The organism is Scytonema sp. UIC 10036, assembly GCF_009725235.1.
Window position 1 is genome coordinate 1 of record NZ_WJFC01000069.1, and the last position, 57671, is coordinate 57671.

Below are 57671 nucleotides of genomic sequence, written 5' to 3' on the forward strand. Positions count from 1 at the left end.
ACACCATAGTTAGAGGATGTTTGAAAAGTCATGATTGATGTATTAAATATTTTTTACCCCACCCTAACCCTCCCCTTGTAAAGGGGAGGGAACCGAATTTTTCTTGTTTCCCCCCAATACATCGGGGGGATTAAGGGGGGTAATAATGTGATTAAAAGCACAACAAACAACTTTTCAAACATCCTCTTAAACAGACGTACTAATGACGGAGTATTTAGTGCCGACATGAGGGCGTTTAAGCCCCGTAACATTATTTTTTGTTAGGGATGCTTCAGCATATTCCTATTGCAGCTAAGTTTGCCCTTAAGTTATCATTCTTAAAAAGAATACGGTTGGTGTTAAGGATTTTTGGTGAGTTTTGGTAGTGTGTAGAGACACTGTTATTTAGCCTATAACTTAGATTTCCCCAGCAGTACTAAGTTTAGCTTTAATATGTGTATCTTAACTGGTGAAAACAGGTTTGAAGATGAACAATATTCATTAGACTTCTCTCTTCTTTAATGCCACTATCAGAATCAAGAGCAAAGGTGAAAATTTATATTTTTTTCTCTTTTTACCTTTCACCTTTCTCTTATTCCTTAATTCCCTCTCCTCTCTTCTTTGCTCTTTTAGGAGCATATTTCTGCTGAAAAAATGCTGTTTATTATATACTATACGTTTGGCGGATACGCTGAGCAACACAGACTGGGGATGAGATTGGTAAATATACAATCCTTGTCCCTTGGCTACTAAACACTGTCGATTCAATACTTTTCAAGTTTTTTGTATCACAAGGTAATGATATGGAAAAATATATATGTATTGGCATTTTTTCCACTCAAACTGAGGCAGAAAATGCTGTACTGGAATTACATGAAGTAGGTTTAGATGTAAACAACTTATCGATTTTTAGTAAGGTTTTCCAAACACGTGATTTTTTTAACTGGAAAAATATTGCCAAGAAAGGAGCAACAGAAATTGGGTGCTGGGGAACCGTTTTAGGTACAGTGTTAGGTACGATCGCCGGGGCTGAATTCCTATTAATTCCTGCAATTGCTCCGATTATTGTTGCCGGACCAATTTTTGGTTTGCTTTTGGGAGCTGTAGAAGGTTTGGCTTTGGGAGTGGCTGTTGGTGCATCAGTAGGATGTTTAACAGGCGCACTGTTTGGGGAACTGGAAATTCCCATGTACGAAAACGAAATCATAGCAGGAAAATTTGCTTTGATGACGAAAGGAACGTTAAAAGAGCGAGAAAAGGCGTTACAAGTCCTTAAGGACGCTGGGCATAACATTTATGAAGTAGTGACTGTTTAAGGCTACTTATAATTTATGGAATAGGAAGGGATTGCCAATGCATTGGGTAGCAACCACTTGGAGCGAGTCGTCGATTAAAGCTCGGAGCAGTCAGCCGTCAGAGGTTAGCTTTAAACTAGCTGTTCAGGTGAAAAATTGTCCCTGCTGTTCCCATCGACTGTTGCAGCATATTCGTAATAACCGTGTGTACTGGTTCTGCCGAAGTTGCTGGCAAGAAATGCCCTTGCCTTATCATCGCTCATATAATGAGGGGGCAGAAGATCGACAAACCTTTCCTTCGGGACACTCTGTGAACCCGTAGCGTCTCCCGCCTTGATTGTTCAAGCTACCAAATATCGCACGACTCGACTTTGAGCTAAACTCGAGGGTGCTAACTGACACAAGATTAAGCCGGATAGTACTCTTATTGTTACTGCCAAACACTCTGTTGTGCAACTAGATGCCAAGGACAAGAAGGTGGGAGTATGTCAATGCAGTTAAGTTTGTCCTTAAGTTATCCATCTTCAATAGACATAACTTTACATAAATGACAAACTTAGTAATAACAAACTTCAGTTCGTTAGGACAATTATGAAGACTATCACCTATAGTACACCTAAGTTTTACTTTTCAAAAAGACTACCGGATTGTTGTATTGACTTTATATAATACGAACTCTTCGAGTATGGTTTTAGATTCTTATACCTCTATGTGAAAACTGCTATAACTAAGTAAGTGGAATTACCTACAGTGTCTTCCGTGTTAGCCACCTCCCTGTAACCATTACTCCGCTCCAACTAAATTAAAAAATAAAAATCATTTTTAATTCATGATTTTTATTTTGCTTGAAGGGAGCGATGTTGGTTTGGCAAGATCAATAAGGGGTTGAACAAACCTGTAATAAAGTTGTAGATTATAGCTGAGAATATTTGCCACAGCCAAAGGTCGTTTAGAGAAAAAATTTTCACTATGTGCTATAGACTTGTTTTGCTTTAGATATGGAAAAAAATGTGAATATATGTATAGTTGAGAGTAAAAAGTTGTAAAGTTATAGTAGTATTAATTTCAGGCAGAAGAATAGATATACAATACTTAACCTAAAGGATTTATTGATGTTTCAAAAGCTACATTATTCTGCTTAATTTCTAAAATGTCTTTTGTAGTTACATTAAATTAGTTGTAGACCAAGATATTCTGGAAAACAGTTTAACGAATCATAGAACAGGAAGTTATCCAAGTCCCTCTCATTTAGGCAGATTCATTAAATCATCTCTCAAAGGCTTGAAAACCGTGATAGAGCGAGCTATTAATTGACTACCCGCTGTAATACTGTATTACACTCTTAGGACTACTTTAATAGAAAGGACATATGAAGGTAGGGTGCATTATGTCTAGTTCTTCTACTTTGCCTGTCTATTCTCTCTTGCCATTGCAGATTGAGTCCGTTGTCCGACAGTTACTTCAAGAGAGTATGGCCGATCCCTGGGGGCATATCTCATTCGGTATTTACGACACAACCTGTGCCTTGCTTCTGCCGCCTGCCTTGCAACCAAAGGGTAATCTGGAATTTGTATTACACAATCAGAATGGTGATGGTAGTTGCGGCGATCCCAGTGTATATTGTATTGGAGAGCATTCCATTTTTGCAAAAATACTCTACGGGCTAGAAGCCTGGGGCTACGCAAGCAAAGCCTACCTCTGTAGGCTTTTAGCTTATGTAGGTAGGCTAAGTTCGTGTAACCGCACCCTTCCAAGGTGTGAGTTGCGAAATTAGAATACTTCATTGTATTGTGCCGAATCTAGCTGCAACAGCAAGTCTCCTTTAGAAGACCAATTTTGTTCTCGCGCCAAGGATTTAACGCAACGTCTAACTTTTAGGATATTGGTTGAACTTTAAAGATTTGTTGGAGAATACCTATGGGTTAACACTCCTGAGTAGTAATAAACGATCCGTATTAAGTACTTTCATGCTCTAGGACTAATGTCCCTTAAAAAAGTACTTTTGTGCTTTAGGACTAATGTCCCTTAAAAAAGTACTTTTGTGCTTTAGGACTTTAGAAATTATTTACCAAGAGTGCTTCTCTTGCGAGTTAAGTGCCTACTACAGATAAGTTTCACATTGCCTTTCAACGCAAAACATCATCCAGAGTAGTTTTACTTTGCATCTTGCTATGAACACATACCATACAGTTAACAAAACACGTTTCTTTTGGCTTAGCATACAGAAATCTTTGAGAATAACGCAGCCGCCTCCAGATATAAGGCGTTTGACGCGATTCAGCACAGCAGCTCATCTGCATATGCCATCAGTAGTGACATCTATATATAATGCGTGTGATGTCAAGGGGGTTGATGGTAGGTTTCCTACTGCGATCGCTGCTATGTTGAACCACTCGCGAACGCCACTACAGTGTTCAATTGCCTTTCTAGCTGATACCCCATAACTAACACACAAGTAGGGCTGATTGTCAATCTACGTGCATTTACCTTTACCAATTATGAGTTCTACAGATTATCCTATCAAGACGAGTGCGACTAAAAAATTGGAACAAGACACCGTTGTTTCATTCGCACCAGATCGTGCTAAGCACCGAAAGTATTCATCTCACTCTTCCATTCCTCGTGCGGATGTCCATTTAAATCCCTCGTTGGATATCTTGCCTTCCCCTAGCAGCCAGCAATCTACCGCTATCTCGGTAGCTTCTGTAGTAGTCAAGATGCTGGAAGAGATGGGAGTGCAATACGCGTTTGGTGTTTCGGGAGGTGCGATCGCACCCCTCTGGCACGCACTACAACACAGTTCCATACGCGTACTGCACTTTCGTCATGAAGCGGGTGCAGCTTTTGCAGCTACCGAGGCTTATTTTGCGAGCGATCGTCCAGTCGTCGTATTCACCACAGCAGGTCCGGGGATCACGAACGCGTTAACCGGTTTATTTGCTGCACGCTGGGAGGGCGCTAAGGTGATTTTTCTGTCGCCTTCCACCTCAGCACCGCAACGCGGACGGTGGGCTTTCCAAGAAACCAGCGCTTACACTATGCCCAGTGCCGGAATTTTTACCTCGGGAGATCTGTTTCATTACGCAACTACTCTTGAATGTAGTGATGAACTCCCAGAGGTCAAAAGACGGCTGGCGAAAGGCTTAGCCCAACTGGGTGGCTTTGTCGCATACTTGAATATCCCTACCAACATCCAAACAAGTTCAGTCGCGAAATCGTTGCCACGAGTGACTCTCTCTGTTGCTCCCCCAGCCGCCAGTGAAGAAACTATTTCAGAATGTGCGCGGTTGTTATCGGAAGGATCATTTGCTATTTGGGTTGGCTTTGGTGCGCGGAATGCAGCGGTGGAGATTCGCCAGCTTGCAGAGAAGACGGGGGCAGCAGTGATGTGTTCGCCGCGCGGCAAGGGCATTTTTCCCGAAGACCATCCTCAATTTGTGGGGATCACAGGCTTTGCCGGACATAAGTCGGTTCTAAAGTATATGCAGGAACACCGTCCTTTACGCGTGCTGGTGTTGGGAACGCGCCTTGGTGAGTGGACTTCTTTCTGGAGTCCTACGATGGTTCCCTCACGAGGGTTCGTGCATATCGATATAGATCCAGAAGTTCCAGGAACTGCGTATCCATCTACCAAGACGTTTGCTATTCAGTCCGACGCAGGAATGTTTGTGAAAGAGTTACTGAAGTATTTCCCGAAGCGTCAAAGACGGTCAAAAATCCAGTTTTTGCCGAGACCCTACCGTGTAGCAATCAATCCACGTGCGGATGGTTTGGTACGACCCGAGGTACTGATGAATGTAATGCAACGGCTAATAGTCGAGGGGAGTGATGCGGTAGTGATGGCTGAGGGGGGGAACTCGATGGCTTGGGGAATTCACCTATTGCGATTTGCTAAACCAAGCCGTTTTCGAGTCACAACCAGGTTCGCGTCTATGGGTCATTTCGTCACGGGTGTTGTAGGTGCCGCACTGGCACACAATGGTAAGGTAGTTGCTATCGTCGGAGATGGTGCCATGCTTATGAACAATGAGGTAAGCACGGCTGTGAAATACCAGATTCCTGCCGTTTGGATTGTGCTCAATGACGGGCGCTATAATATGTGCGACCAGGGAACAAAGATGCAGGGGTTCAAGGACATGGATGTAGAGATTCCGCAGGCGGATTTCGTCAAGATTGCTTGTGGTATGGGAGCCGAAGGCATCCGTGTTGAAAGGGAGTCTGACATTCTAGCAGCGCTGGAGAAAGCAATGACCGCGACTGGTCCGTTCGTTGTTGACGTGGTCATTGACCCGACACGACCTGCACTGATTGGAGGTCGTATTGAAAGTCTGATTTCGCAAGGCGCTACAAATTCCTGAGAGGAGGTTTTTTATGGTGCATGACCCAGTCGGTATTCGCTCGCTCGCCGTGAGTTTTCCAAGCATCAAACGTACAAACGACTACTACAGAGAAAAATACCCGGAACTAGTTGCTCAAGCGGAGCAAAAAAGTTTGGCAAGGCTGTTTTCGCTCGCTGGCTCCGCCCCCATCAACGAGTTTGACCAAGAGATGGTACCCTATCTATCAGACCCATTTCGCGGCACCGTTGAACGATGTGTGCTCAGTCCGGACGAGTCATCGCTGATGCTGGAAGAGCGTGCGGCTCGTGATGCCCTCGACGCGGCAAAGCTTACTCCCGAAGAACTCGATCTCTTGCTCGTCGCCTCGATCTGGCCTGAACAAATTGGATTTGGCGATGCTGCCTTCCTGGCTCGTCAATTGGGTTTGCAGGGTGCTGCCTGGAATCTCGATGCAGCATGCGGGGTTACTCCGGTTGCGCTTCAAACTGCTTGTGCCCTAGTACGCACGGGAGAGTACCGCAATGTGCTGGTGGTTATTTCGTGTAGTTACTCTCGCTTTTTCGATGAAGACGATACCCTCTCATGGTTTATGAGTGACGGTGCCGGAGCTTTTGTGGTCGGTTCACTCAAACCGAACCAGGGCATCCTCGGTACAAAGACCATTCATACTGCTACTCTATGTGACATTTTTTTTGCTAAACTCACTCCAGATAAGCACGGCAATCCGCGAGTGCATATGCAGATGGGCAAAGGCGCAAACAAGGCGATTCGCGAAACGGCCGTGGAGCAACTGCGTACGTGCTGTGAGGGCGCTGTTGCCGCGGCCAATATAACTATTGAGCAAATCGACTTTTTTATTTTCAATACATCCACTGCTTGGGGGGCAAGCTTCTGCACGCACGTACTAGGCATTAACCAAGAACGTACAATCAACCTCTACCCTCAGTTTGCAAACATTGGACCAGTAATCACGGTAGGCAATCTATACTTTGCTGCTCAGTTAGGCAAAATTCACGAAAATGACCTGGTTCTCGTCTATGGCTTAGGTGCAGCTGGTGCTTCCTCTGCAAGTGTGATGCGTTGGGGTGATGTGGCGCTAGGTCCTGTTTTACATCTCAACGAACCTGAGGAGGCAGTGAAAAGTTCCTTAGACATCAGTTTCGCTCTTTGTTAAGTAGATTTACCAAGATTTAAAACATATCTAGAGCGCCGGTCCAGTAGAAGTGCTTGACGTAAAACGCAAAATATGGGGGTTATTAAAATCGGCGATTTTGGCGTTATGTTTTAATGTGATCGCTAAAAACCGAACCCAAATACTTAGTCCAAAATCAGCGTTTTTACACAATACACATAATACCGTTTTTGTCAATATATATTAGTGGACCGGCGCTCTAGTAGTTGACTAAGACATTCCTACACACTCAGTTGTATGTACCCCAGACAAGTTTTTGTTCTAAGACGAAGTCCATTCGACAACTGCTACTCATAAGCTAATCAGAGAATTAGCATTTTCAGTGCTCTTGCCAGTGCCTGTCCCCGAATCTTCCATTGTTTTAGGAGTGTTGGCGTTTGGTGCTTTAGGTGCAGTATCGCGAAGGAAACGCAAATAGCTATCAGTTAGTGCAAAACAGAGAAATCAAAAGGAGCACACGCATGATAAGTCAATTGTATGGGAAAGTCGCGCTGGTCACTGGGGCTTCATCAGGCATTGGTCGGGCGACAGCACTGGCGTTTGCACGCGCTGGAGCGAAGGTTGTGGCTGCTAGCCGTCGAAGCATCGAGGGGGAGGAAACTGTACGCCGCATACTAGAGGTAGGAGGTGAGGCTATTTTCGTCAAGACCGATATATCAAATACTGCTGAAGTCGAGACGCTGGTCAACAAAACCGTAGATATTTATGGTCGTCTGGACTGCGCTTGTAACAACGCCGGGATCGGGGGGGTGTCTAGCTTAATCATCGATATGTCGGAAGAGGACTGGGACTGTCTAGTTGACGTAAATCTCAAAGGAACATGGCTTTGCCTCAAGTACGAACTCAGGGCGATGCTCAAACAGGGCTGCGGCGCGATCGTGAACATAGCTTCCGTCGCTGGTATTGTTGGTTTTGCGGGCTATGCTAGCTACTGTGCTACCAAAGGCGGAGTCATTGCCTTAACCCGAGCAGCAGCGATAGAGTATGCCAAGGAAGGCATCCGGATCAATGTTGTAAGTCCTGGTGCTATCGAGACCGATATGCTGGCTACTCACTCCGCAGATGTGCTAACTCAACTTACGGCAAAGCATCCCATAGGACGCACCGGCAAGCCAGAGGAGGTGGCAAAAACTGTGGTGTGGTTGTGCTCGGATGCGGCTTCCTTCATCACGGGGCACAACATGATGATTGATGGAGGATATACCGCACACTAAGACAGGTGAGATGGAAGTGCGAGTGACGAGTTTTGTATAATCTCACTTGCTTTAAAAATATCTGTTTTGCCAAAAATTAAGTTGCGGCATAAATTATATCACATTCTAAGCTTATTGCAAATTTTGGAACATGGACAAACAACATGGATTGTGTTGAATGATTGCTGGCAATTTGATATGGGAGGTCTTATGCAAAAACTCAAACTTAGCATATTTCACTAAACGAATTGCAGCCAAATGGTTACAGTAACCCTGATAAGGAGAAGTTGGATGAACCAAAACGCTTTTGTTACCATTCAGAAACCAAGGACGGATGAAAAGCTATTGTGGAATATTATTAACTCTGGAAATGTTGGATATAAAACCTTCCTCGTTGCCTATGATCTCAAAATCTTTCCTCTTCTCGCTGAAAAACCACGGACGCTAGCAGAAGTCTGTGAGGCGTTACAAATTAACTGCCGTCCGGCTGAAGCGCTCTTAACGATGAGTGTATGTATGGGGCTTTTGCAAGTCAAAAATGATTGCTATTCGCTCACCTTGTTTGCGGAAGATTATCTCCTCGAAAGCAGTCCAACGTATTTAGGCGATTTCTTAGACTTTGCGATAACCAACGACTATGTGTTCTCGTTTGAGAACATAAAGAAAGCTGTACTTACCAATTCCTCACAGGTTTACTCTGGTGATAAACTCTTCCAGACTCATCAAGAGCAGGCTGCCCTAGCACGTGCTTTTACCTATGCAACACATAGTCGTAGTATGGGAGCGGCGCTAGCTTGGCCGGAAGTTATTGATTTGTCAGGACACAGGTTTTTGCTGGACATTGGTGGAGGCTCAGGTGTTCATAGTATTAGCGCGACGTTGAAATGGTCAAACTTGCAAGCTCTGATTATTGACCTCGCTACTGTATGTGAAGTAGCACAAGAGTTTGTGACGCACTACGGTTTACAGAGTCGCATCAAAACACAGGTGAGCAATATGTGGAGTCAGCCCTTCCCAGCAGCCGATATCCACTTCTATGCTGATATATATCATGATTGGTCACTAGAGCAAGGCCGTTTTCTCACTCAGAAAAGCTTCGAAAGCTTAGAGCCAGGAGGTCGCATTATCATACACGAAATGCTTTATGATGACCAAAAAGCAGGTCCTTCCGCCGTTGCTGCGTATAACATTGCTATGCTATTGTGGACAGAGGGTCAGCAATATTCAGCTCGTGAGTTGTCAGCAATGCTGATAGAGACGGGTTTCACTGATATTGAGGTTAAGCCGACCTTTGGCTACTGGAGTATTGTCACTGGCTACAAACCTTGATAGCTGCAAATCTTGATATTTAAACCTCTCCGGAAAAAAGTACTAGTACAGGTCGGCGTAAGTTAACCAAGTATTATTGTGGGAGAATAAGTAAGTAGGTAGGCAAAATAAAACCAAACTATGTAAAGATATATAAATACGGTAAATGCATCTACCGAGGTAACAAAAAGTATGGGCACCCGTCTAAGAGTATTTTTGACTTCTGAGCAAAACCAAACCCTGTTAAATCTAAGAACAGCAGATGTACCACACAAAGTCAAAGACCGAGCAGAAGTAATCAGGCTGAATGCTCATGGTTGGTACGTGGAGAATATAGCTGCTCACTTTGGTTTGACAGTTCAAACTGTAAGAGAGGTTTTGCACAAATGGGAGAAGCACGGTTTGTCAGGGCTTTGGGAGAAGCCTGGTAGAGGCAGGAAACGAAAATAGACGGAAGCTAACATCGTGTTTTTAGAAAAATGCTTAAGAGAAGAACCACGTACATACAATAGTTTTCAACTTGCTCAGAAATTAGAACACGAACACTCAATAAAGCTGAGTCCCGACAGAATAAGGCGGGTACTCAAAAAAAGGGGGTCAATTGGAAGCGAACAAGGAAAAGTCATAAGGGAAAACAAGACCCGGTAGTACGAGAGAATAAACAAGCGGACTTAGATATGCTAGAACTCTCAGCAGGTGCCGGAGAGATAGACTTAAAGTATTTAGATGAATCAGGTTTTTGTGCATGGAGTGAACCTGGTTACACATACTACTTTAAAGGCGAGCAAAAACGTGTGGAACAAACAGCACGTCGTGGTCGCAGGTTAAGCATTATTGGATTTTTACAACCATTGATAAGTTTTGTTTATGGACTTGTGATTGGAGGTATTGACCGTTGGTCATATATAAATATGATGGAACGAGAAGCGAGCGAAGCACAAGAGTTAGGGCGCATGAGGGTAATCGTGCAAGATAATGGGCCAGTACATCGCTGCAAAGAAGTCAAACAATTGTGGTCGAAGTGGGAGCAAATGGGGTTATACATGTTTTTCTTGCCTAAATATTGCTCCGAGATGAATCCGATAGAGTTGGAGTGGCAACACTTTAAAAAAGACGAATTACGTGGACAAAGTTTTGATGATGAATTAGACCTTGCTTATGCCGTGATTGATGGTATTGAAACTAGAGGAGAAAAAGGAAACTACAGTACACAACGTGTAAAATTTAACAAAAATAGTTCGGGTTAAGTTTTTGTTACATAACTATAAATTTTTCTGCCCACCTACTTATTTTCTCAAAAAAATAGCTCGTTGGTGAAGAAAATATACATTTTCAAAATATAATTATGTGACCGCTCGATAATAACGCTGGCATTCTTCAGGCAATAGATTTAGAATAAAATTTCTCTCTTGATTCCAATTAGAAATTTGTTTTTCTTCATGAAAAGTGACAAGATGAATTGATTGAAAACATTGAAAGATCCACTTCAAGGTAGGATTATCTATAGATTTCCCTAACTGATTTTTAACAGTTAATCCTGACTCATATAAAGCCAGACGTATTTGTCGCTGCACTAATTTATAGACTAACAAACATAAACCCATTATCATTGCCAATGCTTCGATTCTTTCCGGTCTTTTAAGATAAACGCTATTTGCAAAAAATGATGGGTCTTTGAGAAAAGCAAATCCTCTTTCGCATGACTGCTGTGCTTTATAAGGGGAACATATATAAAGGTTGAGAAACGAATCCTAATCCATTTAAAATCATGGCTTTCACAACGTGACCCGCACTTACTTTTTCATCTTCTTCTTTTCCCAATAAATCATTAATAATTTCTACTAATCCAATGGTATCTACTATACCTGCAACTATCCCTAAATGGTCTATGTTCTGTATAGACATCTCTTCGATATTCAACATAACAACAGAATTCTCCTAAGTAATTCTGTCTCCGTTTTTCTATATTTCTTTTGAGAAAACTTAAAATTTTCTATTTCTTTTATTTTCGTGGCTCAAGCTTGAGACGCATTGAGCGATCGCTCTTGGCACGGGAATGTGCCTCTAAATTCTCTTTTCAGGTTATTACTATAAATTCTTAATTGAGCGATTATTTTCTACTCTTTTTATAGTTTTTCTGTACTACTTTTCCTTCATCTTATTCATGTGTGACACTTAGGGTGCGGAATGAGGGATTGAAAGCGACCCAACTGCAATCAAATGGCATTTGATTATGGATTGTCTAAATACTCACCAGTCTGAATCATTAGTTCGCTTTGTTGCAGAAAAAGAAGGTTTAGATATCGACCTCGGTATCAAAGATAAAAGTGGTATCCTCAAATCAATGAAATCTCGTGCTGCCTTTTTAAGTGACCCAGCACAACGAAAGAGTTTTCCATTATACACCCAAACATTCTTCTTGGTAAGCCAGGGCGTTGCGGGGGTTCCCCCCGTTGTAGCGACTGGCGAACCCGAAGGGCTCAACCAAATTGAAATTTGGTTCAGCATTTTAGTTCGCAAGTTATTGAAGCGTGCTAGTTTCAAAAGTTTGGACGACCTCAAAAACAGAATTTTAGAATTTATTGATTATTTTAATAAAACAATGGCTAAACCTTTTAAGTGGACTTATAAGGGTAAAGTGTTGGCTATCTAATACTTGGCTTATTTACGCCGTGCTGTACTAGTTTTCTATATACTCAACCGCTCCTAAAGTTTTCAAAGTGGCAATAGTCGCCGAAGTTACACCTTTAACACCAGTGATGTTCATGCACTCGTACAATCTGGAGCTTCTCAGAGTTTTCACACACTCACCGATCTTTACATCCCAAAACTTAATCGTCGCATCCTCACTAGCACTGGCCAGGATTTGACCATCAGGACTAAAGGCAACTGACCAGATCCACTTAGTATGTCCCGACAAAGTTTTTACGCAGCTGCTTGTGCTGACATCCCAAACCTTCACCGTTTGGTCACCGCTACCGCTAGCCAGCATGCAACCATCAGGACTGAAAGTGACTGAGTATACACAATTGGTATGCCCCTGTAAAGTTTTAAGACACTGACCAGTGCTGACATCCCACAGCTTCACCGTTTGGTCACCGCTGCTACTTACCAGCGTCATACCATCAGGACTAAAGGCGACTGACCAGATCCAGTCAGTATGACCTTGCAGAGTATGAAGGCAACTTCCAGTGCCGACATCCCACAGCTTTACTTTTTGGTCATGACAACCACTGGCTAGCGTATGACCGTCCGGGCTGAAGGCAACGAACCAGATCCGTTGGGTGTGCTCCTGCAAGGTCTTGAGACATTTGCCTATGCTGGCATCCCACAACCGAACCGTTTGGTCATCACTGCCAGTTGCTAGCATAGTACCATGGGGACTAAAAGCGACTGATAAGATCCGATTACTATGTCCTTGTAGAGTTTTGAGGCATTGACCAGTGCTGACATCCCACAGCTTCACCGTTTGATCCTCACTGGCACTCGCAAGGATGCTACCATCCGGGCTAAGGGAAACTGATGTGACCCGATTACTATGTCCACGCCAAGTTTTCAGGTATTGACCCGTGCTGGCATTCCACAGGCTTATCGTTTGATCGTTACTGCCACTAGCAATCATATAGCTATTGGGACTGAAGCTGAGAGACCATATTCCATGACTATAACCTAGCAATGTCTTGAGGCATTTGCCTGTTCTAACATCCCACAACCTTACCGTTTGGTCATCACTGCCACTTGCTAGCGTCGTACCATTAGGACTAAAGGCGACTGACCACACCCGAGTGCTATGTCCCTTTAGAGTTTTGAGGCATTTGCCTGTTCTAACATCCCACAACCTTACCGTTTGGTCATCACTGCCACTTGCCAGCTGACGACCATCCAAACTGAAGGCAACTGAATTTATCAAGTCAGTATGACCCTGCAAAGTATGAAGGCATTGACCTGTGCCGACATCCCACAACCTTACCGTTTGGTCATGACAACCACTAACTAGTATATAACCGTCCGGACTGAAGGCAACGGACTGAATCCTATGGGTATGTTCCTGCAAGATCTTGATACACTTACCATCACGGATATCCCATAGCCTTACTGTATAGTCGTCATTCCCAGTCGCCAGCGTCGTACCATCAGGACTAAAGGCGACTGACCACACCCGACTACCGTGTCCCTGTAAAGTCTTAATGCACTTACCATCACGAATATCCCACAACTTTACCGTTGTGTCCTCACTGCTACTTGCCAGCATATGACCATTAGGGCTGAAGGCGGCTGACCAAGTCCCACCGCTATGCCCCTGTAAGGTAGCGAGGCAATGCCCGGTGCTAGTATCCCACAACTTCAGTGTTTGGTCATCACTGCCACTGGCAAGAACGTGACCATCGGGACTAAAGGTGACCGGCCAGACCCAGCCTGTGTGTCCCTTGCAGGTGAGCAGTTGTTTTCCATCCGCAACCTGGTACAGGCGAATCTCATTGTTAGTATCTCCCGTAGCCAGGAGTTTTCCATCAGGGCTAAATGCTACAGAATGAATACCGCCGAGAGTTTCAGCAAAAACACACTTAGCTAGATTGGCCTTTTGGAAATTTACATTGTGCAAATTCATATTCCGCAGGTCTGCTTGCCAAACAGTAAGATTTGAAAAATCATAGCCAGTTAAATCTGTTTCCAGATGACAAAGCAGATTAAGGACATTTCCTGCCGTATAACTCTGCTCCAGCGGCGATGTCTCTCGTAGCGTTGCTAAAATTTGAGTTAGCCGATTTTCAATAAGTTTTTTGCTTTTAAAAATAGCCAACAGCCCATCTATAACTGGTTTAAGAATGAGGCGAATTTGAGTCTCCCTAACATAATCTTTTGCTGTCGCCTTCATCAAGGCATGACATTTGAATAAATCAAGATTTTGAGTAGCAATCTCCTCGTAAACTTGCTCTATCAATCGATTAGTCACATACTCCATAACTACAGGTTGTAGCGTAAAGAGTGCTGCGCTTTTCTCAACTAGCGATCGCCTTACCAGAGACTCCAGTGCCTCCAGTAATTTTTGTGGTGGTACTGGTGATACAATGTCTTCTTCCAACTCTAATAGAGAAACTTGCTCGCGATTAATTGCCAACCAGTACATTATATCCTTTTCTAAACATGACAAGCGCTCAAACTGCTGGTCTAGTAGCTCACAGATATCGCCAAAAACAGTTGTTTCTTGTTGCAAAAATTTAGTAACATTACCACAAAATACATCTTGAATCGTCGTAGCAACCACCTTCAAAGCTAAGGCATTACCAGTATAGCGATCGATAAGTGTTTCGATCTCGGACTCTGAAGCAGCGATCCCCTTGAGTTTCAAAATTTCCTGCCCATCCACTGACTTCAAACCACCTACTAAGAATGAGCGCACAGGGAATGCTTCTCCTTCTAGTGATGCCACTTCTTTAGGTTTTTCCCTACTTGTCAGTACTAAGCAGCTTTGGTGACTAGCTTCTCCCACCCGTCTAAGCAGTTCCCCATACTCCTCGTATCCCTCTCGATAAAGTCCCGCTCGACTACCACTACGCAAAATCGACTCCATATTATCTAGTACCAGCAGACAACGTGAGGCTCGCAGACAATCAATCAGTCGCGACACTCTATCGCCTACGCTTTCTGGTAAAGAAGCTTCTGTTTCCTGCTCATTGGACAAAAACTGAATTAGGTTCCCCAGGATAGCTTTAATAGGGGGAGCTTCTCTTAGCGATCGCCATATAATATACTCAAAACTATATTTAATCTGTTCTGCCAGCTTTACAGACAGAGCTGATTTACCAATTCCCCCCATTCCCAACAGTGCAACTAGTTTACAGCGATCCTCAAGAATCAATTGCTCTAATTTATTGAGTTCCTCTATACGTCCATAAAAAACTGACAAACAGATTGCTTCTCCCCAATCTTGACGCTGACATTGATCGGAATGTGTATAGCTATCTTTATCCAGTTCTATATTAAAAGCTTTGAAGAAATACTCAAGTGTTTTTTTGTCAACTGCGTCGTCGCGAGACAACACTTTAGATATTGTAGCAGTATTTATTCCAATGCGTTCAGCTAAATCTTCAAGTGTATACCTGTTTCCATAATTTTCATCGACTTCAGACGCCAGTTTAGCCGCCTGAAGTTTTTGCAATCCTTGTGGCGTAAGGATAAGACCTCGTTTACGTTTCTGCTTTGGAAGATTCATTGCAAAGTCCTTCTTTATAGTTGTAACATCGCTTGCTCCCCTACGCCATTACCGTAGTTGCCATGAAGCGAAATTCAGTAACTAAAAGCACGATTTGTGGCCTAGTCTTTCGGTACAGGCGCAAATAAGTTGCTACATCCACAAGTAAGAGGGTATCACAAAAGTTCTTACAGCCGTAAGGACTTAAGCTCTACTTCGTAAAATATCTTATTTTTGTTTCCCTAGCTTCTGTCAAAAGTATTAATTTATGCTAAGCTACTATATATTCAATAATATTTTATTTTTTAGCGCAATAGGTAGTTAGGACGAACAGCCGTTCGCTCCTACTCGTCTGAAATAAGCATTATCCGTTAATATACATGATGTTTAATTTTTACAGTACATAAGTCGTAAAAGTAACAAAAAAGCTATGGTTCTCATTAGATTTTTTTATAGGAATTTGATTAAAGCGGCGAAGATTCAGAACTAGAACCACTCATTTCCACCCATTGCTTAATGAGTGCATATAAAATATAACGTATTGTAACTTGTTTCTGAGCGCAGAGCAATTTGAACTGAAGCTTTAAAGATTTTGGGACATATGCTTTAACATCCTCAGAGTCTTGGTTAAACAAATCAATGAAGGATTTAGCAACAGGCGCATCTGCTTGTATCCATCGCCCAATCAAATCCTCCAATACCTCACTCATCTCCAATTCTTTCTGTACACAGAGAACCTTGAACTGAAGTTTTAAAGTTTTTGGTATAGCTCCCTTGACAACTACAGTTTCTTCACTATTTTTTTTTAGCCACAAACTCATAAATTATGGTACACTTTTTAGTTAAGACATTTGCTTTGGTATTTTAGTACTCCTAGATAATTCATGAGCGAAAAAATCCGGTAACTTCTAAGAAACTGGGTTTCTGAGAGCGAGATTTTTTACAACTCAAGTAGGATTGCTATAGCTCTTTGCTTTTTAATACCAAAGCTAAATACCAAATGCATTCGATAAATACTTTGCAGTAAATACGTATTTAAGGCAGAAACAACTTCAATTTTGGGATTGTTAACCTGCTAAAAGTGGTTTTTGTCCATGTCTTGTTTTGCCTAACACTCCTATTTATTGAATAATTCAATCTAATATTATGGAGTTTGAAAATTTTGAACAGTTAAGAACGGTAAATTAAGGCGAAACTTAATGTGTATTTTAAAAAAATGCCAGTATACAAACGTAATATAAAGATAAATTAATATAATTCAACCTACTGAATGAGTTCGTGTTGCATATTAGATGGTTAATAACTTCACACAAAGACGTAAAGAATCAGGTTAGCGTCTTTGTATGAGATTTAAAGAAAAAGCATTACACAAGCGTGCAAAACTTGAACGGTTTATCAACGGTGGTTGTCAAACTAACGAGCCTACAGTAGAAGGCGTAGCGTTAGCCTTCACAACTTTTGCCAAAGTATCGTCAGTTTTTGCAACAAAACCATGGCTGCTACCAGTTACCAAAGCTATTTTACCTTCAAGCTTCATCTGTCTCTAAGTTGTGAAACTATTCATGATTTTCTTCCTGCTCAAGCCGCAAAAAACGTGCTGCGGCCCGGTCTACTAGCCATAGCAGCGACCCTTGTTTTGGACGGATAATCTGAGCGGGGAAGCGATCGGGCTCCGGGTTATCCTCCAAGACAGCTCGCAGGGTTTCGGCCTTTTCCGACCCACTGACGAGAAAGATCGTGCATAAGGCATTGTTCAGCGCTGGTGGTGTCAGGGTAACCCGGTAGGTATTCTGCTTTTCTACCCAGGAAGCAGCGACGAGATGTGTTTGTTCGTGAATGACATTGGTTCCTGGGAAGAGGGAGGCGGTGTGTCCATCTGGTCCCATTCCTAAAAGCACCAAGTCAAAGCGCGGCCACTTCCCCTCACACAATTTAAAGAAATGCCGTACTTAGCGCCTTTGCGACGGCAGGCGCTTCAACTGGTGGTAACCAGAGCAACGCGCTGCCTCGTCTTTGCGTGAGTTTTATTTAGGGTATATAAGCGGACGTGATATCACTTCCTGTCATGATGTAAGAAATTTTTTGATAGACTAAATAACTTCTCCGTAAATATCCATGATGGAGCTGAACAACCGCAGTGCATCAGATTTGGGACGCTGGAATGAATTGCGTCCGATAATCGAGCCAAACCCACCGCCATTATGAATAGAGCGGATCTCATTGAGTATTGTTTCATCGCTTTCGGTTGGACCACCAGAGAAAATGACAATGCGCCGTCCATTAAAAGTACACTGTACTACGTGACGTACCCGCTCAGTGAGCGTCCCAATTGGAATTTGCTCTTTTTCGTAAACTTTACGTGCCGCCTCTTGCTCAATGTGTGCGCTTGGCAGCTTGACCTTGATGATATGTGCGCCAAGTTGAGCAGCAATCTGTGCGGAATAACCAGTAACGTCAATCGCGGTTTCACCCTTTTTGCTCAAACCTGCCCCACGGGCATAAGCCCAAATGACTACCACCAAGCCACAGCGCTTTGCTTCCTCAGCGTAGGCGCGGATCTGCTGATACATCTCCATCCGATGTGCCGAACCAGGGTAGATAGTAAAGCCGATGCCCACACACCCCAAGCGTAGCGCATCTTCCACACTGCCAGTCAAAGCCTGGTTCGGGTCTTGTTCATCGTGGAGGACATCGTGGTCGTTAACTTTGAGAAGCAGGGGGATCTCGCCAGCAAACTCCCGTGCCCCTGCCTCCAAAAAACCTAAGGGGGCAGCATAGGCGTTACAGCCAGCCTCGATTGCCAGTTCAAAGTGATAGCGGGGGTCGTAAGCAGGTGGGTTAGAAGCAAAACTACGCGCAGGCCCATGTTCAAAGCCTTGATCCACTGGTAGGATTACTAGCTTACCAGTACCTGCAAGTTTGCCGTGGTTGAGCAGTCGGGACAAGTTGGTCAGTGTCCCCGGATTGTCGCTGCCATACCAACTGAGGATTTCTTGCACATGTTTGCTCATCTTGTTTCTCCCATCTGATAAAGTTCGCCTGAGGTATGAGCCGAGATTTGGCTGCCCAAAATGTAGCGTTCTACTGCGTTGGCAAAGCCTTCGTCTTCGTTGGAGGTCGTCACATATTTGGCGGCGTGTTGCACATCCAGACTGGCATTGCCCATCGCGATGCTCAGGCCGCTTTTGGAGAACATTGGCACATCGTTGGGCATATCCCCGATAGTTGCAATCTCTTGAGTGGGAATTGCCAGCATTTGTGAGAGCCGCTCGACCACAAACCCTTTGTTAGCACGTGGGTGGGTTACATCGAGGTAATAAGGTTGGCTGCGAGCAGCAGAGACCTGGTCAGAGCCACCTGAACTTGCACCAGCTTCGCAGCACACCCGATCTCTAAACTCCCTCTGGGTGTCAGCTTCGCACCGCGCCACTGCCTCTAGGTCGTCGCTGACGCCAACAATCTTTGCCACATTATCAAGTAAGTTATTAAATGTTGGCACGACTATTGGTGGGAACTTGATTGTCCATTCTTCGCGGTCAACGTGGGGGGCGTGGCGATCGCGCACAAACCAGTCGCGATCGCTATAGAGCCAAACGTCTAGACCATGGGAATCAATAATCTCAACAACACGCTTGGCGATCGACGCGTTCAGGAGATTCTGCTCAACGATCGATAAATCTGGACGCAGGAACACCGCACCGTTGAAAGCAGCAATGGGTGCTGTCAAGGCGAGATCGTCGATGAGTGTTTTCATGCCTCGGGGTGGACGCCCGCTTGTAATTGTGAATGCGATGTCCGCCGCGTACAACTTACGCACCGCATTTCGCGCCCGCTCAGTCAGCACCTTCTGTTTCGTGACAAGGGTACCATCCACATCAGCAACCAGCAGTGAGACTTTCGGTGGTATTGACGAGGTATTTTTGTTACTTATTATAGTCATAATCTATGTCCTACAAGGGACAAATTGGTCTGTGTCGGTTTAACCTGGGTGTAGGCAGCCCGAAGCGCAGCGCCTAGCAGTGCCGCCTTATCATTCAATGTCGCCTGCTAGAATCATGGGTCAATCCTCCGCCACTGCCGACCATCGCGCTCTAGCAAGTCGAAAGCTTCTTTCGGACCCCAAGTACCTGCTGCATAGTTGGGGAAACTACGCGGGGGTAAGGCTTTCCAGACATCCAGAATTGGTGTTACCACACTCCACCCAAGTTCAACGTTGTCGGCTCGCTGGAATAGAGTGGCGTCGCCGATCGTGCAGTCGTAGAGCAGCGTCTCATAGCCAGTACTCGGCTGAGTGCCAAAGTAGTCAGCGTATTCAAAATCCATCTTCACCGCACCCATGCGTATGGAAGGACCAGGAACTTTAGCACCAAACTGCAAACTGATGCCTTCGTTGGGCTGGATGCGTAAAACTAGAAAATTCGGTGTCAATTGCTCGACAGGTGTCTGACGGAACAGTAAAAACGGTACGTGCTTGAACTGAATGGCAATTTCAGTCACGCGATTGGGTAGAACTTTGCCAGTACGCAGATAAAAAGGTACACCAGCCCAACGCCAGTTGTCAAGCATCAGCTTTAGCGCTACAAAGGTTTCAGTACCGGAATCAGGAGCAACGCGCGGCTCAGCGCGGTAAGCAGGAACTGACGAGCCTTTCACCGTGCCTGCACCATATTGACCGCGTACTGTCTGGGTAAGAACTTCTTCTGGGCTCAACGGTTGGATTGCCCGCAACAGTTTAGACTTCTCATCCCGCACTGCATCGGCTTCAAACGAAAGCGGCGGCTCCATTGCTATCAGCGCCAGCAACTGAAACATATGGTTTTGCACCATGTCCCGCAACGCACCTGCTTCTTCATAGTAGCCGCCCCTGCCTTCTACGCCAACACTCTCAGCAACCGTAATTTGCACGTGATCGATGTAACGACGGTTCCAGACAGGCTCAAATAAACCGTTACCGAATCGAAAGACTAAGATGTTCTGCACCGTCTCTTTACCGAGGTAGTGATCGATACGATAAACTTGGCTTTCTTTCAACACGGCACTGATATTTTTATTAAGAGCGCGAGCCGAATCAAAATCATGCCCAAAGGGCTTCTCAATAATCACTCGCCGCCAAGTATTTTCTTCTTCACGAGTTAGCCCAGCAGTCCCAAGTTGCCACATAATATCGTTAAAGAAGTTGGGCGCTGTCGCTAGATAGTATAAGTAATTGCCACGCGTGCCGCATTCTTGGTCTACAGTAGCCAGTAGATCCTGCAACTGCTCGTAAGTGCTGGGGTCTTGAAAGTCACCCGACAGATAGTAGAGGTGCTTTTCAAACGAATCCCAAAGGTGTGTGTCAACTGAAGTGGTCGCAAATTCATGAATCTCCCGACTCATTTTCTGGCGGAAGTCATCGCTGCTCATTTGGGCACGAGCCACTCCCACAACGGCAAACTCTTTAGGTAATAAGTTACTTTGTGCTAAGTTGTAAAGTGCTGGAATTAACTTGCGCTTGGTCAAATCTCCAGCAGCGCCAAAGATTATCATTACGCAGGGGTCACCGCGCCGATCCAGCCGTTCATCAGTCATGTTCATTGTTTTTACCCCGTCATGGCTTTATCTTTCTCAATGCTTAGCCTCAATACGCTTCTTATCTGCCTTTATGCTCTATGTGTCCGCCGAACTTTTGCCGCATCGCTGATAGAATCTTCTCGGCAAAAGTGTGTTCTTGGCGCGAGCGGAAGCGGGTGTAGAGTGACGCTGACAGCACATCAGCAGGTACGGCTGACTCTATCGCTGCCATAATTGTCCAGCGCCCTTCGCCAGAGTCCTGCACAAAGCCTGTATAATCGGAAAGAGTTGGGTTTTCGGCTAGAGCCATCGCCGCTAGGTCTAGTAGCCACGAGCCCACAACGCTGCCTCGACGCCAGACTTCGGCAATGTCTGCCACATTAAGGTCATAGCGGTAAGCCTCGGACAGTTCTTGCGAGTTGGCATTACGGAAGATATCGAAGCCTTCGGCGTAGGCTTGCATTAGGGCATACTCAATGCCGTTGTGAACCATCTTGACAAAATGTCCGGCACCGCTTGAACCACAGTGCAAGTAGCCAGCCTCTGCAGTGCTGCTTAGTTTTTCGCGTCCCGGCGTGCGGGAAATGTCACCCCGTCCGGGAGCAATAGTTTTGAAAATTGGATCTAGATGTTCAACACTCCCTTTTCCGCCACCAATCATGAGGCAGTAACCTCGTTCTAATCCCCACACTCCGCCACTGGTTCCCACATCGACATAGTTGATTCCCATATTTTGCAGAATCTTGGCACGGCGCACATCGTCTTTATAGTAGGAATTACCACCATCAATGATGATATCATCTGGCTCCATCTTCTGTGCTAGCTCCATGACGATTTGCTCTGTTGCGTCACCGGCTGGTACCATTACCCAAGCTACACGGGGTTTAGTCAATTGATTGACAAAATCGTCCAAGGAAGTTGTCCCTTGTGCCCCTTCACTTTCTAACTGCTTCACTTTGTCGGGTGTCCGGTTATATACGATACACTCGTGTCCGTCTCGTAGCAGCCGCCGGACTATATTTGCGCCCATGCGCCCCAGACCAATCATGCCTAGTTGCATGTTATTTCTCCAATTGAATTGTGTAATTTAGAGCAAAACTTGCTTGATTGCTGTTTGTAAAGTCGTTAAACCTGCTTGCACATCCGAACCCAAATGCACTCGCAAAGCCCGTCGCGATCGCTCTGCCAAAACTTGAAAGTCGCCGCGTGCTTGAGCCGCTTTGACTACACCAAAGCTATATTTCTGTCCGGGCACAGGCAAATCAACTGTAGAATCGCAAGTAATTTGCAAAAAGACACCAGTATTCGGTCCGCCCTTATAAGCCTGCCCCGTAGAGTGTAAAAAGCGGGGACCGAAGCCCAAACAAGTTGCTACTTGCTTTGCATCGCGAACAGCTTGCCGGATTGCTTGTAGGTGCGCTTGATGTGGGTCATTCATCTCAACATAAGCCAGCAGAGCAAAGTAATCACTAACTTGGATGCGGTTTAGGTGTGCCCGCAAATAGCCCACCAGTGAGCGATCGCCTGTTGCTTCAAGGAGTGCTGCTGCATTCTTCTGGTCTGTGAACAACTGAATACCGTTTTCTGCTAAAATCGGCGTTTCTGCTGGGAATGCACCCGTCTGTTCATACTCGGACGTCAACTGTCGCGTGGCGATTTTGCTTGCTTCTACATCTGGCTGGTTAAAGGCGTTAATCCCAATAATCGATCCTGCAACGGCAGTGGCGATTTCCCAACGGAAAAACTCCTGACCTAATTGATAGGGGTCTCGTATTAGGATGCGTACTATCGGCTGCCCTGCTTGTTCCAAGGCATCTACTGCTGCATCCTGACTTGGATCTGGGGCTGACTCCAGCCTCACGTAGACAAACAAGCGATCGCTGCCGTAGACCAGAGGCTTCCCTAAGGGTTCCTGGTCAATAGGAATCAATCCCTTGCCATCCTTGCCTGTTGACTCAGCCAGCAACTGCTCCAACCACGCCCCCAAGTCCGAGATACCGGGCGAGGTAATGAAGGTGACTTTGTCCCGACCCTGGTTTGCAAGCACCCCCAAAATTGTTCCCAGAACGACACCGGGATTGTCTGAGGCTGGGACGGTTGCAGCGCAAGAGTGTACCATTTCCTCAGTATAGTCCAAGAATTTTGCTACATCCACTCCCGTAATCGCTGCAGGCACTAAGCCGAAATGTGACAGGGCAGAATACCTCCCGCCGATACTGGGTAAGCCAAAGAAAATGTTACGGAAGCCGTCACTTTCTGCCACCTGCTGGAGTTTCGATCCCGGATCGGTGATAGCAATAAAGCGTTTGCTTGCTTCTTCAGCACCAAGGACTTTCTGTACCCGGTCAAAGAAATACTGCTTGAAGATATTCGGCTCTAAAGTACCACCCGACTTACTAGACACGATAAACAGGGTGTTGGTCAAGTCTACTTTATTCTCAACCGCCTTAATCTGGTCTGGATCTGTCGAGTCCAATACCTGTAATTCAGGGTAACCAAGTATTTTCCCAAAAGTGAGCTTCATCACTTCAGGGCACAGGCTAGACCCGCCCATTCCTAGTAGCAGTGCGTGCTTAAAACCCGCACTCTTCACTTCTTCGGCAAGTTTTTTAAGGTGGTCAATGTGCGCCAGTTGGTCTTCAGTGATGCCGAGCCAGCCAAGCCAACGATTCTCATCCGTACCTGTCCAGAGCGAAGCGTCCTGCGCCCACAATCGCCGCACCTTACCGTTAACAAGCCAATCTTTGAGAGATGCTTGAACGCTCTTGGCGAGATCCTCTGGCAAATAATAACTTTGTCGATCTAGGTTTGTGCCTAGCACCGCTTCACGCTTTTTCTCTACGGCACTTAACAACTTGTCAAACGCTTCAATAAATAGCTGTACCCCCTCCGTCAATAACTGCTTTGTAACATCCTGCATTGAGATGTTGACGCGAGAGAGGGTTTCCATTATGTCATGCGCTTCTTCTAAATGCTCTTTCAAGCTGGCACGCGGCTGTCCGCGATCGCGAAACGCCTCAAACGTTGCTGGAGGAATCGTGTTCACTGTATCCGCACCAATGAGTTCCTCCACGTAAATCACGTCGCGGTATAAGGGGTTCTTCGTGCTGGTACTAGCCCACAAGAGTCGTTGCGTTTGTGCACCTTTATCGGCTAACGCCTGCCATTGATCGCTCTGATAGATTTCCTGATAGCGTTGATAAGTCAGTTTAGCATTGGCAATAGCAACTTTGCCAATGACGGTGCGTAAGGACGCCTCTTCACTTGCACTGGTAGCTGTCTTAATACGGGCGGTGGCGATCGCATCAATCGCAGTATCAATGCGGCTGATGAAGAAGCTAGCAACGCTGGCTACCTGACTCACGTCCCCACCTTGCGCTGCAAACGCTTCTAAACCGCTGATGTAAGCATTCGCGACCAGCTCGTAGGTTTCTTGGGAGAATAGCAGCGTGACGTTAACGTTGATGCCCTCGCTAATCAGTTGCTCGATAGCAGGAATGCCTGCAGGCGTTGCGGGTACTTTAATCATTACGTTTTCTCGTCCGACCACTTGCCAGAGTCGCCGCGCTTCCGCGATCGTTCCTTGCGTGTCGCGAGCAAGGTACGGTGATACTTCCAAGCTGACGTAGCCGTCACGCTTTTTCGTTTGCTCATAGACAGGCCGCAAGACATCAGCAGTGTCTTGAATATCGCTAATCGCCAATTGCTCATAGAGCGACATAGCGTCCATGTCTTGCTGCTGCTCAAGTGCAATCAGTGCATCATTATAGTCAGTACTGCCAGCAATGGCTTTCTCGAAAATGGCAGGGTTGGACGTGACACCACGCAATCCATCCTCATCCATCAAGCGTTGCAGTTCACCACTAGTAATCAAGCTGCGTCGAATATAGTCTAGCCAGACAGACTGCCCGTAATTTTGCAGGGTTTGCAAAGGATTCACAATTGCGTTTTTAAAAGCATTGATTAACGTTATTTGCATTACAGGTTCTCAATATGTTTTGCCAGTTACGGTGTTTTCCGCAGCAACAACCTTTAAAGGGGGTGAAGCCAAAGTAGCTTGGTCGTTTCCTCAGAGTTGAAGTTCCGAAGATATACGTTCAATGTGCGAGCTATTGTTGCCGACATACTGACCCCAACCAGAGGTAAAGGCTAGTTCGACACAGATTTAGACGCTACTGAGGAAGTTAACTCTGTGATTAAAGTTTTCACCTTTAAAAAAGGTTTCACCAGTTAAAATCCCTAAGTTAAGGACAAACTTAAATTCTGCTGTAAGAGAACTCCACAAAAAAAATGATCCTATGGCAAGCCTAGTTGAGCAAAAATTTCAACAAACCATTTTTTAAGTTCTGGGAGACGGTTGATTTGTTTTTCAACTTCAGCCATTACTTCTTCTGTAAGTTTAACCCCAGTAGAGTAAACTTTTGTGACCAATTCAACAACCGGATTTTGACCTTTAAAAGTAAGAGATCTAGCATGATAAAGCACTGATTCAACGGTATCAAGTAAGCTACTATTCCAATATTTCTCTAGCCAACCAAAACTACGTTCTGCGGGGTTATATTTGCTATGATAAGGAGGATAGCAAGGTAACCGTTCAGGGGGGTAAAAGGGCGATCGCATTAAAATTTAAAAAACACCAAAAAACAAGTAAAAACCTTGTTGGTAAACATATACATATGAACTAATATAGTCAAAGTATTGCTGACTAAAAATTAAGATGACAAGAAGATTAATCAAAAATTTAATTATTAAAAAAAGCCAATTATTTAACTAGGAAGCCAGAGTTTATCCTCAGTAACATTAACCTATTTTTCTATTAGTATAAGCACAATAAAAATTTAATAACGCTCTATTCCTGCTAAAACTTTTTCTAAATATTTGTTATCCCAGCCTGCGAGATTTCGTTTACGTTGAACTCCAGCCTTGACGGTTTTTTCTTGATTTAAAAGATTCAAGGCAATATGTCTAACAATAGCTAAATTTTGGGGAGCATTGTCTTTTCTGTTATGTAATTTTTTGCGGTCTATCCTAGGGTCATCAATATCGCTAAAGTGCGAGTCTATTGTAATTTGAGGTTTCAGTTTCATAATTATTATTTTTTGTATGAAATTACTTTAAATCTTCAAATGATATGGAAGTTGAGTATAATTTTGATATCAGTTTAGCAACCGTTTGACGAGCTGATTTTTTCACTATCTCTGTTCCCGTGGCACGATCGTTTCATGTGCTCAAACTTGACAATGAATTAATCACACAATCATTTTCACTCCTACACGGAGACTAAATCAACTTATAACAATTTATGAGAATAACTATCTCCATTTATTTGATTCGGGTATGGGTTGCGATCGCGAAAACCAGCGATCGCAACCCATACCCGAATATTGATGAGTGTCACATATTCATTTTCGGGAATTTCTAATTTTGACACAAAATCAAATTTGGCTTCAGCATTAAGTCTAAAAGCTACTTCTATGGTACTTTCCAATTCTTTTTATCACTCCAATATGGTTGTTTTTCACGCCGCCCAATCCAATTGTCTTTTCGTAATAATTTCATTACTAAATCTCTGACCAGCATCCTTATTCATATCTACGTATTTTTGTCAAGCTCATTTTTGACAAGTTTTAATTTGTTTGCCCTAGGGTCTAATACTATCTAATTTCTCACGTGGTTCAATAATTGTACCGCTGACCCGACCGATCGTATAAAATAGTATTGGAAATTTTATCTGAAAAACAGGAAGAGAAATGTACTCAGAGCGGGTAGCTTCTTACAAACGACTAGAGGATTTACGAAGGTCAAAACTACTAGTTTATATAACGGGAGATCGACCAGGTTTGGAAACACAAATTAATCACGAGGTTCTCGATTATTTTTCCGATCATTTAGAGAAGTTCGCTTCCCAGAAAAAAATCAGTTTGTATTTATATAGTACTGGAGGTGATATCTTAGCCGGATGGAGTATTGTTAACTTAATTCGACAATTTTGTGATGAATTTGAAGTAATAGTTCCCTCAAAAGCCAGAAGTACGGCTACGTTAATTACTCTGGGTGCCGAAAGAATTGTTATGACCAAACAGGCAACACTTGGACCGATAGATCCAAGTGTTACTATTCCTCTCAAGTCTCAGATTTCTGATACTCTAGAGAGGGCTAAATTTCCAATAAGTGTGGAGGCTGTTGCCGGTTACCTTAACTTGGCAACAGCCGAACTAAATATAAAAAATGAGCAACTCCTAACAAGCATACTTTTAAAACTATCAGACTTAATTCATCCTCTAGCACTAGGTCAGATTTATCGGACAAGATTACAAATACAAGTCCTTGCTGAAAAACTCTTGAAAACTCACCTAGATGACGAGAATCAAATCGAAAAAATTATCTCTTTTCTCTCTAGCAAATCAGGCAGTCATGACTACACTATTTATAGAAAACAAGCGGCATCTGAGTTGCATATGCCTATAGAAGAATCTGATGATGAATTAGACAGGATTATCAAAAATATTTACAATGATTTTAGAATAGAGCTAGAGCTCAATTCAAGATATAGTCCAAATATATTTCTTGGGGATAATGAGAAAAAAGAGTATTCGTTTACTAGAGCGGCTCTTGAGAGTATCAGCGGTGGCTCTCACAAATTTTTAAGCCAGGGCGTATTAGAAAAATTACAATTGCCAGCAAAAGCAGAACCGCTTAAGGAAATCAACGATAAAAAAATCTTTGAAGGATGGAAACATGAACAATAATCGTCTTGAACCCTCCTTCCGCACCCTAAGTGTCACAAATGTCCCGAAGGGACGAGAGCGCTAAAGCCCAATCGCACAACTCACCAGACATAAATACTCGGCTATACTCGCAATTTGCCATCATGCTTGTTCTTTTGCCGATGAGATCTGCTGATACTCCTGTTCGTACAGCTGAAGACAAAACTGCACGATTTCCAGATTCCTGGCGTTGGCTTGGCTGTTGACGATAGATGATAGCTCACCCATCTGTAGCGCCAATTCGGCTAGCCGATCGCAAATCAGACCAAGGCGAGGCAAATCACGGGTGGTGCGCTCCTGACCTGCGTAATACAAGTTGTATTCCTGGATGAGTGCGTTAGCTGCCGTTCCCAAACTGGCGATGCGTTCAGCTACGGAAGAAGCCTGATGCTCCAGTTCAACCATTCCCATCTCTCGGCGCAGGGAAATGAGATTTTCTGCGACTAGCTGAAGGTTAGTGGCGCGCACACCTCCGTCTTCTAGTGCGTCGAAGGCTGGGTCGGACAACTCGTCGTGAATTTCCTGCAAGTTGTCGATCGCTCGTTGCAGTAACCTTGGTCGGCGCGACAGGCGAGGGTGTCCGGCAAAGTGTCCCCGGTAAACGGCGAATTGCTCATTGATGCGGTCGGCTAGATATGCGGTGCTTTCTCTGAGGATTTGCGAACCTCGGGTAGCAACAATCGCCTCCCCTTCGCCCTCGAACAGCGCCAGATCCGCATTGATGCGCGTTTGGAGTGCGGAAATCCGCTCCTGTACTATCGTCTCTATTGTCTCTGCGCTTTCCCAAAGGGCATCGACACGTTCCTTGAGGTTTAGCAGATGAGCAATGAACTCGTCTAACTGCCTGAGATCTCGTGTAGCTCTGGTTTTAAGTGCGAAGTGGCGATTGTAACGAGCGACGATGCAATAAAATTCACGCTGTAAGGCGAAGATGCGATCGGATTGCTCAACCGACTCGGTTGTTGTTTTGGAGATAGTAGCATTAGATTGGGAAAGTTCTTTCATAATTTTCCAGATAGTTATTACCAACTCGTCTTAGCTCGCATTGCAGATTCAATCGCTGTCTTCCAGCTGTTGGGGTCGCCAACTAGCCAAGCCGCAGCATCTGTTGTCCCTGTTGCAGTTTGAAACTCGACTTTTAGCTCTTGACGACCGAGAACCCGCTTGCCAAGGTGAGAATCGACCAGAGAGACGGCTTGAATCTCCACTAGGGGAATGCGGATTTCTTCTCGCGTGATGAACTGACTGAACCATAGCTCCTCCCGCGTTAAGGCTAACACGCCATTGCCACGGATTTGACCGCGACCACGCGATTGGAAACCAAAAAAGTTGGCGGTTGTCTCCGATTGCAATATTTGGTCATCGGTGAAGCGTTCGTGTAGGCGCTGCTGACCAAACTTTTGCATACCCTTGAAAAACACTGAGAACAACAGCCAAAGACTGATGCCCACAATCAGCATGACCCCTGTGGCGATCGCCAATCCTAACGTTAATCCGTCCATAAGCTTTACCCGATCTCTGTTCAAAACTGTACCAATTAAATTCGCATCCAGCACCTGAAAGTGTCACATTTAAAGTTTTGGGGGACTGGGGACTGGAAAGAGTTTTCTGACAAAGTTTAAATATTCCCAATCACCAATCCCTAAAAAATCGATTGTGCTAGTCCTTGGGTGTTCACGGCTTAAGTAATGCCTACCACCTCAGGTTTGTTTTTACTGGCAGACAATTGGTTAGCTGGTTCCTTGGCAAACTGGCACCGCCGGAACTCAAAGGGCGGATCAACTGTTCCTATGGCTAGGGCAATGCCGAGGTAAAAGCGTTCGTCGCCAAGCGCTAATTCAGCGTTGATAAATCGCTCCAAGATAGTTTCAACTTGCGCTGGGGTTAGAGATTCTGCTGGAGTTCCCTGAAGCTGTTTGAGTACCTGCTTTAAGGTAATCGGGCTGTCAATCGCTTGATAGACGCTGGCTTCAGCAGCGTTAAATGTCCAGATTGTCTGGCGACCCCAGCGCGTATCTTCAACCAACAGCCCGCCGTCTGGTGCAGAATAATATGTGAGTTGGGGCAATGTGAGGGCTTCCCGCCAGATGCGAATCCATTCCAGGACTGCCGCCACTACCCCGTCAAAAACCTCATCGGCAAGAGTGTCTTTCCACTGAGCCTCGAAGTAGTAGGCAACGCGGGATAGATTGATGCGATCGCTCGGAAACAGCCCTGCATACCAAGTACTGGGCTGGATATTTTCCATCCAGCGCTCCCGATCGTTGAAATAGGGACTGAACCGATGGCACTCAATTTTGGGAGAACCCCCCGCAGGCGGCACCAAATGCACAAGTTTACGAATCCATTCCTCCATCTGGGTGTAGTCTTCCTGCCTCTCACCGGGAAAGCGAATCAGGTTATTCCAGTTGACAAGAACACCGTACTCGCGGCAGCACTTCATGAAGAACACGTTCTGCAAAGCAGTGGTTCCTTTATTCATCAGCCGCAGCAAGTGGTTGGAGAGGCTTTCAATACCGGGTTGTACGCAACTAATCCCGGCATCCGCTATTGCCTTAATTTGTTCCCGTGTTAAAGTAACTCGTACCTCGTAGAACAGTTGCAAATCCTTGCCGAAGGGCTTTTCTTTGAGAATGGGCAGCAAATCCTGAAAATAGGTGGTTTGTAGGATATTATCTGTAGCACGGTAGGCGCGGGCTAGCGGGTAGCGTTTAGCAAAGCTATCGAAGGTACGCAAGACAGTTTGGGCAGACTTAGCGCGGTAGGTCATGCCATCGCCATTTAGACCGCAGAAGGTACAGTGGCGCTTCTGTCCCCACCAACAGCCACGGGAACTTTCATAGGGGAGAAACAGTAGTTGCTGCCACTGGGGAGAGTTGGTTAAACCCACTGCCGTCGCATCGGTGAAGAAGTCGTCGAAATTCGGCGGGGGTAAGGAGTCGAGGACTTCAGCGCTTACCGGTTGGTACGGTGCAGCGACCTTAACTTCGTTGCTGCCGTGCCGATAGAGGATGCCTTGCAAACCTTCTGGAGGACGATTTTCGAGGAGTGCCTGAAACAAGGAGACGATCGCATCATCGGTTTCGCCGACGGATACAGCATCGATCCAAGGTATCTTGCGGATCAGTTCGTCGCCCATTTCGTCGTGAAAGCAGGCACCCCCGTAAAGAAGCTTAACATCAGGGAACACCTGCTTGAGTAGTCGCCCTAGTGCCAAAGAGGCAATAGTTTGGAAAAAGGTACAGCTAAAAGCGACTACTTTCACCTCGCCCGCAGCGCGGATGCGTTCCACGCATTCCCATAAGAAAGCGGGCACGATTTGCTCGCGAATCAAGCGCAACCAGGCTTTGGAGTCAGGGACTTTGGGAATCGACCCCAGTTCTTCACCGCATAATTCGATGAATTTGTCAACTGAAGGACCAAACGGTTGCTGCCAAGCCTGTTCGGCAAACAGCCACTCGCCCACCTGAGTGTGTACCCCTTTGAATAAGGCAATAGTTTCGTAAGCCCCAAAGCCGATGCGTTGAGCAAAGTGCAGGTTGAAGTGATGGACGCGGCAAGGCAAATCAGCCTCAGCTAACTGCGCTTTAAATAGTCCCAAAGCTAGGGGAGGATGGGTGATCGAGCCGAAGGGCATGTATATTAAGTGAATCATAGCCACCTCAAATACCGGGGATAATGGGGATGATGTCGATAGCGCAAGCATCAGCAGCACAGGCATCCGCCGGACAGATATCGATGGCACAAACGTTAGCACCACAAGCGTTGGCACCACAAGCACCAATGCCTCCGACATCTGCCCCACAAGCCTCTGCTCCCGATCCCTCTGTACCACAGGCGGCTGCGCTACAGGCATCTCCGCCACAGGCGGCTGCGCCACAGGCGGCTGCGCCACAGGCGGCTGCGCCACAGGCGGCTGCGCCACAGGCATCCGCGCCGCAAACCCCTATACCCCCTAGTGCTAAACCGCAAGCCCCTACACCCCCGACATCTGTACCACAGACATCTGCGCCGCAGACACCAGCACCGAGAAAATCCTGACCACACACCGCTACGCCAGCGGCGGCTGCACCACAGGCCGAGACTAGGCTACCCTCAAGACCGCAGGCGGCTGCGCCACAAACATCAGCAACACAAACATTCGCATACCCTGCTGCTGCGCCACAGGCGGCTGCCCCGCAGATATCGTTGGGACAAGCCTCTAGACCGCACACGGAAGTCGCCCTAGATTCACTGGGAGTGTTTTGAGGTTTTGTATCGGTGTCTATCCTCCACGTCTCCCACCACCCAATCTTGTCCGCAACTGCTCCCACCGTCCAGTCGCCTTCCCCATCCCTGGCCTGCAGATACTTATTATTAGCAAGTGCACGCACCGCAATCTCATCCCCCTGGGAAACAAACGTATTGCTTTCGGTAACACCTGCCCGCACGATGACGAACTTCTCCGAAGAATCTCCTACGCTGTCTGCCGTGGCAAATACGTTTCCTTGAGCATCGCCGCTGAGATACCTATTTGTGTGATTACTTTTTAGGGCGATGATATCTCCATAGCTCACTATACCGTTGTGCTTTGTATCCCCAGCACGCCATATTGTGAATTTTTCCCAAGTTTCATTCCGAGGCTGTTGGTCGATACCGCCGTCTTCCATTGCTGACATCCAGCGACCATGATAGGACTTGAGGGAGATGGTGTCTCCAAAGTTGAGGACGTTATTGGGAATGACGACTCCTAAAGCTTTAATGATGATACTAGAGACTTTGTCATTCGCTAGAAAGTCATCTGGGTAGCTGTATTCACGTAAGTCGGGGACATCTTCATTAAACACCCAGCTGCGCCCAGTGAAGTCGGAGTGTTCGTATAGAGTTACCAACAGACCTGATGGCACTTTCATGGACGAGATTATATCGTTCCAATTGATATCCAAGTCTCCTGTGCCCAGTAATAGCCATTCCTGTAAAATGTCCAACGGAGAGCCGCCTATGTGGGTGAGATCGTATTTTCCAATGCCCAGAATCAGTTTTTTGCCATTGTAATTTGTGTGTTCATAGAACGTAGCGACCTCTTCAACCAGAATCGCGGAAGTCTGATCGTTGTAGAAGTTAGCGTTGGTAGATAAATCATAGTCACAGGCAACCATCCACTTATCGCCCTTGAAGTTCGCATTCTCGTACATGATTACCCGCAGACCTTCAGGAACTCTCACGGAGCTGATCTGATCGTTACCAAACTCTAGATCCCCCATGTTGTAGGTACCTAGACCCAGTTCTTGACTTGGCGAAATGAAATTAGCATTTTGGTATACAGTCGCTTTTTTCTCAAACAAAGCTCCATCAGGAAGGGAGGTCACTTCGCTCAGAAGCCATTTTTGGTTATCGCTATCGCGATTGGGAAACTGCTGGATCACAGTTCCTTCCTCCTTTGAGCTAGCGTAAACGTCAATTACTTTGCCGCTGTTGACGTTTTCAATCCGATAGACTCCCCGATCCAGCTCTATCAGCCTCCATTTTTGATTGGAACTGCCAACCCAATCATTCGTAATGAGCTGGACTTCATCGGCGGTACTGCTATCTGGAACTTCCAAGACCTTTTGGTTAGCCACACATTCAATCTTGCAGGTGCCTTTGAGATAATAGTTGCCATTAGCGTATTGGCCGTCCTCTAACGGGACAATTTTCCACCGTTGGGAGTCACTTTCCGTCCATTTCTCTTGAGTGATTTTTCCATCCAAGTTTTGGGTAACGACTAACTTACTTGAGACAGACGTGATTACATAAGTTCGGTCAACATTTGGACGAGCATTGCTCCGATAAAATAAAGGAGAATTCCCGGCATGGTTCACAAGCGGTTTCACTAGGTACTGCATAAAACTCTCTCCTCATTAGAATGGGATCATAAATCTCAAAAGTTGTGCGTTCTAGCCCACTACTTGGCAGCCAATGCGTACATAGCTTCCATCTTGTCTGGCAATGCTTGACCGGGCAGATACACATCAGCACATAGTTCAGATGGTTCGGTCTTAATCATTTCCGGGTCATAATCATCGGTGGTAATCGCGCCCATCTTCACCGCCCGTAACACCAGCCGTTCTTTGATGTTGTACTTCCAACTCGGACACGGCAACACTGCCGCCTCGCCACGGGTTTCTTGGGAGTGGATGAATTTGTAAGCACACGCCCCCGAACAGTTGGGCAAAATTTTGCAGTTGCGGCAGGTGTCGTTAACAAAGGGCGTCCAGTCCATCCACTGCTGTGTTTTTTCATTCTGGACAACTGCTTTCATGTTGAAGATGCTGCCCACGGCGTGTTGAGGAAAAGTTACCGTGTCCCAACACTTGTGGATATCTCCAGAGGGCGTAATCACAAAAGCATTGGGTCGTACTGCCCCGCAGACACCGTGGAATCTTGGTGGATAAGGCAGCGACACCAGCCCCTTCTCAAAGGCATACCAGTACAAATCTGATTCTAAGGTTCCGTATTGCTGCTTAGTCATGCAGACGCTGGCAACGTTGTGGCAGCCTTCAGTCATCGCCTCTACTGGTGCAAAGTACATGCGAACAGTCTGGCGATTGCCAAACCCCATGGACGCGAGATGGTCGATTAAGCCTCGAATACGGTCTTGATTACGGTGGTCAATGTTGACTCGAATCGAGAAGGGTATAGGTACGCTATTGACAATCTCGTGCAGGTTCTGGGTAATACTGTCAAAGGAGGGCTTGCCTGACAGCAGCACACGGCGCAAGTCGTGGTCTTCGCGAGCACCGTCCAACGTCACCTGCACCGTCTTCAACCTTCGCACGTACAGCGATTTGGCTACCTCGACGTTGAGCCGATAGCCATTGGTGACCATCATGGCGTCGTACTTGATGCCACGAGCATCGCACAAACCAATGAAGCGGTCGGAAAGCGCTTCAATAATCTTCAACTGAAGCAAAGGCTCGCCGCCGTACCAGGCAACGTGCAAGTGATTAATGTTGGGAACGGAACGCTCAACCAAAGCGACAATCGCGTCCTGCACCTCCTGGCTCATAGTTTGGCTGGGCTTATTCTGTCCCTGGAAGCAGTAGTCACAGCCAAAGTTGCACGCTAGAGTAGGCGCGATAGTGAGAATCATCGCTCGTTCGTTGAAGCGATGGGCGTTGTATTGTTCCTCTAGAAGTGCTAACTCATCAAAGTAATTGGCAACTAAATAGCCGCCCTGAATGAGCTGGCGCACCGTTGGATCGGCAAGATTGGGAGCTTTGCCACTTGCAACAAATTGATACATTTCTTGTTCGTGCTTCTCCCACAAAGCAAATCCGCCAGTAAAGCCGTTGTAAGCCAGTAGGCGACCTTGACAGAGGGGGATAAATATGTTGTATCGGCTAGGTTTCATAGCAATTTCGCTTTCGCTAGTTGAAAAATTTTCCCTAAAGTCTGCAAGTACGGAAGGAGATTAACTCTATATATTCTCCAAAAATAGAAGATACTGTTGGCGAATCGATTTTAAAACTCTCAAACCCTGACTCTACCCTAGCTCATGGTAACGAAGAATTAAGGCTTGTGTGAATTTGCCAACAACATTAATAGAATACAAGATATTTCTTTGAAATTAGTTTCCCGTGATCCTCGCGGCTACAGTGAGCCGCGAGCACCTTCAGATTGCCTTGCTGGGGCGTTGCTCCCACGACTACATTAGAACTTCGTTACCATAAGACTCGCGTCCTATAGCAATCCCATGTAAATTTTTGACATTATACTCGTCCGAGTCTGTGCAACCTTGCCTGTTGCAAGATTTCTTCTGCAAACCTAGGATTATTCTGCATTTCCTGAAACAGCATAACTAATGTATTAGGGCAACCTTCAATCTCAATACTCACACCAGAAAAAGTGATATCAAAGATTTGAGTTGTTTTTTCTAGCTGTTTGTGGTCTTCCTGTTTGATATTCAGAATGCGCACATTTTCTTTGAGCGGGTTTGTCAAAATCTCATTGACTTTAGCTTTTGATTCAGCATCTACTTTTAAACCTGGTTTAAGACGCTGATTAATTAATTCAGTCTCTTCAGATTTTAGTGGCTCGTCCTGCATTTTTTCAACTTTTAGCTCTGTTCGTTTTCCAGATTTTAGAAGAACTGAAGACCTGAAATTTTCTGGTTCATCAACATCCACTTTTAGTTGATTATTAGTTGTCACTTCCGATTCTTTTAGAGTTTTAATAGTCGAGAAATTTTTCAGAGCATTATCATTCGACTTCAACCTTTTTACATCATCACTTACCTCGAAATACTCTGAGCTAGAAATTGCTCTTCTGTTTTTCCCACCAATATTGGTAGTACTGATACTATAAGTTGTACCAGAGCGTTGAGCAATGCGCTCTGATGATTGAGCTAAAAGTGTTTGTTGCAATTTTTTTAACATATCCTCGTCAATACCGCATTTTCTAGCATATGCCCGGTCTATTTTCGTACTGTACGAAGATAGCTCTGACTTCAACTTGCGTACTAACCCTTCAGCAACACAACACTGCTTCGCCACTTCATTATTACTCCACTGTGACCATTCAGGATCGCTAAGCAATTTGAGTACAGCTCTCCTCTTATCGCTATTAGAACGTCTGAGTCCGTGTGCAGCGTTAGCACTAACTGAATATAGAATCGCATCTCGCTGGGTTCCTTGTCGAATGTCTACTGCAATGGTAGAAGCTGCTGTTTTTTTAGTAGCCTCTAAGCGGTGGAACCCATCAGCTAACCAGTAATGTGTGCCGTCATAGAAAACAGTTAGAGGAGGAAAGTTAATTCCTTTTGTTATGGCTTCACTATACTCATCAATTAATTTCTGGTTGAGCTGGACTCGGGATTGAGTAGTGCTATCAGCATGAATAAGTGAAATTTCCAGTTCTTCCATAACTTGGATACCTCTGATAAATACATAAATGGGTAGGAATTTCTTAGTCCTTTTTTGTCAATCTGGGAAAACGTAATCTCTGAAAGCCTTTCTAAGTTTGACTATGATTTTTGGATTAGCGATCGCTAACATCTTTGTACTTATGATTCATACTTGTTCTGAAACCTGAGTACAAAGCTAAGTTTGATGTCTCATTTTTGACTCACTTTTCCACATAATTTTTAATTGACAAAAGCAATTTTATCTTAACTTGTCACAAATGGTCCTATTAAGGAAAACTTTTTGGTTTACTGAATTTACAATTACTACTCATAAAAGGGAAGGTCGAGGGGACGCTGGCTATCTCAAAATAAAAAGTTTAGCAACTTAAGCTTAACTTGCTAAACTTTTCTGGTGGAAGAAGAAAAAGTCTGCAATAATTTTCTTGACAACTATCAAAATCTGGTCAATATGGTTAGTAAAGGTCAAACTTTCTTCCCAAAAATGTATAGTTGGGGTCTAAAAACAGAATATGTTATGAATGTTGGTTCAGGTCTTCTAGCTGGGATTTATGGAAGAACAAACTATGATATTGATGCACTTGGATTTGCCCTTTTATTGCCTATTAGAGACAGCATCCTGAAGAATGTAACATATCCAACTCTAGATGCTGACTTAGTAGCAACTACACCTTTCATAATTGACCGAGTAACAATAGATAACCTACAAGGTACAGTGCCGAGAGAAGCCGTTCTCAAAGGCTCAGAAACATTAACGGTACAAACTACTTGGAGTAATTCAACATCCCTAGAAGTATCAATAACATCGACTGTGCAAGCTGGTATTCCATTAGTTGCTGACGTAGAGGTCAGTTTTAGAAAACGATATACATAATGTTGCGTCCAAAGGAATTGTTTTCCATGCCAGAAATTAATGATTTTAAAGACTTAAAATTTGGCAAAAAGGTATGGATATAGCTGAAAAATGCTATTTTTCGACTAAACCCTTTTCTAAAGAAGAATTATATGGTATGGTTCAACAAATCAGGAAATCAGCAGTGTCTATTCCAGCTAACATAGCCGAGGGATATGGAAGAAGAACGACTGCTGAATATATCAGATTTCTTAATATTGCTCAAGGGTCGCGTAGTGGTTAGAGACACATATTATTTTATCTTACTGGGTAGGACTATCTAAACAAGAAGATATAGAACCTATTGTTTCTTTACTACGAGAAGAGAGTCGCATAATTATTGCTCTTATTAAGAGACTAGAATAATGCTCTCTTTTTCCTTCTTCCCTTCTCCTTTTCTTCACTGTTCCCCGTTCCCTGATTCATTAATAGTTTAGCATACTAAGTACCGAAGAACCAAAAAATCTAATAAGTTTTACTGAAACCCTGTGATACGGTGCTTGTAGGTTAGGTTTTGTATTAAAATGCAAGTTATCAGATTTAAAGAGCCAGGTTGCCCTCTGCTCAAGCCAACTGACAAATTTATAAATAAAACTTATCACTTTAAGTAGAAGAGAGCCGATATATGCGAACCATATATCGGCATAAAAAAGGACAACCACCAGTCTTCCCAATACATAGTAATATCAACAACAAAGCGTCTTTTGGGAAGTACTGATGGCTATGCTTCAATTAAATCACAATTAATGTCCCTTATAGGCGGTGAGGATGTCAAAATAATGAATAGAGTTCTTGAAGAAGTCAGCAATCTTGCGCGTGAGGGTTACTACGGCTCTTGTTGTACTAAACTGGGATTTGCCTGCACCTCTTGCACAACTTCACGGACGACCGCGCATAATTCATCTACAATTGTGTTCACAAATGGCTGACCCTTCAAATCTTCAGTAATCCACGGGTCCATAACTACCGACCGCAACACCGTAATCGACTTATCTTCAGGATCGCTAACTGGGCTGTCCAGATCGAGCAAGCGCTGCTTATAGTCGTCAAAGAATACTTCACCATAGGTTTTTTTAATGAAATCAGTTGTACTGACAATCACACGATAGTTGTAGATATCGCGACCATCAGCTTTGATACCAACGCGATCGTAAATCAGCTTATTGAAAGCATTAACTTCCTTGAGGTTTTGGTTCCATTGACCGTTAACTTTGTAGTTGAAGGCGTAGGTGAGAATATTCAAGTCTGAGCCTGTTTCTCGCAACAATTCTAAATCCTTAAGGTTGCTATCTTTGAGAATGGCTTTATGACCTTTTTTAGCAACTTTTTCACGTAGCAAGGCGCGAGCCTCTGCTTGACTCTTGCATTTTGCAAAGGGACCGACGAAGGACATTTTTGGTACAGGTACAACCATAAAGTTTTCATTTGGCTGATTGGCGTCCAACAGCCGCAAGTGCAAAGTTTTGCAATTATAAAAGCTGCGTCCCAAGATTTTACCGTACCCTTCTCTTGTGGGACAAATTGCCGCATGGCTCAGGTATACACCCGCCGCAGCCGCTCCTGGTTTGGAGCCTTCGATACCCTAAGTACCAAGGATTAATTCTTCTTTCTCAGAGGGATCGGAGTTGATGTAGGGAGCCTCGAAAGCAATTAAGCTACGCATCGCAATGTTGCGATAGCAGAGCGCACCTGCTGGATAGGGTAAGTAACCTGTTTTGTGGGGGTCAACTGTAATTGTATCGGCTCGGCCCAAGTTTTCATACTGTGTGGTGACGTAAGTACTCATGGGTAGAACCGGAGCCGGTGTACTGAATCTTTGCCGAGCGCCATCGGAGGATGCATCCCTAAGGAGCGAAGCAAAGTAACCACCCCAGGCTGCATCAACATGAACGGCGAACTCAATGTCTTTGGAGCGGTATTTTTGATCGCGCAGTTCCAAAATTTTCTCTAGGGGATCGACGGTTCCTTCCTCGGTACTACCGATGACTGCAACTACTGCGACAATAGGCTGGTTGGCATCAATGGCGGCATCAATGGCGGCTTCTAGTTTGTCTGAATCCATTCGCCCATAGATATCCAGGGGAATACTTTTCATATTGTCAGCACCGATACCCAGGATGGCTGCACCTTTGGGGAGCGAGTAGTGTTGCGAGCCAGGAACGAAAATTACATTTCCACAACTTAGGACCAACGTCATGCTTGAGATATTCCGAAGTATATCCTTGAGTTTCTGCAATTTCGTCATACTTTTTACGTTGCCAAGCTGCTCGAAGCATTGCTGTTTCAATATCTTTCAGATGTCTGTTTGTTTTGGCAAAAACTGCAGCATCTGCTACTTTAAATGCTTCTTCAAAGTCCATGACTTCAATCCTTCTCAATTTATGTGAACTACCTACAACAACCTTACGAGTCAGTGTAGGCTTTTGCCATCACAAGACGTTATCTTACAAGGCAACACGAGTGCGAGAGTCAGTAGCTAGTTGTCAAAAATGTAACGGAATTTAGTTGGGTGGAGTTTTACCAGTTGCGCTTTAGCTGCAGCAACCACCTTCTGGGGAGTAAAACCAAATTTGTTCTGGAGTTCTTTAAGGGGAGCTGAGGCTCCAAAGGTATGCATACCGATGCGATCGCCATTTAAGCCGACATACTGACCCCAACCAAAAGTAGAAGCTTGTTCGACACAGACTCGGGCGGTGACAGTGGGTGGGATAACGCTGTCTCGGTACTCTTGACTCTGTTGCTCGAACAGCTCCCACGAGGGCATACTTATCACACGGGCGTTAATGCCCTCGGCCAAAAGTTGCTCATATGCGTTGACACACAGAAAGACTTCGCTACCAGTGGCTATCAGCAAAACGTCAGGTTTGCCGTCCGGTACATCAGCCAGCACATAAGCTCCTTGCTGGACACCAGACGCCGGAGCGTATTTGGAACGGTCTATGGTGGGCAACGCCTGTCGTGTGAGAACGAGAACCGTTGGGGAGTGCTGTAGCTGCATAATTACCCGCCAAGCCTCCACCACCTCGTTGGCATCTGCGGGACGCAGGGTAATCAGGCCGGGAATGGCTCGCAACGAAGCTAGCTGTTCCACAGGTTGGTGCGTCGGTCCATCTTCGCCGACCCCAATCGAGTCATGGGTGAAGATGTAGATTGCAGGGATTTCCATCAGCGCGGCGAGCCGGATTGCGGGTTTCATGTAATCGCTAAAGATTAAGAACCCGGAACCATAAGGGCGGACTTTGGTAAGTGCCATGCCATTAAGAATAGATCCCATTGCATGTTCGCGGATGCCAAAGTGGAAATTTCGACCGCCATAATTCTTGGCAGTGAAATCTCCGGCTTCATCGAACGTGAGACGGGTCTTAGTTGAGGGAGCCAGGTCAGCCGAACCTCCAATCAGCCACGGTACGTTCTTGGCAATGGCATTAAGCACTTTTGCTGAGGCATCACGTCCGGCTAATCCTTTGGCGTCGGGCAAGAATGTAGGTAAGTTATAATCCCAGTGTTCGGGCAACTGCCGATGCTGCATCCGATATAACTGGTCAGCTAGCTCTGGATACTGGACTTTGTAGTCATTGAACTTGGCCATCCAGGCTTCACGCAGTTCATATCCGCGCTTGCCAATCCCTGACTGAAAATGCTCTCGCACCCCTTTGGGCACCAAGAACTTGGCGTTTTCCGGCCAGCCGTAATTCCGCTTAGCCAGCTTAATTTCTTCTTCGCCCAACGGTTCTCCGTGAGCAGCACTGTTGTCTTGTTTGTTCGGCGCACCGTAGGCAATATGGCTATCGACGATGATTAACGTAGGTTTGTCGGGCGTGTTCTTAAAGGTTTTAAAAGCCCGCTCTAGCATTTCCAGGTCATTGGCGTCGCCTACGCGAGTAACATTCCATCCGTAGCCGATGAAGCGCGTGGCTACATCTTCGCTAAAGGCCCACTCAGTATGCCCTTCGATAGTGATCTTGTTGTTGTCATAGATCCAACACAAGTTAGAAAGTTTGAGGTGACCAGCCAAGGAAGCTGCCTCGCTGGATACCCCTTCCATCATGCAGCCGTCACCACACAGGGCGTAAACGTCATAATTGAACATCTCGAAGCCGAGACGATTGAAGTACTGGGCCATCCATTGTCCAGCAATGGCCATTCCCACACTGGTAGCAACTCCTTGACCTAGGGGACCGGTTGTCGTTTCAACGCCGGAAGTCCAACGATACTCCGGGTGACCGGGACACTTACTATCAAGTTGGCGAAATCGCTTGATGTCCTCCAAGGGCACTGATAACTCCCCCAACTGCTCGTATTTGGCATTCACCGCCTTGACTTCACATAAGTGCAGTAGCGAATACAACAGCATAGAAGCATGACCGATGGACAGAACAAAGCGATCGCGGTTTGGCCAGATCGCGTCATTGGGGTCAAACCGTAAAAATCGCTGCCAGAGGCAGTAGACCACTGGTGCCATAGACATGGGGGTGCCAGGATGTCCGGAGTTCGCCTGTTGAACTGCATCTATAGACAGGGTACGAATGGTGTTAATACATAGTTCATCAGTTTGCTTTTGGATATCAATTTGCGTTTGAGTAACCACTGCTTTCTCTCCTCTGGGTTTTTACATACTTTAAAGTGAAGCAATCAACTATTTCTTTGCCTGCCATTCAAGTCCTGAAATTTTTGTTAGCAAACTTAATCAAGTTTTTAAGTAGGTCGGCACGAATAAAGTTAACTAGTTAAGAGTGTCATTTGTCATTTGTAAATATTTTAGCGGTTTTTAATGTTCTTAACATAGTTGCTTTTATTCCCGTCTACTGACTTGTTACTCCCTTTTTAAATAGGAGAATTATATTTTATAAATTCAATTACTTCAGGCTGAAATTAAGTTTATATCAACATTTTTTCAATCATTCAAGAACAACTCTCTGAATTAAAAGTCTCCATCTTCACTGTATAAATCAACCAGTTACAACAGAGCAATGTCTCTAATACCAATTCTCTGTGAAATTGCACTTTATTTACCCTCATTATACCGTCCCCTCCGAACCAGCAGGGGAACTACAGAGGGGTAAATTTAATGCACCTTCATAGAGAAACAGTATAAGTAGGTCGGCACAATTAAAGTTAACTGGTAAGGGTCGTCCTTTGTCATTGTTCAAGTGTAAGAGTTTCAGGTGTATTTACATTTTGTGACGTAGTTCTGTTTATTCGGTGCCTACTTACTTAAGCTTACGTAGAACTCAAGTTACTAAAAACTTACTTATTCTCCAAGTGCCTTGCAAACATTTTGGACAAGAGTCAGCTTGATCGCATCATGTATATCAGGTGCAGATCGCGCAACAGCGCTAACAGTACGCTTGAAATGAGTTGCAGCTTTGTCAGATTCTTGGTCAATCAAACCCTTGACTGTATTCGTGACACGGTCGGTACTCAGGCGGATAGACTTGACAAGTTCATTGTTAGCACGCATAACTACAGGGTCGATGGACGAAATGCGTTGTTCGCTAAGGCTTGGTCTTTTGGCTTCATATTCGCTTTTCGGCAAAAAATTAACCCATACACTAAGCAAGCACACCGCCCACATCAGCAAACTCAGCATTACCAGTAGTAGCGTCTGGCGCAATCTTCTAGAAACTTCAATCATTCTAACCATGAGGTTACCTCTTTCCTGCTTGGTTAAGCAGTTGTATAAATAGCTCAAGTAAGTACAGTTTTCACTTTCAATAAACTTTTGACCAGTTAAAATCGCTAATTTAAGGGCTAACTTAATATTTTTTTGCTGTAAATTTCTTCGTGATGTATTCAGTAGTGATAAGTAGGTAGGCACCGAATAAACAGAACTACTTTACAAAACATAAATATACTAGAAACTCTTACCAAGTTTCCCCTGTGCTATTATCTCGGTTATTTGAGACGTTAGGAAAAGAGTAGCAACCGACAGATTTGGTACCGAGTAAATCTTGAATCCGCAATACTTTTCTAGCTTTCATTTTATTTGCAAACATCTTCATTATTTGTAAGAGAAAATACTAAGTTTTTCTTTAATAAGTCGATCTTCAATGGACAAAACCTTCGTTGAATCGGTAGAATAAATGAAGTTTCACAGTAAAAGAGTTTGGAGCTAAATAGCAATGGATAATAGCTGTGTTTAATAATTTGAGCGCTCCAGATACAAACGGTAAAAAGTTTTTCACTATAGTCTATGCACGCAGGATGTGCTCACGCGAGGGGTAACAACTATAAGCAACTTCTGTTAAATAGTATATTTAGCTCTTTACATTAGAATAGCGCTCAAAGAGGATACAACCATCCTTTCATTCAGAAACATCATAAATCAAGCTCAAACAAACTTGCATGGGATGGTCTTACGTATAAGCCTAGGAATGAGGTAGTCATGTTAACCAGAAGGCAATTGATGATAGCAAGTGCAGGGTTGGGAGCAGCATTTCTCGTTCCGGCGATATTCAAAGCGAAGAGAACTTATGCGGCTTTACCGCAGATCTCGAAATTTACCGAGACTCTACCCATCCCGTTCCCGAGTGCAGCACCCAGCACTTTAACGATCGCATCGAGTTCACACTCGTTCCACAGTAACCTGGGGGCAGGTCCCACGTGGGGCTACGGCGGGGCTTCCTACCTTGGCCCTACTATCGAGGTCACTCGGGGCACGCCACTTAGGCTCACTGTGGAAAACAAACTCGGAATCCACCTGTTGCCACTCGACGTGAGCTTACATGGCGTGCTGGAGTCCGACAGAACTAGCCCACGGGTGTCGTTGCACCTGCATGGTAGCAACACCGAACCACAAAGCGACGGTTACCCAACAGATACGTTCACGCCGGGACAGTCCTATGTATACAACTTCAACAACAATCAGGAAGCAGCAACGCTGTGGTACCACGACCATGCGCTCGGTATCACTGGACAGAACGTGATGGCTGGGCTCGCCGGGTTCTACCTGCTGAGGGACATTGACGATCCAGCAGGTGGTAATGGACCGCTTGGTATCCCCGCTGGGGCTCCTTATGAGATACCGATAGTGCTGCAAGACCGGACATTCAATGACGATGGCTCAATATTCCACCTCGAAAAGTGGGAACCGGAGTTTCTTGGTAACGTCGCCACTGTCAACGGTAAGGCGTGGCCGAACCTTGATGTTGAACGCACCGTGTACCGATTCCGGATCGTCAACGGCTCAAGTTCTCGAACCTACAACCTCAAACTATCGTCAAATCAGCCAATTATTCAAATCGGTACCGACGGGGGGATGCTTAATGCTCCGGTGTATCTGTCCAGGCTGCTACTGTCTCCCGGCGAGCGGGCTGACGTGCTGATCGACTTTTCCAGTAGTCTGCCGGGAGACAAGATCGTTTTGGAAAATGAAGCTATTTCGCCATATCCACAAGGTAGAGCCAACACTATATTAGGTAATTTCTTGCTGCCTGAAATCATGCAGTTTACGGTGAACGCGGGTGCTGCCGCTCTTAGAGCTATTCCCCAGACACTGCGAGTGCATAAACCACTCATAACGCCGATTGCTACTCCGCCGGTGCGGCAGCGGTTTCTGACCCTAGTGGAAATCCCAAGCCCAACCGGACCGCTTGTGATGCTGCTCAACTACATATATTGGGATGAGGCCGAGAAATACCCAGAGGCGCTGATGGAGCGACCAAAGGTGGACACCGTGGAGCAGTGGAACATCATCAATCTTCAGCCAGTTGCCCACCCAATGCACCTACATCTGGTTCTATTCCAGATCCTCAATCGGCAAAAAATTGATATAACCCAGTACATGAAGGCATACCTCGCCAACGGCCCTCGCAAGGTGCTCACACACCACGCACCCGGTGGACCGACGGTACCAGCTGGCTACCCACCGCCCGACCCCACAGAGTTTGCAATCGGTCCGGCGAGACCGCCAGCGCCTAACGAAGCCGGGTGGAAAGATACCGTGCTAGTCAACCCAGGTGAGGTCACCCGTCTCATTGTCCCGTTTGGTGCCTCTGCTGCGGAGAACCTGCCCTTCGGCAACTCGTTCACCGGGCGCTACGTGTGGCACTGCCACATGATCGATCACGAGGACAACGAGATGATGCTGCCCTTTGAGGTGGTAGCATAGCCCCTACCAGAAGCAAGTCAGCTCCACAAAAACTATTAAACATTTAGTTTCCGTCGTAACTCTCATGGCAGAAAATTCCTCTTCATCTCAACCTGCTTCTACAGTAACTGAGAGCGAACCTAATAACTCTTTCGCTACTAAACAATCTCTACCATCTGGCATCAGTACTGTAAATGGACAACTTAGCAGCAGTGACCTTGACTTTTTCACCATCTCAGGTCTTAATTCTGAGAGTTTATTTACTGTAGAGGTCAATTCGGACACATTTGATCCAGTTCTGGGGTTGCTCGATCGTTCTGGTGATATCTTATCAGTAAGCGATGACAGCGCTAACAATAGTGTTATACCTATACTGACCGGAATAGTACCAACCAATGGTAAACTGAATTTGGCAGTGTCTGGTTTCATGGACAAAAACTTGGTAGGTGACCATTTTCAATCTGGTTCCTATACCCTGTCATTAAAGTCATTTACTTTACCCGAACCCTCAGTTAACCCAACAATCATCAACGGTAGCTTTGAAAGCAGTGATTTTACTGGATGGACAATAATAGGCTCTACAAGTATTCAGACGTCGGCGTTTGGCAGTGGTCCAATTGAAAGAACTTCCCAGGCTTTATTGTCAACTGCAGGTGCCACATTTTCTGACAAAATTCTAGAAACATTCTTAGAGTTGAAAGCTGGAAGCCTGGATAATATTGGTAATGGGGACGTTATTCAAGGCTCAGCTATTCGACAAACATTCACGGCGAACGCTGGAGACATTTTGACTTTCAATTGGAATTTCTTTACGAATGAGGGAGCACAAGTGTTCCCTTTTAACGATTTTTCCTTTGTCTCAATCAGTTCTCTATCAGAATTGGTTGACGTGATGTTTTCATCATCTGTGACTTCTTTGACGACACAATTTTTTGAAGAAACTGGCTTTCAAACTTTTTCCTTTACAATACCGATCGGCGGAACATATACTTTGGGACTCGGAGTTGTAGATGTGGGGGACAACACTATCGATTCTGGATTATTGGTTGACAATGTTACACTCACCTCCATACCTTCGACGATATAACGGAGACGTAATCCCTAATTGACAAATTGCGGGATAAGTTGGACAATCTACTTACATTCAGGAGGAAAACAGAAAGTAACAAAGCTTAGTACCGAGGGTTAGTAACTGTAACTTAATTATTAGACATAGCTACCTACCTTTACCCAAATTTGGGGAGCTTGTGCGGTTTAAGTAGTAATTTCCCTACTAACTGTATGGGTAAAATTTGGGTAAAATCGAACCATAGAGTTGCACAAATTTATGCCGAAAAGAGAGAAGTGGTTCAAAGTTTTATTGACTCAGCAAGAGTTTGAAAAGCTTCAAACTTACGCCGAATCTCAAGGTGGGAATATGTCTCAAGCGTTTAGAGAATGGATTAAAGGATTGTCATGCTCTTAGGGTTTAAAACAGAACTAAAACTGAACAATCAACAGCGCACAGAGTTATTAAAGCATTGCGGTGTAGCTCGTCATGCTTGGAATTGGGGATTAGGATTAACCAAACAAATTCTTGACCACAACAAGGCTAACCCTAATGAGAAGATAAAATTTCCTACTGCAATTGACCTTCATAAGTGGTTGGTAGCATTAGTAAAACCTGAATGTCCTTGGTATTATGAATGTTCTAAATCTACTCCACAAGAATCTCTAAGAGCCTTATGTCTAGCCTGGAAAGATTGCTTTGAGAAGAAGAAAGGGGTTCCGCAGTTTAAGAAAAAAGGGCGGCATGATAGTTTCACGTTAGAAGGAACTGTTAAAACACTTGGAAGCCGTAGTATTCAAGTTCCTAAAATAGGGGTATTGAAAACATACGAATGCTTACCAACTCATTGTCCTAGAAAAAAGAAAAAGTCTCCTCATAAAGTTCCACCAAATAGTTTCCAACCAAAATCAGTGACAATTAGTCGTGAAGCTGATAAATGGTTTATTTCATTCAGGTTTGAGGCAAGTAAGCCAGATCTGAAATTAGAAGACACTTGGTTTTTCTCTGAACACTCAGTAGTAGGTGTCGATCTAGGTGTTTCTAATTTGGCAACTCTATCCACTGGCGAGATTGTTGAAGGAGCTAAATCTTACAAAAGATTTAAAGACAAGCTAGCTAGACTTCAATGGTTAAATCGACAGAAAGTGATAGGTTCAGCTAATTGGAAGAAAGCTCAATTACAAATTGCTAGATTACATAGAAAGATAGCGAACATCCGAAAAGATACATTACATAAGTTAACCATACTATTAGCTAAGAACCACAGCGTAATAGTTATTGAGGATTTAAACGTCAAAGGTATGATGGCAAATCATAAACTAGCCGCAAGCATTCAAGATATGGGATTCTTTGAATTCAGGAGACAGCTAACTTATAAATGTGATTTGTTTGGCTCAAAGCTTGTAATTGTTGATAGGTGGTTTCCTAGTTCTAAAACTTGTTCCAATTGCGGAACAGTTAAGAAAGAACTTTCATTGAAAGAAAGAACTTTTAATTGTGAGTGTGGTCTCAGCATTAACCGAGACCTGAACGCTGCCATTAACCTGAGCCACTGCGTTGCCGGGGTTCCCCCGGTTGAAGCACGTGGCGTCAAGAATTATTCGTCCATCACCGTTAGTTAGACGGAGTGAGCCTGTGGACTGGAGGGTGCCGACATCACCAGAGTGAAGCAGGAATTAAGCATCAAAGTTCAGCTAGATTAATGACGAAAATGTCTAGCCTTGGGTAACTTTGGGTAAGCCTTATGTAACGGAGAATTGATGCCAGACTTTATGCCCTAAGAATCCTTATCTTTTAGCTTGCTACAGACAAACTCCCCCATAAGAGATAAAAGATATGCATTTAGGTTTAATTGCTGTATTAATTCTACTGTTTTTAGGACCATTTTTATGGATAAGCTACCAAGCCTTCATCACATTGGGCTGGACCTGGAAATTGCTGTTGCTGCCTTTAGCTTGGTTTGTCGGACTGCTATTTGGTGCGATCGCTGCTATGTTTCTCATTGGCTTGCTTGAATGGTTGAGCGCTCGCAACACCCCACCTTCAGAACCGGGGTCGATGGGTGGGGTGGCATGGCTAGGAATATGGCTAATTGCGGCATTGGTACTGAGTCCTCTTTGTGCAGCCATCTTTACCTGGCTAACTGCAAAATTCTTATTGCACCCTTAAGAAGGAGATGGCGATGGGGTTGTTGATTGGTTTTCCATATTGGGTTTCAACGTCCGCTTATATACCCTAAATAAAACTCACGCAAAGACGAGGCAGCGCGTTGCTCTGGTTACCACCAGTTGAAGCGCCTGCCGTCGCAAAGGCGCTAAGAAATGAAGAAATTTTTATTATGGTTATACTAACGGACATGATATGACCCCCACAAAACAGGTTACTTACCCTATCCAGCGGGTGCGCTCTGCTATTTGTGTTTCCGCACTGATTCAGTGTTTTTATGCAGGTAGGACAAATAGTTATAAAACTTTACTTTTTATTGTTCGAGCGTAATTAACTTTCAGGAAGAAACTAAAAAGCTGCATAATCTCCGTAAAGATTAAATCCAGCCCAGAAGAGGGGGTTGGTAGTATTAACGCTGCAATTAGACAAGCGATTGTTGAGACAATCTAACTGGGTTTGACGCAACGCTTCATCCCGTGAGAACTTGTCTAAATAGTTATAGAAACTAGTCATAAACGATACTGCCACCTTATCATCTACCTCCCACAGACAACCCAAGATACTTTGAGTACCGGATCGCCAGAGTGTTTCTGGTAAGCTGATAATCCAACGCCTGGGGAGAATAAAATGGTCTGCTGACCAACATGAGGAGAGGGTTGCGTGGCGTAATTTCATTAAGTTTATTTCAGAGAGTTCTTTTAAGCTAAGAATTTCTTGCTGTCCGGAGTCGTCAATGAGTACCAATCCTGAGCGTTCGGGTTGATTTGGCTCAAAAGTGCCGTGACAAGCTATGTGGAGTAGGGTTGCTTTGGATATACTTTCAATAACTGCAGCTTTATAAGCCGAACTATTTTCTAAGAGTAAGTAATTAATATGACGACGCTCTAACCACTGATTTACTTGTTTGAGTTCTTTTTTGACTCCAAGCAAGCTATTAAATTGGTTGTTACCGTTGGATATGCCAATGACCAGTGCTTGTTTGCTGGGAGAAGTTGAGGCTGGTTTTACCCGTCCGCCTTTAGATTCATAGGCAATAGAGAGGGTAGAATGTTCAATTAAATACTTTCCTTTGTAACGAATGGCAGCAAACGGAAAGCCGTGTAAAATATCATCTGGTACAATCGTCAAAGCACGGATGTGTTTTGGTATACGCTTGAGTATCTGTGGCAGTTGTAAAATGTCTGCTAAATTGTCGGCTACTTCTTGCCCCACTTGCTTTACCGATGTCATCTGTGCTTTATAGTCAGTATCGTCCACTTTCATATCTCGAAGAGTGTGGTTGATACCCTCAGTAGTCAAATTCATATCTCGAAGAGTGTGGTTGCCCTCGGCAGTCAAATTCATCTCTTGACGACTGCCGTTAATACCCTCGATAGTTTTGTACCAACGCTGCACAAGATTACGTACTGCAAGACGGGTGGTAGAAATGACGTGAAAATCAAACAGAAATCGCCCTGTTAGCACAACTAGAACGCGGTCAGGTAGAATCAGAAATGTCAAAGTAACTCGGTCTTTGGGGTGAGTTAGAAGATGTAGCCACAGTGAATCAGGAGGTAGAATTTGCACTTTGGCACTGTCAGCTTTGATTGTGCGTTTAGCTAGGGTATCTTTGTATCTATCAATATGCTCAACTAAGGCATTCAGCTTTCGCATCAACCGCAAGCGCAGCCAAGGACGCAATAAAAAATTACTTGTGATGAATTTTTGTTGCAAACGCTGCAACTGATTAATCTCTGTAGCAATATATTCTTCATCTGCTGTCCATTTATTCAACAGATAAAATACCTGGTCTTCTGGCGTTAAGGAAGAGGTTATTTGTTCGAGTAACTGATTTGTCGATGCTGTTAAAGCTTCTATTTTGAGGGGTGGATAATTTAACCTAGTACGACACCAAATCACAATCCGTTGTACCTGCCAAAGATCTGGTTTTAAACCCATTTCCTCTAATTGAAGACAGACTTCCTCTAAAATTTGATGCGCTTGATTAATCTTACTGATGTCATTGCTGTCTGTGCCTTGATAGTAAGTAAATATGCCTTCTAACATACGTATTTGTACTTCAATTAGATGGGAATCGGTAGACTTGAAGACTTGTTTAATATGCTGGAGTAAATCGCTTGCAGTTTTCAGGTCGAGGTTGCTTAACTGCCATTGAAAGGCTAAGGCGCGATCTTCAAACCAAGTTAGATAATTAGGGGATTGAGTTGATAAGTCCAGTCTTGCCTCTACTTCTGCTACAATTTGGTTTTTGTGTCTTTTTTTACGCATTTCCACAACTGAAAGTTCCACAGGACTACCCACTACGAGGGAACGACTACGGGCATGACAAAGTTGCAGTAACAATTCTGAGCGCGAGAATAAAGCTCGATCGCCAATTGTAGAGGCATCACGTTGAGCGTCTACTAAATATTCCTGAGCGGCGCTAGTTTGATTGAGGAGAATTAAAATATGGGCAAGATTGAGGTTAGAACGTAATTCTGCACGTTGTGAACGAAGTTGACGGCATAGTTCTTGAACTTGGCGAAATTGTTTTAACCCTGCACCTAAGTTTCCCCACAGTAAATGGAGTTTGCCAGATAGTTCTAACCAACGAATAAAGTATGCTGGATGCTCTTTCTGATTGAGTGACTCTTGCAGATGAAACAAATAAGTATCTGCATCCTCAAAGTTGCCCTTTTCTAGAAAGGCGGAGGCGATCGCCAACTTGAGGGGTCGTACAGTTTGCTGTGCTAAATCAGGTACTTTCTCTCCTTGAGAATGAAACAAACCCCGCCGCAAAGCAACGAGAGCTTCTCCATACTGTCCCAAAGCAGCCAACAACCGTCCCATTGCCAGGTATAATTCGGCAAACAGTACAGTTCTATCTTCTGCATCGCTATCACGCCAAATGCAACCTGCTTCCCATTGCAATAGCCCTGTTGACGAAAATTGGATATCATTAATATTACCAATGCGCGGAGCCATTCCTTGTAGGAAGTCTTGTGCTTGATGTAAATTCCCTATGTCTAAACAAAGTTGAATTCTTCTTAAACGTGTATAGTCAGCTGAAGATTCGCTGTTTGCTTGTTCGTATAAACCAACAGCACCACAAAGCAAGTCATCTGCTGCTTGAAATTCACCTAAAAAACCAGCCAAGTCAGCTAAGGACTGGGTAACCTTCAAATCTGCATCAATCAACTCGCAATGTAAGAGGCGGTAAGTAAAAAGTTGCCATAAATCATCGTAAGCACCCAGTAAATTGCCTTGACGCCATTTTGTTTGGGCTAGTTGAAAAGCAGCGTTGAGTTCATCAAAGGAATCGTATGACAAAATATCACCCCACTTAAATTTAGAGCTTGGATTGTAGATTTGGAATGAAAATCTCATTCCCACTTCAACTAAGTTGTCTCAGATTCTGTCACAACATAAACAGGTTTTTCTACAAGACAGTTAGCAGTTTCATCATTTTCTTTTTCATTTTTTTCCTGACATTCATTTTTATTCAAAAAGAGATGGGTATTTGTCCTAAATTGATTACGCAAGGAATTGCCTTGGTTAGTTCCTTGATATTGAGTGGAAGCATGACTAGAAGTACTTGCATCTCCAAAGCCACTTTGACTAATTTTCACTCCACCAATTTTTCCTGGTTGGAATTTATAAAATCTGGCTCCCGAACCGAAAGGAACACTTTGTGCAACTCCTGGTGTAAAATTAACATTATTTAACCCAGGAGAATCTTGCACGTAAATAAATTCTGTGTCAGTCTCAATTGATTTGAAGTTGCGGTTACGGATTTCGTCCAAGAAATTCTGATTAATTGATTTCGCGCTTCCGGGAGGAGTTCTTTCTACTTTTAACCTACCTTGATGTATCTCCACGACTGCTTTACGCAGCATCAAGTTTGGATCTTTACCGTGAAATTTGATTGATTGGTTAATAAACTTCTCCGCTGTAGTGTAATCTCTTTTTTCTAGTGCTACATCAATATTTTGAATTCGCTGTTGTAAGTCTAATTTTTTAAACGCAATAAACTCTAATGGGTTTTGGATAAGTTTTTGAGCTTCTTGACGAGGATTAAACGGTTCTTGATGATTTGCTTTGTTACCAGAAAACTTCTGAAATCCTTGCGTTTGCTGCGATACCTGCGCTTCATCCAGCCAATCGAGATGAAAAATACGTCCATCATCTGGTTCACCAACAGCCATTTTTGTTTTTGGTGGTTTGACAGGCGGCTGACCACTACCACCACCTTCTCTCAGTTTTATCCATCTATTAGATTGAGCAAGTTTGACATAGTAATTATTTAACTGCTCTGGAGAATATCTGACTTCTACAACACCATCCATCTCCTTAATGGCTGCAAGGACATCATTCCCTTTATACTTACTCAAACGTAAGCTCATGGAAGAGCCAGCATCTATATCCCGACTTTCAAAACCTACGTTAAAACCATTTGCTGTTTTATTGATTTTCAGGTTGCCAAATTCTGTATCCCCAACACTGGTGTTGATTTGCACTCCATCTGCAGTTTGCGCGACTCTGCGGGTAAATTTTTGATTCGCTAGTTCAGCATTAAAACTGCGGAATTTAGCTGTAGTTTCTGCTTGGACTGTTGTTTCGCTAACGTTTTTACTCAGATTTTTAATGCTATAAGTTGTTTCATCTAAAGTCTGAAATGTCAGTTTACCTTCATTAGAGACTACAGAATTGTACTTCAAGTTAGACCTTAAACCTATTTCGTCAATTTCACTTTTAGCAGGTAAAATATCGCGTTTGTAGAAAGTGCTTCTATCTGCCAGAGAAACTCCTCCTCTGAAACTACGTTTTTGACCAAACAGCTGATAAGATTCTGAGGCAAGTAATGGCATGGTTTCTGTTTTTGCCCCTTTATAGCCTCGCTCATAAAATTTCACTGCTTGCCATTGCTGAAATTTTAAGTTTGCACCTTGAGCTTTTATCCAGTCTGGGAACCAGTTATCGCGTTTAACAGATACTTCTTGCAAAAAGCCAAGTTTGTCACTATGGTAGGATTTATTAAGCCAGTTTATGATTAGGCTCCACTTCATAATTTGGTTGAGCCGTTGGTATTGTGGTTCGTAGCGGGCAACTTCTTCATAATGGTCATTCCACCAACTTAAAAAGGCATCAGTATTTGCCGCCGCAGTAGTTTCAACCCCTTTCGATTTTTTTGACGACTTAGCATAAATGCGGGTAGCATTTCTTGCAAATAATAAATTGTTGCCCCCATTCGCTTCTTGAAAACCTCTGTCTTGAGGACCAAACCACAGGCGTGTATGAGGCAGTTCTTCAAGTTCCTGTTTGTAAATTGATGAAATCTTAATTTTAGTTAGAGGATAAAAGTCTGGGATAATTTCCGGTTTAGGAGTACTGTCTAGGTAGTTCAGCGCCCACAATTTGGCTAGCAAGTCTGTGTAAAAAAGAACCATCCCAACTTCTGTCCCTTTCAAGTCTCCATCGTAACGAGCGGCTTGGAAACTTTGTGTGTCAGGTGAATCTAAGAGGTTATTAATTTTTACTAGTTTGCTTTTGATAATTTTTTTTTGTGTTGATGCTAATTCTTCATCTTTTTGTTTAATAATGTTTTTGCCGATTTCGTTTAATTTTTGTTCTCTTTTCTGAATCTCTGGTTCAATTTGTCTCATGATTTGTTCGCGTGAATAACCAGCTTCTTGAAGAGATTTTATTAATGCTTCAATTTCTGCACGATACCGATTTTCATAGCGCCTTCTTTCGGCTTCAATGTCTCGATTTTGCTGTGCTATGTAAGGTTTAATCGCTTGCTTGATTTCTGCTCCAATTTGTCCTTCTCTCAAGGATTGATACCCTTGCTCGGTTTGGAGAAATTTGTCAAGTCGCTCCATTAATTGGCGATAAGGATCTATGTCGTTTTGGGATAAACCTTGTTGTGCCTTTTGAATATCTTGGTCACTAATTACGGGTTTACCACCGATTTTGAATGCTTGTAATAGAGGTTTCTCATTTTCTAAGATTTTTTGCAATTCTCGATAATCAATTTCAGGATCTAGAGAAAACCCGCTACCATTGACATTATTGAATTTTTCAGGATGCTCTTGTATGTTCTTTTCTGACTGCCAAATAGCAGCAATATCTTCTACACGAATTCCCTGATATTTCTCGCCGCTAATTTTACGCCCACCTAAGGTTAGGCTAGAACCATCGATTTCAGCAAATGTAACATCATCTACCTGAGTTATGAACTTCTGAAAGTCATTGAAGTTTTGAATGCTGGCTTGATGGTAGCCATAGTCACTGCTAAATAATTTTTCTCCACCAACTGATTCGCGCTTGGTTAAAACAACAGTTTGCTTATCTTCTGAGATTTCATATTCAAAAACTTCAAAAAGTTTAGGCTGCTTACCCCGATCTTTGCGGTGGCGATCGGCAATGTGAGCTAAGTCATCAATGCGTTCTGCATTTGAGGTAGCTTTTGGTACAAGGGCAACTATCTTCCCATCGCCAATGTTAAGCGATCGCGTTGTGCCATACTCAAAGTTAGAGATAGCACTCATATAACCATAGCGCACTGTTGGCAGATCGTAGATACCTTGGCTGATTTTTTCGATCTCAAGCCCTTTACCAGTAATCACAGTCAGTAGCAACCAATCTCTTAATTGATCCAACTTTTGACGTTCGGTCAACTTTTCAAAACCTTCATGTGGCTCAAAGTTGATAACCTGAGGTTCATTGAGAGGGAAATTTTTCTGAGTTGTGGCTTCTGTTGGTTGTGCGACAACTGAGGATGTGTTGGTTTGAGCGTACACTACTCCCAAAGCCACGGGAGATGCAACAAGAAGAGTAATGCTCAACAAATCAAAAATTTTTCTCATGCTCATGGCTATTTCTCCTGTGCGATCGCGGTTTTCTGTAATTGTTTATAGAGTTGTAAATATTCCATATCTGCTTGTTTGAGTTGCGCCTCTGGCTGCTGGGAAAACCAACGTACCAAAGACTCTTCGTAAATTTCTATGACTTGTGGAGCCCGTTCATCTTTGTGAAGAACAGACGGATTTTTGAAAAAATCTTTAGATGCTTTTAGCACTGCCTCATCGTTTTGTACTTGCTTTGCTGCTAGAATTGTTTGATAGGCATTCTCTCTCTCTGCAACTGTTGTTTTTTCTCGGATCGCGATATAACCAGTCATAACTATCAGCACGCTTGCAACTACCGCTTGTAGCTTAATGCGCTTGTCTTGAGAACTTAACAGCCACGGGATAAAAGGTTCTGTACTTATTTGGAATCGTGTAGATTTAGGTGTAAGGATGGGAGGTGCTTCCGAGTGTCCCGTTTGAGGTGTTACTAAAACGCGATCGCTTACCTCCTCAAACAGTTTACGTTCCAGAAATGCACAGATAACATCAGCATCCAGTTCCGCCAAGCCAGGTTTATCAAGAATTGACCATTGCCATAAACCAGCCAAATTAGCTTTACTTGGTGGTGGGTTTTGCAACACCTTTCCCACTGCATCCCTTAGCTCAAGTGCCTTTATAGCCCAGCTACTAGTAGACTCAATTGGTATCGTACTGCCGTTAACGGTATGCATGACTCCCGCAGGCAATTCTTTCTGCCAACCTTTGGGGGGAGTTGGTAGCCCAATTTTATGCCAAAGGTAAACAGCTTCAGCTATATAAAAATCATTCGCTGTTTCCTTAGCTTCATTGGAATCAATATAAACGTTCATAGGTGCAAAACCTTTGTTTGCTTCGGCTACCATCTGTTGTCCTTTGGGAGTCAGTTGCATACCCTGTCTGATATCCACTTGAAGTTGATTCACCTGCTCTTGCAGTTGCTTCATCGTCTCAATTAGCTCGTCACGAGTCTCAAAAGCTTTCTGGAAGTATGGATTGTATGTTACAGATTTTTGGATACAAAGCAAACCCAAAGCAAAAGAACTAGTATTAGCCAAACAAATTGCCCGCAAGTAATACAAACTACCTAACAATTCAAAAATAGTCAGATTGTAGGGATAGTTCTTTAAGTATTTCTCCAAGGTTTGGATACCAGTTAATAAATGTTTGGCATTTTTAGAATGCTGGCTATTTGTCCTCGCCTCTTGAAGCTTTGCCAGACTCGCTAAGTAGTACATTTCTACCATTTCACCTTGAAACTCAATATCGTTTGGCAAATACTTCAGCCTACTTTGACAGTAATTAATCGCCAGACGCCATTTTTTAGCTTCTTTACACGCAGAAATTCGTGTTTGCCAAGCTTCTCCTAGCAGCGATCGCACTTCTTCACTAGAGAAAGTAGCGAACTCCAACAATTGCTGGATATAGTCTATGTGAACAAAAGCACGTTCTTTCCAAGAAGGCTTTGTTGTTTTCGATATCAGTCCGTTATAGAAAGCGCAATGGGTATCAATAAATAATTCATGCAACAAACGCTGATGTAATTGGGTAGGCTCATTCATCACTGTTGCTTCAGGATGACTGGCTACAGCTATTGCTAACTTTTGCCATACCTCATGCTGTTTTGATAACGCCTTGAACTTGATTTGTACTTGACGCCAGTAAAAATCAGCCCTTTGCCACTTTGATGCCAATTCTGCTTCTATCGCCAGTTGATGCTGACACAACAAACTTCCAAATTGATTTAGGAAATTGAGATTGTCTCCAGAATTTTTTTCCTTAACAAGACTCAAAATATTACAGGCTGCTTGGCGATCGCCAGTTAATTCGGCTTGCTCAGAATTCAATTTGTAAAGATTTTCTGAGATGACAGGAAATACTCGTTCTTGAAAACGACATGAACTTGCAACCA

General features: G+C 44.2%; 44 protein-coding genes and 3 pseudogenes (1 of these 47 running past the window's edge). 20 read left to right on the forward strand and 27 right to left on the reverse strand.

The window, feature by feature from the left end; genetic code table 11:
* Positions 1-782: 782 nt before the first annotated feature.
* From F7734_RS28400 to F7734_RS28445, 10 genes and pseudogenes are all read left to right on the forward strand, one after another.
* Complete coding sequence (locus F7734_RS28400; protein WP_155747946.1) at positions 783-1295, forward strand: hypothetical protein; 513 nt, start codon at positions 783-785, stop codon at positions 1293-1295.
* A gap of 37 nt (positions 1296-1332) precedes the next feature.
* Positions 1333-1596: a hypothetical protein gene (locus F7734_RS28405; protein WP_155747947.1), complete on the forward strand. Its 264-nt coding sequence runs from the start codon at positions 1333-1335 to the stop codon at positions 1594-1596.
* Positions 1597-2661: 1065 nt separating this feature from the next.
* The gene (locus tag F7734_RS28410) at positions 2662-3048 is read left to right on the forward strand and encodes a hypothetical protein (protein ID WP_155747948.1); all 387 of its coding nucleotides are present in this window, start codon (positions 2662-2664) and stop codon (positions 3046-3048) included.
* Positions 3049-3445: 397 nt separating this feature from the next.
* Positions 3446-3718: a hypothetical protein gene (locus F7734_RS28415; RefSeq protein ID WP_166482216.1), complete on the forward strand. Its 273-nt coding sequence runs from the start codon at positions 3446-3448 to the stop codon at positions 3716-3718.
* 54 nt (positions 3719-3772) lie between these two features.
* Positions 3773-5632: a ScyA-related TPP-binding enzyme gene (locus F7734_RS28420; protein WP_155747950.1), complete on the forward strand. Its 1860-nt coding sequence runs from the start codon at positions 3773-3775 to the stop codon at positions 5630-5632.
* Between the two features lie 13 nt (positions 5633-5645).
* On the forward strand, positions 5646-6788 hold the full coding sequence (locus F7734_RS28425) for a ketoacyl-ACP synthase III family protein (RefSeq protein WP_155747951.1): 1143 nt from the start codon (positions 5646-5648) through the stop codon (positions 6786-6788).
* Positions 6789-7173: 385 nt separating this feature from the next.
* Complete coding sequence (locus F7734_RS63975) at positions 7174-7224, forward strand: hypothetical protein (RefSeq protein WP_347566301.1); 51 nt, start codon at positions 7174-7176, stop codon at positions 7222-7224.
* 43 nt (positions 7225-7267) lie between these two features.
* A complete protein-coding gene (locus F7734_RS28435) occupies positions 7268-8020 on the forward strand; it encodes an SDR family oxidoreductase (RefSeq protein WP_155747952.1) in 753 nt (250 codons plus the stop codon).
* Positions 8021-8290: 270 nt separating this feature from the next.
* Positions 8291-9328 carry a methyltransferase gene (locus F7734_RS28440; RefSeq protein ID WP_155747953.1) on the forward strand — a complete coding sequence of 346 codons (1038 nt, stop codon included), beginning with the start codon at positions 8291-8293 and terminating at the stop codon, positions 9326-9328.
* Positions 9329-9499: 171 nt separating this feature from the next.
* Positions 9500-10554: pseudogene (locus tag F7734_RS28445) on the forward strand (IS630 family transposase).
* A 96-nt stretch (positions 10555-10650) separates the two neighbouring features.
* Here the strand turns inward: F7734_RS28445 and F7734_RS28450 are convergent.
* Both F7734_RS28450 and F7734_RS28455 read right to left on the reverse strand, forming a co-directional pair.
* A pseudogene (locus F7734_RS28450) lies at positions 10651-11025 on the reverse strand (IS1634 family transposase); the annotation flags it as partial.
* On the reverse strand, positions 11021-11230 hold the full coding sequence (locus F7734_RS28455; RefSeq protein WP_155747954.1) for a DUF4277 domain-containing protein: 210 nt from the start codon (positions 11228-11230) through the stop codon (positions 11021-11023). The gene F7734_RS28455 and the pseudogene F7734_RS28450, both read right to left, overlap by 5 nt.
* Positions 11231-11540: 310 nt before the next feature.
* Between F7734_RS28455 and F7734_RS28460 the strand changes: the two genes are divergently transcribed.
* Positions 11541-11960, forward strand: coding sequence for a hypothetical protein (locus F7734_RS28460; protein ID WP_243147141.1), 420 nt, complete (start codon positions 11541-11543; stop codon positions 11958-11960).
* A gap of 27 nt (positions 11961-11987) precedes the next feature.
* Here the strand turns inward: F7734_RS28460 and F7734_RS28465 are convergent, their stop codons facing one another.
* Together F7734_RS28465 and F7734_RS28470 are read right to left on the reverse strand one after the other, a co-directional pair.
* On the reverse strand, positions 11988-15521 hold the full coding sequence (locus tag F7734_RS28465; protein ID WP_155747955.1) for an NB-ARC domain-containing protein: 3534 nt from the start codon (positions 15519-15521) through the stop codon (positions 11988-11990).
* Positions 15522-15964: 443 nt separating this feature from the next.
* Entirely contained in the window at positions 15965-16321 is a 357-nt protein-coding gene (locus F7734_RS28470) for a hypothetical protein (protein WP_155747956.1), read from the reverse strand.
* 522 nt (positions 16322-16843) lie between these two features.
* On the opposite strand from F7734_RS28470, the gene F7734_RS28475 reads away from it, so the two are divergent.
* The gene (locus tag F7734_RS28475) at positions 16844-17047 is read left to right on the forward strand and encodes a hypothetical protein (protein ID WP_155747957.1); all 204 of its coding nucleotides are present in this window, start codon (positions 16844-16846) and stop codon (positions 17045-17047) included.
* Positions 17048-17056: 9 nt separating this feature from the next.
* Here F7734_RS28475 and F7734_RS28480 read toward each other — a convergent pair whose 3' ends face one another.
* From F7734_RS28480 to F7734_RS28520, 9 genes and pseudogenes are all read right to left on the reverse strand, one after another.
* Complete coding sequence (locus F7734_RS28480; RefSeq protein ID WP_279239777.1) at positions 17057-17431, reverse strand: 6-phosphogluconolactonase; 375 nt, start codon at positions 17429-17431, stop codon at positions 17057-17059.
* A 159-nt stretch (positions 17432-17590) separates the two neighbouring features.
* Positions 17591-18511 carry a class I fructose-bisphosphate aldolase gene (locus F7734_RS28485; protein WP_155747958.1) on the reverse strand — a complete coding sequence of 307 codons (921 nt, stop codon included), beginning with the start codon at positions 18509-18511 and terminating at the stop codon, positions 17591-17593.
* Positions 18508-19440, reverse strand: coding sequence for a Cof-type HAD-IIB family hydrolase (locus F7734_RS28490; protein ID WP_155747959.1), 933 nt, complete (start codon positions 19438-19440; stop codon positions 18508-18510). Before F7734_RS28490 ends, F7734_RS28485 begins: the two co-directional genes overlap by 4 nt.
* 113 nt (positions 19441-19553) lie before the next feature.
* Positions 19554-21068, reverse strand: coding sequence for a glucose-6-phosphate dehydrogenase (gene zwf / locus F7734_RS28495; RefSeq protein ID WP_155747982.1), 1515 nt, complete (start codon positions 21066-21068; stop codon positions 19554-19556).
* A 61-nt stretch (positions 21069-21129) separates the two neighbouring features.
* Positions 21130-22110, reverse strand: a complete 981-nt coding sequence (gene gnd, locus F7734_RS28500; RefSeq protein ID WP_155747960.1) for a phosphogluconate dehydrogenase (NAD(+)-dependent, decarboxylating) — start codon at positions 22108-22110, stop codon at positions 21130-21132.
* A gap of 27 nt (positions 22111-22137) precedes the next feature.
* Positions 22138-25029, reverse strand: a complete 2892-nt coding sequence (locus tag F7734_RS28505; protein ID WP_155747961.1) for a bifunctional transaldolase/phosoglucose isomerase — start codon at positions 25027-25029, stop codon at positions 22138-22140.
* A 317-nt stretch (positions 25030-25346) separates the two neighbouring features.
* Positions 25347-25670 carry a hypothetical protein gene (locus tag F7734_RS28510; RefSeq protein ID WP_243147143.1) on the reverse strand — a complete coding sequence of 108 codons (324 nt, stop codon included), beginning with the start codon at positions 25668-25670 and terminating at the stop codon, positions 25347-25349.
* A 218-nt stretch (positions 25671-25888) separates the two neighbouring features.
* Positions 25889-26053 (reverse strand): annotated as a pseudogene (locus F7734_RS28515) (ISAs1 family transposase); the annotation flags it as partial.
* A 287-nt stretch (positions 26054-26340) separates the two neighbouring features.
* Entirely contained in the window at positions 26341-26538 is a 198-nt protein-coding gene (locus F7734_RS28520; RefSeq protein ID WP_155747963.1) for a hypothetical protein, read from the reverse strand.
* Between the two features lie 352 nt (positions 26539-26890).
* On the opposite strand from F7734_RS28520, the gene F7734_RS28525 reads away from it, so the two are divergent.
* On the forward strand, positions 26891-27799 hold the full coding sequence (locus F7734_RS28525; protein ID WP_207714233.1) for an ATP-dependent Clp protease proteolytic subunit: 909 nt from the start codon (positions 26891-26893) through the stop codon (positions 27797-27799).
* 120 nt (positions 27800-27919) lie between these two features.
* Here F7734_RS28525 and F7734_RS28530 read toward each other — a convergent pair whose 3' ends face one another.
* From F7734_RS28530 to F7734_RS28555, 6 genes are all read right to left on the reverse strand, one after another.
* Entirely contained in the window at positions 27920-28822 is a 903-nt protein-coding gene (locus tag F7734_RS28530) for a hypothetical protein (RefSeq protein ID WP_155747965.1), read from the reverse strand.
* Between the two features lie 17 nt (positions 28823-28839).
* Positions 28840-29319, reverse strand: a complete 480-nt coding sequence (locus tag F7734_RS28535) for a hypothetical protein (protein WP_155747966.1) — start codon at positions 29317-29319, stop codon at positions 28840-28842.
* 179 nt (positions 29320-29498) lie between these two features.
* Positions 29499-31472, reverse strand: a complete 1974-nt coding sequence (locus F7734_RS28540; RefSeq protein ID WP_166482217.1) for a RiPP maturation radical SAM C-methyltransferase — start codon at positions 31470-31472, stop codon at positions 29499-29501.
* Between the two features lie 7 nt (positions 31473-31479).
* The gene (locus F7734_RS63980) at positions 31480-32784 is read right to left on the reverse strand and encodes a Cys-every-fifth RiPP peptide CefA (protein ID WP_243147144.1); all 1305 of its coding nucleotides are present in this window, start codon (positions 32782-32784) and stop codon (positions 31480-31482) included.
* Positions 32785-33740: 956 nt separating this feature from the next.
* The gene (locus tag F7734_RS28550; RefSeq protein ID WP_155747969.1) at positions 33741-35189 is read right to left on the reverse strand and encodes a TIGR04463 family radical SAM/SPASM RiPP maturase; all 1449 of its coding nucleotides are present in this window, start codon (positions 35187-35189) and stop codon (positions 33741-33743) included.
* Positions 35190-35547: 358 nt separating this feature from the next.
* The gene (locus F7734_RS28555; protein ID WP_155747970.1) at positions 35548-36699 is read right to left on the reverse strand and encodes a ParB N-terminal domain-containing protein; all 1152 of its coding nucleotides are present in this window, start codon (positions 36697-36699) and stop codon (positions 35548-35550) included.
* 393 nt (positions 36700-37092) lie between these two features.
* Between F7734_RS28555 and F7734_RS28560 the strand changes: the two genes are divergently transcribed.
* Both F7734_RS28560 and F7734_RS63985 read left to right on the forward strand, forming a co-directional pair.
* Positions 37093-37572, forward strand: coding sequence for a hypothetical protein (locus F7734_RS28560; protein WP_155747971.1), 480 nt, complete (start codon positions 37093-37095; stop codon positions 37570-37572).
* A 73-nt stretch (positions 37573-37645) separates the two neighbouring features.
* A complete protein-coding gene (locus tag F7734_RS63985; RefSeq protein ID WP_243147145.1) occupies positions 37646-37834 on the forward strand; it encodes a four helix bundle protein in 189 nt (62 codons plus the stop codon).
* A 582-nt stretch (positions 37835-38416) separates the two neighbouring features.
* Here F7734_RS63985 and F7734_RS62260 read toward each other — a convergent pair.
* The 5 genes from F7734_RS62260 to F7734_RS28580 form a co-directional block, all read right to left on the reverse strand.
* On the reverse strand, positions 38417-39079 hold the full coding sequence (locus F7734_RS62260; RefSeq protein WP_207714234.1) for a hypothetical protein: 663 nt from the start codon (positions 39077-39079) through the stop codon (positions 38417-38419).
* A 93-nt stretch (positions 39080-39172) separates the two neighbouring features.
* Positions 39173-39787, reverse strand: coding sequence for a pyridoxal-dependent decarboxylase (locus tag F7734_RS62265; RefSeq protein ID WP_207714235.1), 615 nt, complete (start codon positions 39785-39787; stop codon positions 39173-39175).
* A complete protein-coding gene (locus F7734_RS62270) occupies positions 39690-39950 on the reverse strand; it encodes a hypothetical protein (protein WP_207714236.1) in 261 nt (86 codons plus the stop codon). The genes F7734_RS62265 and F7734_RS62270 overlap by 98 nt, the downstream gene beginning before the upstream one ends.
* 116 nt (positions 39951-40066) lie before the next feature.
* Positions 40067-42178: a transketolase gene (gene tkt / locus F7734_RS28575; RefSeq protein ID WP_347566299.1), complete on the reverse strand. Its 2112-nt coding sequence runs from the start codon at positions 42176-42178 to the stop codon at positions 40067-40069.
* Positions 42179-42841: 663 nt separating this feature from the next.
* Positions 42842-43234 carry a hypothetical protein gene (locus F7734_RS28580; protein ID WP_155747972.1) on the reverse strand — a complete coding sequence of 131 codons (393 nt, stop codon included), beginning with the start codon at positions 43232-43234 and terminating at the stop codon, positions 42842-42844.
* Between the two features lie 1032 nt (positions 43235-44266).
* Here F7734_RS28580 and F7734_RS28585 point away from each other — a divergent pair.
* From F7734_RS28585 to F7734_RS28605, 5 genes are all read left to right on the forward strand, one after another.
* Positions 44267-45700, forward strand: a complete 1434-nt coding sequence (locus F7734_RS28585; protein ID WP_347566300.1) for a multicopper oxidase domain-containing protein — start codon at positions 44267-44269, stop codon at positions 45698-45700.
* Between the two features lie 64 nt (positions 45701-45764).
* On the forward strand, positions 45765-46766 hold the full coding sequence (locus F7734_RS28590; protein ID WP_155747974.1) for a hypothetical protein: 1002 nt from the start codon (positions 45765-45767) through the stop codon (positions 46764-46766).
* A gap of 240 nt (positions 46767-47006) precedes the next feature.
* A complete protein-coding gene (locus F7734_RS28595) occupies positions 47007-47144 on the forward strand; it encodes a hypothetical protein (protein ID WP_155747975.1) in 138 nt (45 codons plus the stop codon).
* Positions 47135-48349 (forward strand): RNA-guided endonuclease TnpB family protein, encoded by a 1215-nt coding sequence (locus tag F7734_RS28600; RefSeq protein WP_155747976.1) that lies wholly within the window; start codon positions 47135-47137, stop codon positions 48347-48349. Before F7734_RS28595 ends, F7734_RS28600 begins: the two co-directional genes overlap by 10 nt.
* Positions 48350-48563: 214 nt before the next feature.
* Positions 48564-48896, forward strand: a complete 333-nt coding sequence (locus tag F7734_RS28605) for a hypothetical protein (RefSeq protein WP_155747977.1) — start codon at positions 48564-48566, stop codon at positions 48894-48896.
* 345 nt (positions 48897-49241) lie between these two features.
* Here F7734_RS28605 and F7734_RS28610 read toward each other — a convergent pair whose 3' ends face one another.
* From F7734_RS28610 to F7734_RS28620, 3 genes are all read right to left on the reverse strand, one after another.
* Positions 49242-52202, reverse strand: coding sequence for a CHAT domain-containing protein (locus F7734_RS28610; RefSeq protein ID WP_155747978.1), 2961 nt, complete (start codon positions 52200-52202; stop codon positions 49242-49244).
* A gap of 68 nt (positions 52203-52270) precedes the next feature.
* Positions 52271-55747: a hypothetical protein gene (locus F7734_RS28615; protein ID WP_155747979.1), complete on the reverse strand. Its 3477-nt coding sequence runs from the start codon at positions 55745-55747 to the stop codon at positions 52271-52273.
* A 2-nt stretch (positions 55748-55749) separates the two neighbouring features.
* Positions 55750-57671, reverse strand: the 3' portion of a protein-coding gene (locus tag F7734_RS28620; protein WP_155747980.1) for a hypothetical protein. It continues 1 nt past the right edge of the window; the window shows 1922 of its 1923 coding nt (coding positions 2-1923); its start codon straddles the right edge of the window (only 2 of its three bases are visible, at positions 57670-57671); its stop codon occupies positions 55750-55752.

Excerpts from the sequence above, each read along its gene's own strand:
- F7734_RS28400 (WP_155747946.1), top strand. The coding sequence starts at position 783 with ATGGAAAAATATATATGTATTGGCATTTTTTCCACTCAAACTGAGGCA.
- F7734_RS28405 (WP_155747947.1), top strand. The coding sequence starts at position 1,333 with ATGCATTGGGTAGCAACCACTTGGAGCGAGTCGTCGATTAAAGCTCGG.
- F7734_RS28410 (WP_155747948.1), top strand. The coding sequence starts at position 2,662 with ATGTCTAGTTCTTCTACTTTGCCTGTCTATTCTCTCTTGCCATTGCAG.
- F7734_RS28415 (WP_166482216.1), top strand. The coding sequence starts at position 3,446 with ATGAACACATACCATACAGTTAACAAAACACGTTTCTTTTGGCTTAGC.
- F7734_RS28420 (WP_155747950.1), top strand. The coding sequence starts at position 3,773 with ATGAGTTCTACAGATTATCCTATCAAGACGAGTGCGACTAAAAAATTG.
- F7734_RS28425 (WP_155747951.1), top strand. The coding sequence starts at position 5,646 with ATGGTGCATGACCCAGTCGGTATTCGCTCGCTCGCCGTGAGTTTTCCA.
- F7734_RS28435 (WP_155747952.1), top strand. The coding sequence starts at position 7,268 with ATGATAAGTCAATTGTATGGGAAAGTCGCGCTGGTCACTGGGGCTTCA.
- F7734_RS28440 (WP_155747953.1), top strand. The coding sequence starts at position 8,291 with ATGAACCAAAACGCTTTTGTTACCATTCAGAAACCAAGGACGGATGAA.
- F7734_RS28455 (WP_155747954.1), bottom strand. The coding sequence starts at position 11,230 with ATGTTGAATATCGAAGAGATGTCTATACAGAACATAGACCATTTAGGG.
- F7734_RS28460 (WP_243147141.1), top strand. The coding sequence starts at position 11,541 with ATGGATTGTCTAAATACTCACCAGTCTGAATCATTAGTTCGCTTTGTT.
- F7734_RS28465 (WP_155747955.1), bottom strand. The coding sequence starts at position 15,521 with ATGAATCTTCCAAAGCAGAAACGTAAACGAGGTCTTATCCTTACGCCA.
- F7734_RS28470 (WP_155747956.1), bottom strand. The coding sequence starts at position 16,321 with ATGAGTTTGTGGCTAAAAAAAAATAGTGAAGAAACTGTAGTTGTCAAG.
- F7734_RS28475 (WP_155747957.1), top strand. The coding sequence starts at position 16,844 with ATGAGATTTAAAGAAAAAGCATTACACAAGCGTGCAAAACTTGAACGG.
- F7734_RS28485 (WP_155747958.1), bottom strand. The coding sequence starts at position 18,511 with ATGAGCAAACATGTGCAAGAAATCCTCAGTTGGTATGGCAGCGACAAT.
- F7734_RS28490 (WP_155747959.1), bottom strand. The coding sequence starts at position 19,440 with ATGACTATAATAAGTAACAAAAATACCTCGTCAATACCACCGAAAGTC.
- zwf (WP_155747982.1), bottom strand. The coding sequence starts at position 21,068 with ATGACTGATGAACGGCTGGATCGGCGCGGTGACCCCTGCGTAATGATA.
- gnd (WP_155747960.1), bottom strand. The coding sequence starts at position 22,110 with ATGCAACTAGGCATGATTGGTCTGGGGCGCATGGGCGCAAATATAGTC.
- F7734_RS28505 (WP_155747961.1), bottom strand. The coding sequence starts at position 25,029 with ATGCAAATAACGTTAATCAATGCTTTTAAAAACGCAATTGTGAATCCT.
- F7734_RS28510 (WP_243147143.1), bottom strand. The coding sequence starts at position 25,670 with ATGCGATCGCCCTTTTACCCCCCTGAACGGTTACCTTGCTATCCTCCT.
- F7734_RS28530 (WP_155747965.1), bottom strand. The coding sequence starts at position 28,822 with ATGAAAGAACTTTCCCAATCTAATGCTACTATCTCCAAAACAACAACC.
- F7734_RS28535 (WP_155747966.1), bottom strand. The coding sequence starts at position 29,319 with ATGGACGGATTAACGTTAGGATTGGCGATCGCCACAGGGGTCATGCTG.
- F7734_RS28540 (WP_166482217.1), bottom strand. The coding sequence starts at position 31,472 with ATGATTCACTTAATATACATGCCCTTCGGCTCGATCACCCATCCTCCC.
- F7734_RS28550 (WP_155747969.1), bottom strand. The coding sequence starts at position 35,189 with ATGAAACCTAGCCGATACAACATATTTATCCCCCTCTGTCAAGGTCGC.
- F7734_RS28555 (WP_155747970.1), bottom strand. The coding sequence starts at position 36,699 with ATGGAAGAACTGGAAATTTCACTTATTCATGCTGATAGCACTACTCAA.
- F7734_RS63985 (WP_243147145.1), top strand. The coding sequence starts at position 37,646 with ATGGATATAGCTGAAAAATGCTATTTTTCGACTAAACCCTTTTCTAAA.
- F7734_RS62265 (WP_207714235.1), bottom strand. The coding sequence starts at position 39,787 with ATGACGTTGGTCCTAAGTTGTGGAAATGTAATTTTCGTTCCTGGCTCG.
- F7734_RS62270 (WP_207714236.1), bottom strand. The coding sequence starts at position 39,950 with ATGGACTTTGAAGAAGCATTTAAAGTAGCAGATGCTGCAGTTTTTGCC.
- F7734_RS28580 (WP_155747972.1), bottom strand. The coding sequence starts at position 43,234 with ATGGTTAGAATGATTGAAGTTTCTAGAAGATTGCGCCAGACGCTACTA.
- F7734_RS28590 (WP_155747974.1), top strand. The coding sequence starts at position 45,765 with ATGGCAGAAAATTCCTCTTCATCTCAACCTGCTTCTACAGTAACTGAG.
- F7734_RS28595 (WP_155747975.1), top strand. The coding sequence starts at position 47,007 with ATGCCGAAAAGAGAGAAGTGGTTCAAAGTTTTATTGACTCAGCAAGAG.
- F7734_RS28600 (WP_155747976.1), top strand. The coding sequence starts at position 47,135 with ATGCTCTTAGGGTTTAAAACAGAACTAAAACTGAACAATCAACAGCGC.
- F7734_RS28605 (WP_155747977.1), top strand. The coding sequence starts at position 48,564 with ATGCATTTAGGTTTAATTGCTGTATTAATTCTACTGTTTTTAGGACCA.
- F7734_RS28615 (WP_155747979.1), bottom strand. The coding sequence starts at position 55,747 with ATGAGCATGAGAAAAATTTTTGATTTGTTGAGCATTACTCTTCTTGTT.